The 57,671-nt window shown below is 38.8% G+C and carries 41 protein-coding genes and 1 pseudogene (1 of these 42 running past the window's edge); 28 read left to right on the forward strand and 14 right to left on the reverse strand.

Features of this window, described 5'->3' with window-relative positions; genetic code table 11:
• Positions 1 to 311: 311 nt before the first annotated feature.
• The 4 genes from AC13EX_RS24505 (at position 312) to AC13EX_RS24520 (ending at position 4,183) form a co-directional block, all read left to right on the forward strand.
• Complete coding sequence (locus AC13EX_RS24505; protein WP_482894682.1) at positions 312 to 2,258, forward strand: pyrroloquinoline quinone-dependent dehydrogenase; 1,947 nt, start codon at positions 312 to 314, stop codon at positions 2,256 to 2,258.
• Between the two features lie 542 nt (positions 2,259 to 2,800).
• Positions 2,801 to 3,049 carry a type II toxin-antitoxin system Phd/YefM family antitoxin gene (locus AC13EX_RS24510; RefSeq protein ID WP_394332067.1) on the forward strand — a complete coding sequence of 83 codons (249 nt, stop codon included), beginning with the start codon at positions 2,801 to 2,803 and terminating at the stop codon, positions 3,047 to 3,049.
• 11 nt (positions 3,050 to 3,060) lie between these two features.
• Positions 3,061 to 3,339: a Txe/YoeB family addiction module toxin gene (locus tag AC13EX_RS24515; protein WP_482894683.1), complete on the forward strand. Its 279-nt coding sequence runs from the start codon at positions 3,061 to 3,063 to the stop codon at positions 3,337 to 3,339.
• Positions 3,340 to 3,583: 244 nt separating this feature from the next.
• Entirely contained in the window at positions 3,584 to 4,183 is a 600-nt protein-coding gene (locus AC13EX_RS24520) for a DUF6624 domain-containing protein (RefSeq protein WP_482894684.1), read from the forward strand.
• 343 nt (positions 4,184 to 4,526) lie between these two features.
• Here the strand turns inward: AC13EX_RS24520 and AC13EX_RS24525 are convergent.
• Positions 4,527 to 4,915: pseudogene (locus AC13EX_RS24525) on the reverse strand (transposase); the annotation flags it as partial.
• A 264-nt stretch (positions 4,916 to 5,179) separates the two neighbouring features.
• Between AC13EX_RS24525 and AC13EX_RS24530 the strand changes: the two are divergent.
• From AC13EX_RS24530 to AC13EX_RS24590, 13 genes are all read left to right on the forward strand, one after another.
• Complete coding sequence (locus AC13EX_RS24530; protein ID WP_482894685.1) at positions 5,180 to 5,839, forward strand: hypothetical protein; 660 nt, start codon at positions 5,180 to 5,182, stop codon at positions 5,837 to 5,839.
• 321 nt (positions 5,840 to 6,160) lie between these two features.
• The gene (locus AC13EX_RS24535; RefSeq protein ID WP_482894686.1) at positions 6,161 to 6,619 is read left to right on the forward strand and encodes a hypothetical protein; all 459 of its coding nucleotides are present in this window, start codon (positions 6,161 to 6,163) and stop codon (positions 6,617 to 6,619) included.
• A 654-nt stretch (positions 6,620 to 7,273) separates the two neighbouring features.
• Positions 7,274 to 7,882, forward strand: a complete 609-nt coding sequence (locus AC13EX_RS24540) for an RNA polymerase sigma factor (protein WP_482894687.1) — start codon at positions 7,274 to 7,276, stop codon at positions 7,880 to 7,882.
• 118 nt (positions 7,883 to 8,000) lie between these two features.
• Positions 8,001 to 9,002 carry a FecR family protein gene (locus AC13EX_RS24545; RefSeq protein ID WP_482894753.1) on the forward strand — a complete coding sequence of 334 codons (1,002 nt, stop codon included), beginning with the start codon at positions 8,001 to 8,003 and terminating at the stop codon, positions 9,000 to 9,002.
• A 146-nt stretch (positions 9,003 to 9,148) separates the two neighbouring features.
• Complete coding sequence (locus tag AC13EX_RS24550) at positions 9,149 to 12,538, forward strand: SusC/RagA family TonB-linked outer membrane protein (RefSeq protein ID WP_482894688.1); 3,390 nt, start codon at positions 9,149 to 9,151, stop codon at positions 12,536 to 12,538.
• Positions 12,539 to 12,550: 12 nt separating this feature from the next.
• Positions 12,551 to 14,032, forward strand: coding sequence for a RagB/SusD family nutrient uptake outer membrane protein (locus tag AC13EX_RS24555; protein ID WP_482894689.1), 1,482 nt, complete (start codon positions 12,551 to 12,553; stop codon positions 14,030 to 14,032).
• 200 nt (positions 14,033 to 14,232) lie between these two features.
• The gene (locus AC13EX_RS24560) at positions 14,233 to 16,644 is read left to right on the forward strand and encodes a sodium:solute symporter family transporter (protein WP_482894690.1); all 2,412 of its coding nucleotides are present in this window, start codon (positions 14,233 to 14,235) and stop codon (positions 16,642 to 16,644) included.
• Positions 16,645 to 16,649: 5 nt separating this feature from the next.
• The gene (locus AC13EX_RS24565; protein WP_482894691.1) at positions 16,650 to 17,432 is read left to right on the forward strand and encodes an HpcH/HpaI aldolase family protein; all 783 of its coding nucleotides are present in this window, start codon (positions 16,650 to 16,652) and stop codon (positions 17,430 to 17,432) included.
• Between the two features lie 24 nt (positions 17,433 to 17,456).
• Complete coding sequence (locus AC13EX_RS24570; RefSeq protein ID WP_482894692.1) at positions 17,457 to 18,761, forward strand: exo-alpha-sialidase; 1,305 nt, start codon at positions 17,457 to 17,459, stop codon at positions 18,759 to 18,761.
• Positions 18,762 to 18,893: 132 nt separating this feature from the next.
• Positions 18,894 to 19,709, forward strand: coding sequence for an alpha/beta hydrolase family protein (locus AC13EX_RS24575; RefSeq protein ID WP_482894693.1), 816 nt, complete (start codon positions 18,894 to 18,896; stop codon positions 19,707 to 19,709).
• Positions 19,710 to 19,810: 101 nt separating this feature from the next.
• Positions 19,811 to 22,030 carry a hypothetical protein gene (locus AC13EX_RS24580; protein ID WP_482894694.1) on the forward strand — a complete coding sequence of 740 codons (2,220 nt, stop codon included), beginning with the start codon at positions 19,811 to 19,813 and terminating at the stop codon, positions 22,028 to 22,030.
• Positions 22,031 to 22,274: 244 nt separating this feature from the next.
• Positions 22,275 to 23,408, forward strand: coding sequence for a sialidase family protein (locus tag AC13EX_RS24585; protein ID WP_482894695.1), 1,134 nt, complete (start codon positions 22,275 to 22,277; stop codon positions 23,406 to 23,408).
• Positions 23,409 to 24,466: 1,058 nt separating this feature from the next.
• A complete protein-coding gene (locus AC13EX_RS24590) occupies positions 24,467 to 26,371 on the forward strand; it encodes a DUF8034 domain-containing protein (protein WP_482894696.1) in 1,905 nt (634 codons plus the stop codon).
• Positions 26,372 to 27,046: 675 nt separating this feature from the next.
• Here the strand turns inward: AC13EX_RS24590 and AC13EX_RS24595 are convergent.
• The 10 genes from AC13EX_RS24595 to AC13EX_RS24640 all read right to left on the reverse strand — a co-directional run bounded on the left by AC13EX_RS24595 (position 27,047) and on the right by AC13EX_RS24640 (position 35,227).
• The gene (locus tag AC13EX_RS24595; protein WP_482894697.1) at positions 27,047 to 28,210 is read right to left on the reverse strand and encodes an alpha/beta fold hydrolase; all 1,164 of its coding nucleotides are present in this window, start codon (positions 28,208 to 28,210) and stop codon (positions 27,047 to 27,049) included.
• Between the two features lie 510 nt (positions 28,211 to 28,720).
• Positions 28,721 to 29,809, reverse strand: coding sequence for a BF3164 family lipoprotein (locus AC13EX_RS24600; protein WP_048643099.1), 1,089 nt, complete (start codon positions 29,807 to 29,809; stop codon positions 28,721 to 28,723).
• Positions 29,810 to 29,872: 63 nt separating this feature from the next.
• A complete protein-coding gene (locus AC13EX_RS24605) occupies positions 29,873 to 30,094 on the reverse strand; it encodes a hypothetical protein (protein WP_048643100.1) in 222 nt (73 codons plus the stop codon).
• A gap of 199 nt (positions 30,095 to 30,293) precedes the next feature.
• On the reverse strand, positions 30,294 to 31,193 hold the full coding sequence (locus tag AC13EX_RS24610) for a sulfotransferase domain-containing protein (protein WP_482894698.1): 900 nt from the start codon (positions 31,191 to 31,193) through the stop codon (positions 30,294 to 30,296).
• Entirely contained in the window at positions 31,171 to 31,491 is a 321-nt protein-coding gene (locus tag AC13EX_RS24615) for a LytTR family transcriptional regulator DNA-binding domain-containing protein (RefSeq protein WP_482894754.1), read from the reverse strand. Before AC13EX_RS24615 ends, AC13EX_RS24610 begins: the two co-directional genes overlap by 23 nt.
• 51 nt (positions 31,492 to 31,542) lie before the next feature.
• Entirely contained in the window at positions 31,543 to 32,139 is a 597-nt protein-coding gene (locus tag AC13EX_RS24620; protein WP_482894699.1) for a glycosyltransferase, read from the reverse strand.
• 7 nt (positions 32,140 to 32,146) lie between these two features.
• Positions 32,147 to 33,259 (reverse strand): BF3164 family lipoprotein, encoded by a 1,113-nt coding sequence (locus AC13EX_RS24625; RefSeq protein ID WP_048643105.1) that lies wholly within the window; start codon positions 33,257 to 33,259, stop codon positions 32,147 to 32,149.
• 126 nt (positions 33,260 to 33,385) lie between these two features.
• Positions 33,386 to 33,607 (reverse strand): hypothetical protein, encoded by a 222-nt coding sequence (locus AC13EX_RS24630; protein ID WP_014021633.1) that lies wholly within the window; start codon positions 33,605 to 33,607, stop codon positions 33,386 to 33,388.
• A 211-nt stretch (positions 33,608 to 33,818) separates the two neighbouring features.
• On the reverse strand, positions 33,819 to 34,997 hold the full coding sequence (locus tag AC13EX_RS24635) for a 6-bladed beta-propeller (RefSeq protein ID WP_482894700.1): 1,179 nt from the start codon (positions 34,995 to 34,997) through the stop codon (positions 33,819 to 33,821).
• Positions 34,982 to 35,227: a hypothetical protein gene (locus AC13EX_RS24640; protein ID WP_482894701.1), complete on the reverse strand. Its 246-nt coding sequence runs from the start codon at positions 35,225 to 35,227 to the stop codon at positions 34,982 to 34,984. Before AC13EX_RS24640 ends, AC13EX_RS24635 begins: the two co-directional genes overlap by 16 nt.
• 459 nt (positions 35,228 to 35,686) lie before the next feature.
• Here AC13EX_RS24640 and AC13EX_RS24645 point away from each other — a divergent pair, with 459 nt between their 5' ends.
• On the forward strand, positions 35,687 to 35,899 hold the full coding sequence (locus AC13EX_RS24645) for a hypothetical protein (protein WP_149394788.1): 213 nt from the start codon (positions 35,687 to 35,689) through the stop codon (positions 35,897 to 35,899).
• 285 nt (positions 35,900 to 36,184) lie between these two features.
• On the opposite strand, the gene AC13EX_RS24650 is transcribed toward AC13EX_RS24645, so the two are convergent.
• Together AC13EX_RS24650 and AC13EX_RS24655 are read right to left on the reverse strand one after the other, a co-directional pair.
• On the reverse strand, positions 36,185 to 37,189 hold the full coding sequence (locus AC13EX_RS24650; RefSeq protein ID WP_482894702.1) for a Kelch repeat-containing protein: 1,005 nt from the start codon (positions 37,187 to 37,189) through the stop codon (positions 36,185 to 36,187).
• Between the two features lie 21 nt (positions 37,190 to 37,210).
• On the reverse strand, positions 37,211 to 38,020 hold the full coding sequence (locus AC13EX_RS24655; RefSeq protein ID WP_482894703.1) for a ThuA domain-containing protein: 810 nt from the start codon (positions 38,018 to 38,020) through the stop codon (positions 37,211 to 37,213).
• Between the two features lie 261 nt (positions 38,021 to 38,281).
• Between AC13EX_RS24655 and AC13EX_RS24660 the strand changes: the two genes are divergently transcribed.
• Positions 38,282 to 38,440, forward strand: a complete 159-nt coding sequence (locus AC13EX_RS24660) for a hypothetical protein (protein ID WP_482894704.1) — start codon at positions 38,282 to 38,284, stop codon at positions 38,438 to 38,440.
• A gap of 956 nt (positions 38,441 to 39,396) precedes the next feature.
• Here AC13EX_RS24660 and AC13EX_RS24665 read toward each other — a convergent pair.
• Positions 39,397 to 40,809: a hypothetical protein gene (locus AC13EX_RS24665; RefSeq protein ID WP_482894705.1), complete on the reverse strand. Its 1,413-nt coding sequence runs from the start codon at positions 40,807 to 40,809 to the stop codon at positions 39,397 to 39,399.
• 424 nt (positions 40,810 to 41,233) lie between these two features.
• Here AC13EX_RS24665 and AC13EX_RS24670 point away from each other — a divergent pair, with 424 nt between their 5' ends.
• From AC13EX_RS24670 to AC13EX_RS24710, 9 genes are all read left to right on the forward strand, one after another.
• Complete coding sequence (locus AC13EX_RS24670; protein ID WP_482894706.1) at positions 41,234 to 41,824, forward strand: RNA polymerase sigma factor; 591 nt, start codon at positions 41,234 to 41,236, stop codon at positions 41,822 to 41,824.
• Between the two features lie 217 nt (positions 41,825 to 42,041).
• Positions 42,042 to 43,031: a FecR family protein gene (locus AC13EX_RS24675; RefSeq protein WP_482894707.1), complete on the forward strand. Its 990-nt coding sequence runs from the start codon at positions 42,042 to 42,044 to the stop codon at positions 43,029 to 43,031.
• Positions 43,032 to 43,137: 106 nt separating this feature from the next.
• The gene (locus AC13EX_RS24680; protein ID WP_482894708.1) at positions 43,138 to 46,518 is read left to right on the forward strand and encodes a SusC/RagA family TonB-linked outer membrane protein; all 3,381 of its coding nucleotides are present in this window, start codon (positions 43,138 to 43,140) and stop codon (positions 46,516 to 46,518) included.
• Between the two features lie 34 nt (positions 46,519 to 46,552).
• Positions 46,553 to 48,190: a RagB/SusD family nutrient uptake outer membrane protein gene (locus AC13EX_RS24685; protein WP_482894709.1), complete on the forward strand. Its 1,638-nt coding sequence runs from the start codon at positions 46,553 to 46,555 to the stop codon at positions 48,188 to 48,190.
• A 5-nt stretch (positions 48,191 to 48,195) separates the two neighbouring features.
• Positions 48,196 to 50,805 (forward strand): alkaline phosphatase D family protein, encoded by a 2,610-nt coding sequence (locus AC13EX_RS24690; RefSeq protein ID WP_482894710.1) that lies wholly within the window; start codon positions 48,196 to 48,198, stop codon positions 50,803 to 50,805.
• A 67-nt stretch (positions 50,806 to 50,872) separates the two neighbouring features.
• On the forward strand, positions 50,873 to 52,408 hold the full coding sequence (locus tag AC13EX_RS24695; RefSeq protein WP_482894711.1) for an arylsulfatase: 1,536 nt from the start codon (positions 50,873 to 50,875) through the stop codon (positions 52,406 to 52,408).
• 267 nt (positions 52,409 to 52,675) lie between these two features.
• A complete protein-coding gene (locus AC13EX_RS24700) occupies positions 52,676 to 54,961 on the forward strand; it encodes a PSD1 and planctomycete cytochrome C domain-containing protein (RefSeq protein ID WP_482894755.1) in 2,286 nt (761 codons plus the stop codon).
• 254 nt (positions 54,962 to 55,215) lie between these two features.
• Positions 55,216 to 56,577 (forward strand): Gfo/Idh/MocA family protein, encoded by a 1,362-nt coding sequence (locus AC13EX_RS24705; RefSeq protein WP_482894712.1) that lies wholly within the window; start codon positions 55,216 to 55,218, stop codon positions 56,575 to 56,577.
• 803 nt (positions 56,578 to 57,380) lie between these two features.
• Positions 57,381 to 57,671: the beginning of a SusC/RagA family TonB-linked outer membrane protein gene (locus AC13EX_RS24710; RefSeq protein ID WP_482894713.1), read on the forward strand. It continues 2,799 nt past the right edge of the window; only the first 291 of its 3,090 coding nucleotides appear in the window; its start codon is at positions 57,381 to 57,383; its stop codon lies beyond the right edge, outside the window.

The following is a 57,671-nucleotide window of genomic DNA, read 5'->3' on the forward strand; positions in this document are numbered from 1 at the left end:
AGCGATTTCAGCACGTAATAGAATGTCTATTGCATATATCGGGTTAAAGTTTTAGCTGAGTTGGGCCGGCTATTGAGCCATCCGTAATTTTTATGTATTTTGTTTATCATTATAAGCGTTTGTTGATGAGTAATATACCAATGGTAAACCTTTAGCTACCGGAGGTTTAGTTCAACAAAAACTATAAGTAAGCAGGGCGACAGTGAAAAACGAATCAATAAAACTAAGAACTAACTTTCGGATCGGCAGACAGGAAATTGCTTCTAAAGCCCACCTGCGCATAGTCAAACCGTCAGCAATAAATACAAATCATGAAAAAACTAAAACCGTTTTCAGTATTTTTACTTGTAGTTCTTTTTTCCTCATGTCAGCAAGAAGAACGAATTCGTAATTCAGAATTTCCTTGGTATGGTGCAAGTCTCGCAAATGATAAGTTCGTAAGTCTTGACCAGATTAATGGAGAGAATTTTAATAAGTTAGAAGTTGCGTGGAGATGGACTTCTGTAGATGAATCCATTATTGAACAGGATAGTACACTCTGGACTTGGACAAATGAGTCTACACCTATAATGATTGATGGAATTCTTTATACGAGTACTTCATTAAGTCAGGTTGCTGCCATTGATGCCAAAACTGGTCAAACGATTTGGTCATATAACCCAGAATCATATGTGGAAGGATCTCCACCAAATCATGGATTTGTTCACAGAGGTGTATCATTTTATGAAGATGGAGCTAATAGCAAAGTATTTATTGGTACTGGAGATGCTTATCTCATTGCAATTAATGCCAAATCCGGCGAGCTTGTAAGCGAATTTGGAAATAATGGAAAAATTGATCTTACCAAGGGATTGAGAAGACCGATTGACAGACTAGCCTATGGTGTTTCGAGCCCTCCGATTATTTGTCGCAATACTTTAATTATAGGATCATCAATTGTTGATTATCCACTTCATGAATCGATGCCGCCAGGTGATATTCGGGGATTTGATATAAATACCGGTGAACAAAAGTGGATATTTGAGTCCATTCCACAAGGTAATGATCCGGGTGTTGAGACATGGGAAAATGAATCCTGGAAGAATATCGGCAATACAAATGTTTGGACAATAATGAGTGCTGACGAAGAATTAGGATATGTATTTTTGCCTTTTGGAACTCCGAGTAATGATTACTATGGAGGCAATAGACATGGAGATAATTTGTATGCCGAAAGTTTAGTTGCACTTGATGCGGCAACAGGAAAAAAGATTTGGCATTTTCAAACAACCCATCATGGCATATGGGATTATGACCTACCAGCGGCCCCTATTCTTATGGATTTGCTGATTGATGGTAAAAACACGAAGGCTGTGGCACAGCTTACAAAACAAGGATTTTGTTTTGTTTTTAATAGGGAGACAGGAGTCCCCATTTGGCCAATCGAAGAAAGAGTTGTCCCTGCCTCGACCGTGCCAGGTGAAAAAACATCACCAACTCAACCATTCCCAACAAAGCCCAAACCTTTTGATCAACAAGGACTCTCAGAAGAAGATTTGATTGATTTTACTCCAGAATTAAGAAAAGCTGCCCTTGACTACGTCAACCAATATGTCTACGGACCGTTATTTACTCCACCTTCACTTAAAGGCACTTTACTATTTCCTGGAGTTGCAGGCGGTGCAAACTGGGCTGGTGGTGTTTTCAACCCAAATAATAACCATTTATATGTTCCTTCAGTTACGCTGCCATTTTTAGTAAAGCTGCAGAAAGCGGAGGGTGCTATGGAATTTAACAAGTACTACAAGCTACCTCCAACGGTTCCGTCTCTTGACGGCCTGCCGCTGACAAAACCACCATACGGACGAATAACTGCCATCGATATGAATAGCGGAGAGCATTCTTGGATGTCCCCCGTAGGCTCAGGGCCGATTAATGATTCTAGGCTAAAAGAATTAAACCTGCCTCAATTAGGTTGGCCATTCAGAATGCAGGTTCTTGGAACCCAAAATCTACTATTGATAGCCCAAGACGGTGGAGTGGCATCTCGGGCCTATGCATCGCGGGGCTATAACATCGCTATAAGTAGTACTGATATCGAACCATCACTTCGTGCTTTTAACTATGATAATGGCGAGCAAATAGCTGAAATTCCAATCCCCTCAAATGCAAGGGGGGCTATGATCTCATATCTGCTCGATGGAAAACAATACATTGTTATTCCGATTGGTGGGGCCTCAAAACCGGCAGAGTTAATTGCTTTAGCACTACCAGACTGAATATAAAAACAAGCTGAGAATAATTAAGCATTCTGACGGCTGGAACAGCCTAGTTTGAATGCAGTGTGTGTGCCCAGCATGGGTATCTGGTATCGAAGATACCAAATTATTCCAGAGGGTGAAAACCTGTGCAGAAGCAAGTCGGTAGCCTGTGCCGGGTTTTATCGGTATCCCTTATGTGGGAGAATTAATGTCCCGAAGCATTAGCTTTACTGCTTATTATTATCTTTATAGGTAATTAAATAGGGTAGGCTATCAGGCTTTACTCTACGGCTTAATGCAATTAATTCGCGAGAACCCAAAGTGGAAGTAGACTCGTGATGTGCTACTTGGCCTGGAATTTTGACGCAGATGCGTGACGAATTATGTGGCTGAATGGTTGGTGAGGCCAGCACACGGCTTTCAGAAATATAAGCCTTTGCCAGCCTTAACTTGGTGAATCCCATCAGCGATGGAAGTGCATTGTGTCTGCGCATCTTGAATTTAATCTTGCGTTTATGTACGATATTATGTACATTTATCCGTACATAGTAGAAAAAGCCATGAAAGCACTTACAATTACATCCCTCCGTCAGCGTATGAAGGAGCACTTTGACTCGGTGAGCAAATCACTAGAGGTCATTATCGTACCGCGCAAAAGAGAAGAGGATGCTGTGGTCATCATGTCAATCAGAGAGTATAATTCCTTGATGGAGACAGGCCACTTGCTATCGACTGAATCGAATCGAAACCGATTGCGTGAGTCCATCGCTCAAATGAAAGGTGGAGATACTGTTTCGTTTGACGATTGAATTGGAGCTAAATGAATATCCAATTCACAAGTCACGCTTGGGAGGAATTCAACTATTGGTTGGAGACCGATCCAGATACAATCAAGAAGATAAAGGAGCTCATTAAATCAATCCGACAAACTCCCTTTAAGGGAATCGGAAAACCGGAACCGCTGAAATACGATCTAAAAGGATTTTGGTCGAGAAAAATCTCAGGGGAGCACCGATTGGTGTACAAGATCACTGGTAAAAAAGGTGTTGACCAAGTATGCACAATTGTCCAATGTCGATTTCACTATGACGACAAATAGAAGTTGATTGGAATATTGAACTTTGATAAACCACACCGAATAAAAAAAGCCTAACATTCTGTATATCCCATGGCCACACAAATCCAGCGCGCAGCCGAGCGGAGCTCGGCCCGCCATGCCACTGGCCATACAGGTGGTACGGTATCTAGCTATTTGAATAAGCGTAACTAGTCCTTATATTGGCTTCTTCAAACAGTAGATACCCTATTGTTATGGGCAAGTTGACCACAACACAATTAGCAGAATGAATTTCCACGAAATTGCAGAAAAAATAATCGAACTGAAAAATACTGATTTGGAATTTCGTGAAAAGCTAATTGAAAGTGGAAAACTCGGTGAAGGCTACAATAAAGAAATGGCTGAAATTCACAACAAAAATACCATAACTCTAAATGAAATAATAAACAAAATAGGTTATCCAACGCTTGACAAAGTTGGCAAAGAAGCAAATGAAGCAACTTGGTTAATAATACAACATTCTATCGGACAACCTAACTTTATGAAAAAATGTGTGAAATTATTAGAAATTGCTGTTTATCAAAATAAAGCCAATTCAAAAAATTTAGCGTACTTGACCGACCGAATAGCAGTTTTTGAGAATAAACCACAACTTTATGGAACTCAATTTGATTGGGATGAAAGCGGAGAATTGAGCCCTAATATTTTTGATGACTTGAAAAAAGTGAATCAAAGGAGAAAATCTATTGGACTTAATTCAATTGAAGAACAAACTAAAATTATAAGAAAACAAGCTAAAAATAATAAACAAACGCCACCGACAGACTTTGAAAAAAGAAAACAGGAAATTGAGGAATGGAAAAAAACTGTTGGTTGGAAAAAATAAAACCAGCCCATAATAACTAAGCATTCTGATGGCTGGAACCGCCGAGTCTGAAGACAGTGTGTGTGCCCTGAGAAAGTTTCAGGGTAAACTGCAATGTCCCTTCGACACCCTTCGGCAGGCTCAGGGACCGTGCTCAGGGGCCAGTTCAGGGTGTTGAGAATTCGGGTTACTATGGGGAATGATTTTCTCCATTTGTTTTTAAGAGCTTGAAGAATAAAAAAAGTAGGTGGTTATAGGTTGTTCCTTTACGTTGTTTTATTTTTTTAGAGAGACTAAGGCCACTTTCCTGATAGTTTTGGAGTGAATTTTAGGCTGTTATTACCATTTGGACATACCTGTCCCTTTAAGCTAATTGATGCTTATTATTTTTTTTCTTGATTTTGTTAAACCAGTTGCCTGGAGGCCATCTTTGGTCGAAGCACTCCACTGTATGCAGTTCCCCGGTTTTGCAACAAGGACACTTTCTGAGTAGGGAGTCTGGTTTTTCCCCAACTTCTATCACCACCTGACCGATCTGCCTGTCGATACTGACCTTATGTGTTGCCTTAAAAGCACTGGCCAGGATGCCATAATGTCTGATCCGGGTAAAACCCTTGGGTAAGATTCCGATTCTCGGGACAAATTATGTAGCGTGAACCTTCTTAGGAATTCCGGGGCCTTTAATGTGCAAATTTCTCTTTTGCCCTGTTTCCGGTAGTTCTTTACCGTAAATTGAACCTTACTGTTTTGAAATGTACTGGAGGAACCAAGGTCAAGGGTAAAATTAAAATGAGGCGGTTCCGAGTAAATAGAAAAATCAGTATCTTTAAGAAGCTACGAGTAGGATGGAAGAGTACGTTTTCAAATGCCCACCTTCCCTAAAATAAATCCCGTTGGGGGTAACTGTCGTACAGACCATAAAGAGAACGTTAAATTGAAAGGTTTGGATTTGTAAAAGCAAATAGAAAGACATGACAAGCACTTGACAGGAATAGGTGTCAAAAGACAAAAAGATCAATGAAAAGAGTATTTCAATTATTGTTGTTCGTAACCATAGGGTTTATATTATTAGTCTCATGTGAAAAGGATGAACCTCTACCAAAAATGAGATTATGCGATGATAAAGAAAATTTCTATTACTCGGGAGAGGAGAAAATTTATCTTGGAAAACAATCATTGTCTGAAATTTATATTGTGTTTGAGCAAGAAAATGTATCAAAAGAGTTTGCAGAATCTATATTAAGTAAATATTCCTTCATAACTAATAGCGCTATAACAGGGTACATCAATTACGATCAAGTTTGGCTTAGAATCAATGAAACCTTGACCGACTGTACGCAAGTCAATAATTATTTAAAAGAATTAAATAAAGACGATGAAATTTATTCAGCTACACCTATATTTTATACCAATGAGAATGACCCAAATTCTTATGTTGTTTTATTAAGTGAAGTTCTAACAAAGATTGATGAGGATATTATTTCTGAATCTGACTTTATAGATTATGCAGAATCAAAGAATTTAGAATTAATTAGTTCGAGGTATTCTATTCAATATTTTAAAAATAAAAAAGTTGAAACAGGTTTTGAGTCTTTAGAAATCTCTCAACAGATTTATGAAAGTGGAAAAGCAGCGTATTCTCACCCGAATTTTATAGTAAAGATTGAACTGCATTAAGGGGCTTCGTTAACAAATCTCAACACGAGGGTAAATTTGTCTTCCCAGATAGAGAAGAAATATTTCGAGAAAAGTTTATTCACGGTGGACAATTTTTGGTTAGGTATCAATCAATGCGAGCAGCTATCAATATTGTGTTTATGCGATCTGCGATTGAGGCGTTAATTTGAAGTCTAGTTTCTATATTTCGTTTCGGCAGGTGGGACCAGTCGCAGCTTTGAAATCCGCAGCTATCATAAAAATGGAGGTTGCAGGTAAGTTTAAGAAAACCTACATTATAACTAATTGTATTACCGAAAAAGACAGATAAAGGATTGAGCCATGAAAAAACTACTTTTCCTAATAGCATTAATTATTTCGATTTCCCATCTTAAAGCTCAAGACACTTTGAACTACGAATTAGTAGATGCTTTTAGGATAGACAAGAAATTCTCACCTGAAATTTTAAATTATTTAATAAAAAAGGGGGAATTAACAAAATCTGAGGTTGATGAGCAAATGTTGAATATATTTCAAAGCGTTTATGTAATTGATATTTTTTATCCAGAAAACCTTAATCAAAACGGAATCTATAGATTTGGTAGAATTACAAGCCATGGAGATGTTTCTCTCCTGATTAAATCTGAAGACCAAATAGAAATAATTAATAATTTAAACTATGAGGAAATTCAAAATAAGGTTGGAAATTTTCTCCAACAAGAATCCAACGAATTTGATGATCCTACAATAAAAAATTATCAAGAAGCATTGAATAATTGTTTTGTAAATAGAAGTTATTAAAAAAACACCGAGATATAATAGTACCACAGAAACAGCGAGCGGTTTCGAGTAAATATGAAAATCAGAATTTTTAAGAGGATATTTAAGGTGAAAACCTCCTAATACCCACTGTCTCGAGACTGAATCCCTTTAGCATGCCACCAAACTTTTTTAAAGGAGTTGGCGGAATTTGTTCCCTTGATGAAAGCCCAGGATTCAAAGGGTCTATTGTTGCCCCTTCTTTTCTGCAAAAATAGCTCTAATAGAAGCTGGCCATTTGTCTCTTACTGATATAATCCCTTGCCATTGGATCCGGATCATTGAAGTTGTTGAATGGACGATAACCGTACCTCTCATTACTATTGCGGAATAAAAGTTACCGGGAGATGGGCAATAGCTTCCCAATATTTCTACTGCAAATGGGGGTGGTTTTAGTAAGACAATTGCTAAAAAGGGAGTATTTATATATTCGGCAGATTTGCCCAGTGGAATATACAATTTGATGTTGGACGGTAAAATATTGGAGAGGACTATTTGGAATTTCAATCTATGATTGAAGGTAATTGGTAATTATTGCAAAAGGAAATTATGCCAATCCATATTTAATAACTATAATTAGGAAGCCTGAGTTGTAAAAATCCCTTTTTGAGGGATTGATCACCAATTATTTCAAAAATGCCTAATTATAAACTTGATCCCTTTTCAAGTGAAATTTCTGAAATCAAAAATACAGACGCTACAAAAATTGTAGCGCAGGGGATGTTATGGGATGAATTCAGAAAAGGTGGTGATGCTGCCTTTATTCAGATATATGAGCAATTTTTTGATAGTCTATTTGCGTATGGCATGCGTTTATCTAAGGATGAATCCCAAACCAAGGACGGGATTCAGGAAGTCTTCTTTGATCTCAAGCGCCTGCGTCACAAAATAGGCCCTACTGACAATATTAAGTTTTATTTACTCAAATGCCTTAAACGAAAACTTCAGCGTCAATTTTCCAAATGGGAACACAGAAGGGAAAGCCTTGACATAGGCCAGGATTTTGGTTTCACTATTTCCCATGAACAACAGTTGATTGATCAACAAATGGGTTTGGAGAAGATTGAGGAGTTGAATAGTGCTATTGCCAAGCTTAGTCCCAGAAAAAAAGAAATCATATATTATTTTTTTTACGAAGGTTTCAGCTATGTCCAAGTTCAAGAAATAATGGGGTTGGACAGCGTGAAAACTACTCGGAATCTAATGTACAAGGCATTGGGCTTTTTACGAGAGAAACTTAAATAGGGAAGTTTATTAAGTTAGCCGTTTCTTCTTAAGATTAAGATATTTCAAAAAAAAGTAAAATTTTTAGGTGTTCTTTTGGAGGTGCTCTGTATTTACATATAAAGCCAGTATAATTTTGATGAAGACCAAAGAGGATTTTTTAATTGACCCAGAGTTTATTGCCTGGGTAAGACAGCCAAATGATCATTTGAATGATTATTGGTCTAAATGGATGGATGCCAATTCTGGAAATTTAAAAGAACTAAAGCTGGCCCGAGAGATTTTATTGCGCACCCACTATCAGGAATACAAGGCCCCAGAGGGAATGAAAGATGCGATTAGACAAAAGCTTTTAACCATAAAACCTGCGGACCATCTAAGAGAAAAGAAAAACTACCGATGGATTTTAAATCTAGCAGCGGTATTCTTGGTAGGACTTGCCTTGGCATGGATCTCTGGCGTTTTTAACAAAGACATAGTAGAAAGTCCTGTCGAAAATGTGGCAATGCATCACAAGCAAACTGCTTCAGGGGAGAAATTACAGCTAACCCTGGCAGATGGCTCAAGGGTTTGGTTGAACAGCAACAGTGAATTCTCTTTTCCAGATAAATTTGGTGCTAAAGAGAGAAGGGTGATTTTAAAGGGAGAGGCATTTATAGAAGTGGAAAAGGATAGCCTGAGACCGTTTAGGGTTGTTGCTCAGGGTTTGGTGACCACAGCTTTGGGTACTTCCTTCAATATTAAGGAAAAGGGTGATGTTGGAATAAAGATTTCATTAGTAACAGGTAAGGTTAAGGTGGAGAGTGTTTCCACAAGTGCAGATTTTATACTTAATCCTGGAGAAGAATTATACAGAGACCATATTTCAGAATTGCCCAACATCCGAAAATTTGATACCCAAACCGTATCCTCATGGAAAGATGGCGTCTTATTGTTTGAAAAATCGAGCCTTGCTGAGGTTGTGGAGATACTGGAAAATTGGTATGGGGTAAAGGTTAACATCCAAAATCCCACAAAAGCAACCTGGGAATTTTCGAGTGAATACCGTAATCAAAGCCTGGAGAATGTTTTGAAGAGCATGGCATATGTACAAAATTTTGAATTTGAGCTAAAAGGAAAAAATGTCACAATTAAATTTTAACAAAAGAATGCCCAAAATACCACCTTAATAAAACCGGTTGGATACATCCAACCGGCTGTGAGAGGTCTAATGATGAAGAACATTGGGGAATGGATCCATCAATAGACCGTGCATATTGAAATTAATTCCAATAAACATTCAAAAATATGAAAAAAAAATTACTTCAGACAATTATGATGTTGTCCAAAGGCTTCTTGTACGGCTTAGTTTTCCAAATGTTGGTGGTTAATTTTACCAGTGTTATACAAGCAAAAGGCCAGTATAAAAGCATAGAAGAAGTTACCATTCGGCTATCGGCCCCTTCATTAAGTATAGGGCAATTTTTTAAAGAAGTAGAAAGAAAAACTCCTTTTAAGTTTGCATTTGATAATCAAAGGCTTGACAGATCTCAGATTATACTTTTCGATCAACAGAAAGGAACTGTGGAAGAAAGCCTGATCGTTGCAGGCAAACAGCTAAAACTGAGTTTCCGTCAGATAAACAATACGATTGATGTGATCAAACGTATTGATCCCGAATCCATTAGTCCTATAATAGCAGAAAGAAAACCTATTACAGGTACGGTGAAGGATGAAAATGGAGAGGCAATACCTGGTGCTACCGTTCTGATAGTTGGTACCAATACAGGTACAGCTACTGACATAGACGGGAACTTTAGCTTAGATGTGGAAGAGGGTGCAGAGATATTGATTTCTTTTATCGGTTTTGAGCCTCAAAAGATAGTAATAGGAAACCAAAGCAAGCTTACCATAACAATGTCAGAGGATCAATCCTCTTTGGATGAAGTGGTGGTCGTGGGTTACGGAACCCAGAAAAGCAGGGATCTGACTACGGCTGTAGCCAAACTTTCCGGAGAAAAACTTGAAGACAGAACAGGAACGATTACCCGGGTTGACCAGGCATTAATAGGTGCATTGGCCGGAGTTAGGGTTCAGGAAGTTTCAGGTCAACCGGGTAGGCCTTTAAGCATCAAAGTCAGAGGTACAGGATCGATTACTGCAGGATCTGAACCATTGTATGTTGTGGATGGTGTGCCTATTTCAGGTGATCTGGACAATATTGCTGTCGGCAATATAGAAAGTATAGAAGTATTGAAAGATGCTGCTGCATCTGCTATATACGGGTCAAGAGGAGCCAATGGAGTAGTGATCATCACTACAAAGAGAGGGACATCTGGAGCTCCTGTTGTTTCAGTCAAAACAAGGTATGGTTTCCAACAGGTTGCAAAGACTTATGATGTATTAAACAGGGATGAGTGGATAGATTTTGCTGTAGAGGAAAGGAACAACACTTATTTATTGAATGGTGGGGACCCTAATGTTCCCTATGATGACAGACCAGGAGGAAGCAGAATAAATCCGGAATGGATTTCAAACCCTGGAAGTTTCCCGGATACAGATTGGCAAGCCTTAATTTCAAGAACAGCACCAATTCATAATTCTCAATTGTCAATTTCGGGAGGTACGGATAATACAACCTATAATGTCTATGCAGACGTCTTCCAGCAAGAGGGAGTTATAAAGCATACAGATTACAACAGGTATTCATTTAAAATAAATGTAGAAACCAAAATTCATGAGAGAGTTAAAGTTGGTTTAAATATAAGTCCAAGTTTTTCCATCCAAAATGAAGCGGATGCAGAAGATGTGGGTGGGCCTATAGCAAGAGCCAAATTTTTAGCACCAATAGTTGAACCTCATTTGGGAACCGTAAATACTGGTGGAGAACCCTATACAAGGACCGATATTCTGGTTAATCCATTGGCTTGGTTGGAAGAAACAGATGATAAAACCAAAAGATTCCGAACTATAGGAAGCTTTTATGCCGAGGTGGAAATCATGAAAAACCTAAGCTTAAGAAACGCTACCTCTGCGGATTACGCAAGTGGTAACAATAGCTTTTACAAGACCAATAATGTCAATAGAGACAATGGTAGCTTCGCCCAAGCTGCTACTTCATTAAATACCAATTTACTGAATGAAACATTATTGAGTTATTCCATTGGAAATGACAACCATGATTTTACTGCAATAGCCGGGTTTTCCGCTCAGAAGTTCCGTAATGAAAATACTTTTAGTGAAGTAAGGGGATTTCCGGATGACTTGGTCAAAACGCTAAATGCGGGTACAGAACTTATTGCCGCCCAGTCCACAGCCAGTGAACACAGCCTTTTGTCCTATTTTTCTCGTGCTACTTACAGCTTAAATGACCGCTATTTGGTTACAGCAAGTATCCGAAGAGATGGGTCTTCCAGGTTTGGAGGCAATAACAAATGGGGTTGGTTTCCATCTGTGTCTATGGGATGGAGAGTATCGGAAGAAAATTTCATGCAAAATGCCAACGCACTGAATAACTTGAAATTAAGGGCCAGTTATGGAGCTACAGGAAATTACAATATTCCTAACTATGGATACATAGGGTCTCTTTCGCAAACAAATTATGTCTTGGGTGATGGAACGGGTAGCCTTGTAGGAGGTTTGAGCCCCTCATCGTTTAGTAATCCTGAGCTAAGCTGGGAAAAAAATAACACTTTAAATTTTGGTGTTGACATTGGCTTTCTAGAAAACAGATTCACCTTAGGTGTGGATGTCTATAGAAGCGTAACCCGTGATTTACTCTTAAATGTACCAATTCCAGTTATTTCAGGATTTAGCAGCACCTTACAAAATATAGGGAAGGTAGAAAACAAAGGGTTAGAGTTTGAACTGGGAGCCAGGGTTATCAATACCAGTGATTTTTCATGGAGAATAGATGGGAATTTATCCTTCAATAGGAATAAGGTCTTGGAATTAGGTCCAGAAGGAGCACCCATTCCCGGATTTGCCCGAGGGACTTCTGTAACGATCACTCAAATAGGATCTCCAATTGGAAGTTACTTCCTAATTCCTGTTGCTGGAGTTTTCATGACTGAAGAAGAATTGAATTCTAGTCCTAAATCGAAAACCCAAAATGTGGGTGACTTGAAATATGTAGACACCAACGAGGATGGTATAATTACCGATGATGACAAACAAATAGTTGGGAAAAACCAACCTGATTTTACCTGGGGTTTGACCCAAACCATACAATATAAAAACTTCGATTTAAGTGTAATGGCATATGGAGAATCAGGAAACCATTTGCTTAATGAAAGTCAAGGTGGAGCAGGACGTTCCCATGTAGGAAATGTACTAGGGTATTGGAGAGACAGGTATGTTTCTGCTGAAAACCCGGGAGATGGTAAAACGCCTAGGGCCGCAGTTACATCAAACTTGACTACTCCTTCAACGTTTTGGTTATTTGATGGCAGTTTCTGGAGAATTAGAAATGTTTCATTAGGTTATAATGCGCCGGATGTTTTCTTAGGGAATTTTAGAGGTGCAATCTCAGGATTAAGGGTTTATTTAAGTGCTGAAAATGTATTCACCAAAGACAACTATTTTGGTAACCCGCAAACGGGGGTAAGGAACAACAGCCTGTTGGTTCCTGGTATTGATGCTACTAATACTTATCCATTGGCCAAATCGCTTGTTTTGGGTTTAAACATTACATTTTAAAAGTTAAGAAATATGAAATTTATATATAAATATGCATTCATTTCCCTGGCATTTCTTTTCTCATGTTCAGAAGATTTTCTCAACCTGGCGCCTATTTCTAATAGAAGTGTGGAAGGGTTTTATAATAGTGAAGAGGAATTAAACCAAGCTTTGATGGGCGTTTACGATGGACTTCAATCCACCCAAACAAGTGTCTTTGCCATGTTGATGAAAGAGCAACGCTCAGACAACACCTTTCAGCAATCGCTCTTGTATAATTTTCACTCAATTATTCATTTTAACGAATCACCTGAGAACACACAGCTTTACCCTGCTTGGTCAGAATTATTTGAGGCAATATACCGCTGTAATATTTTTCTTGAAAAGATTGATGGGGTGGGTTTTGAGAATGAGCAGGTAAAGGCACAAATGAAGGCAGAAGCCAAAGTGATAAGGGCGCTGTTTTATTTTGATTTGGTAAGGTATTTTGGAGGAGTTCCTATTGTTACCAAGCCATTGTCTATTACAGAATCACTTCAATATGAGCGGAATTCTGTTGAGGAAGTTTATGCAACCATCATTACGGACTTAGAAGAGGCGGCCGCCGCTTTACCTCAGACTTACTCATCACAGGATGTAGGAAGGATTACCTCTTTGGCTGCAAAAGCCCTTTTGGGTAAAGTGTATTTAACCAAGAGTGGTTATCCTTTGAATTCGGGTGAATGGGAGAAAGCAAAAGGTTTACTTGAGGAGGTTATTAACTCAGGTGAATTTGAATTTTTCCCTGTGTATTCAGATGTGTTCAATATTTCCAATGATAATGGCAAACAGTACGTTTTTTGGGTTCAATTTAATTCAGATGCTCAAGGGGAAGGTAATCCTATTCCTAGAATTCAAGCGGCCAATAATATTGACCGAAACGACCCTGTTTTAGGCGTATCCTCAGGAGGATCTCCGCTAAGCCCAATTGTCTCTCAGGATTTCATTAATAGTTTTGAAGAGGGTGATGTAAGGCTTGCCCACACCGTTCAAATGCAGTGGCTTCAAAACGATGGGGTGATGTTTTATACTCCCTTTTCTAAAAAGTTTGTTTCAGGGAATTCCGGTCCGCAGAATAACTGGGATATAAATTGGCCTGTCATTCGGTACACAGATGTACTCATGATGTATGCAGAAGTACTAAATGAGATTGCTTATACTCCAAATGGAAAAGCTTTTGAAATTTTAAATCAAGTACGAGAAAGAGCCGGTTTGGATCCTAAAGCCAGCAATGATGTACCCGATCAAGGGTCATTTAGAAACTGGGTACTGAATGAGAGAAGATTTGAATTTGCCTTTGAACATCAGAGATGGCACGATTTGGTTAGAACGGATCAGGGTTTATCCGTAATGAAGAATTTTTTGAAGGAATATGGACTTGATGGGAATGTAACCAAGGAGAAATACCTTTACCCAATTCCTTCAAGAGTAATTCAAACCAGTCCAATCATTACCCAAAATCCTGGTTTTCAATAAAACAGAAGGATTCTTGATGCCTGTTCCGATTTTTATTGAGAGGGGTTGAAAGGATGATTCATCAGGCCATTTGGAGGTTTCAAATTAGCAGGGCTAAATTGTAATCTCCAGATGGCATTGAATATTTTGTGTTAAGTGATTTCACCACCTAGTTTATTACAGGTTAATCCCAACTACAATTGCCGCATAAAATAAAAAACATGAGAAACTTACTTTACGGATTTATTTTTTTTGTTTCACCTCTTATTTCATGTAGTGACCAGACAAATTCCCAAGGGGAGCTTTCTTCAGAATTAAGAGAACATGCCATCGAACAACTCCATTCGGTTTTGTACAGTGATTTGAAGTGGGAAAAAATTCATGCAGCAGAGTACTTATTGGCACTTGACTATCAGACAGGCGTAGATAGTGTTTTTAAAAAAGAAGAATTAAAATTTGGCAATGAACCCTATTATAGAATTGGAATATGGAGGGTGTTGGCCCAATCTGGAGGGAATGATGATTTTAAAAAGGTTTGGATAGATAAAATTAGGGCAGTCTATCAGGACAGCCTTTCACAAGATAGGATTCATGCGGTGGAAGCACTGGCGAAGCTCGAAATATCTCCCAATATTGAAATACAGACAAATGATGAAATTTTACATGTATTTAGCACATGGGCTCATGCCTATTCATCCGAATCCAGAAAAAAGCAAAGCATAGCGGATTTGATGGAAATTTTAAAAGGGAAGGAACATTCTGAGAGGGCTAGAAAGTTGGCTGCTTATGCATTAAGAAAGATAAAAGGGATCAGTACCTCAGATTGGGATCAATTAACTGATTTGGCATTAAGTCAACCTGAAATTTCTGATTTTCAGGTTTATTTGACTTCTCTAAGTTGGATTACAGCTCCGAAGGATTCTTTATCAGTTCCTAGGATGGAAAAGCTAAAGAATCTTTTGTCAAATGGGGGCAAGGACAATCTAATTTATCAAAGAGAATATGCCTATACCTTGGGCGAGAAAGGGAGTAATCTTGATCTGGATTTACTTGAGAAAATGGCCAATTTAAACCCTGACAAAGATAACCCCTCCTATAATCAACTTATTGATTTAAAAGTTACGGCTGCCTATGCCTTGCTGAGGATTGAACGAAGGGTGGAGGCTACACTTTCATGGATTGACTGGCTCGTCATTTCCTTGTATGGGGCCTTGATGTTGGGCATAGGATATTTCTACTCAAAGGTCAATAAGACCAAGGAGGACTATTTATTGGGAGGAAGGAAGATGAATTCCGTGTCTATTGGCATATCACTCTTTGCCACTTTACTTAGTACGGTGAGTTATTTGTCCTACCCGGGAGAAATGATCAAATATGGGCCGGTAATTTTCGCCGGAATGTTAGGCTTTCCAATCGTTTATTTTGTTGCGGGCTGGTGGTTGATCCCTAGAATAATGGCAATGAAAGTGACGAGTGCCTATGAAATATTGGAATTGAAACTGGGTTTAAGCATCAGGATGTTGGCCATCTTTATGTTCCTTTCCTTACGGTTCCTTTGGATGGCTACTATTATTTATGTCACCATTGATGTCACTTTTCTTACGGTAGTTCCTATAGACCCAAGCTATGTCCCTTTGGTCAGCATTTTATTAATGGTTATAACCATTGTTTATACTTCAATGGGTGGCTTAAAAGCAGTTGTGGTAACCGATGTAGTTCAAACGGTAGTGTTTTTGGGAGGAGCTTTTCTGAGTATTTTGATTGTAAGTATACATTTTGGATCGGTAAGTTCATGGATACCTACGGAATGGCCGGCCTACTGGAAGCCCATTCAATTTGGTTTTGATACTCAGGAAAGGACCACCATAGGGAATGCAGTTGTGATGTTATTTGCCTGGTATATCTGTACCACAGGCTCCGACCAAATGGCCATTCAAAGGTACTTGTCCACCAGAGACATTAAGGCAGCCAGAAAATCTTTAAAAGTTTCCTTGTACACCAATTTATTGGCTAAATGTCTTCTAGGTCTTTTGGGGCTTGCAATGTTTGCCTTTTTCTCTAAGAACCAACATTTTTTAGCCGATGGCCAATCCTTTAGTGAACAGTCAGACACCTTGTTTCCAAGGTTTATATTGTTAGGATTACCGGTAGGGATATCAGGCTTGGTGATTGCAGGTCTGCTTGCTGCAGCCATGTCAAGCCTTTCTTCAGGCTTAAACTCCGTCTCAACGGTGATTTCTGAAGATATTTTCAATCGATTTTTTAAAAGAAAAAAAGAAGTTTCCTTTAAAGGCTCATTGCAACAGATTAAAATCCTTTCCTACTTAACTGGATTAATTGTAATTGGATTGAGCTTTTTTGTAGGAAGTGTACAAGGGAACTTGTTTGATATTGTGATTAAGGTGACCCACCTTTTTGTGGCACCTTTGTTTGTATTGTTTTTTATGGCGCTGTTTGTTCCTTTTGCCACTGAAAGAGGGACATTTCTGGGGGGCATAGTGGCCATTATTGTTGCTGTAGCAATTTCATTTTATGGTGTGTTGGGAATTACGGTGCTCTGGGTTTTACCCTTCTCCTTTTTTGCAGGAGCTATTGTCGCCTGTACTATTAGTTTGATTAATAAAAAAGAATAAAAGATATGAATAGTAGCAAATGTTTAGCGAAGTGGGAAGCAGGTCAACCGGTTTTGGGGATAACGCTTCATTTAACAGATCCTTCCGTTTTCGAACTTACCAGTTTAATGGGGATGGATGTTATCTGGGTTGACATGGAGCACCACTCTCATTCTATAGAAACGGTTAATGGGTTGATGAGGGCAGCAAGGGTTGGTTCGTCCGATCTTATGATAAGACCAGGAAATGGTGAATACAACCAAATGGCCAGGTTGATGGAAGCAGGAGCCAATGGGATAATGTATCCGAGATGCCGTACGGTAAAGGAGGCAAAGCTTGCAGTGAAAAGCATTAAATTTCCTCCGATGGGAGAGAGAGGATTGGATGCCGCAGGTCCGGATGCCCATTATGGTTTAACACCATTGTCAGAATACCTGGTAACCTCCAATAAAGGAACCTTTTTGGTGATTCAAATTGAGGATCAGGAAGGACTTGCTGCTGCACAGGATATCGCAGAAGTAGTAGGAGTCGACTTGCTTTTCTTTGGCCCAGGAGACTTTAGTCTTCAAGGTGGATTCCCTGGGAAGTTCAATGATTCTAGATATTGGGATGCGGTGGAAAAAGTTGCTGATTCAGCCAAGAGTGCCGGTAAATTGTGGGGTACACCTGCCTTTTCATCTGAACATGCCAAGAAATTATTGGACATGGGAGCAATGCTTATTACCTATTCGAGTGATTTAAGTTTATTTCGTAAGCGATTGACTGAAATTAAAGATGAATTTAAACCTTTGGGAATCAATTTTTCATAAAGAATTTAGAGTTAATTGAATGTTATGATAAGGCGTAGGCAATTCTTAAAATCTTCTGTTTCAAAGGGTATTTCTCTGATGGTTATTCCTGGACTTGGAGGACTGAATTTTCAAACTTTCAGAAATAAAAGAAAATTGAAATACCAGCTTAAACATGATATACCGACCAAATTATATGATGGTAAAAACTGCTGGGTTCATCCTCGCGCAGGGATAATTCCTGGTGCAGGGAAAAAAGGCAAACCAAAGGTCTTGTTTACGATGAATACCCATGATATTTCAGGAAGTGATGTATTCAAGGGTATGTACGGATTTCAAACGGATGATTTAGGGAAGTCCTATTCTGAGCCTAAAGCATTACCTCCGTTAAATCCTCGTTTCGAAACAATTGAGGGAAAAGAACATCCCGTAGCAGCCAGCGATTTTTGGCCCGCTTTTCATTCTTCCTCTAGAAAACTATTAGGCATAGGCCACACGGTGGTTTACACTCCTGAATGGAAGGTTATGGTTCCTCGTCCAAGACATACCTCCTATGCTGTATACGATGAGAAAAAGGACAAATGGGGCAATTGGAAGAAGCTCCAAATGCCTGGTGGGGAGCGGTTTTATTTTGCAGGAGCAGGTTCAGTACAAAGGTATGATGAAAGCGATGGGAGCATTTTATTGCCGATCTATTTTAATCCCCATCCGAATGGGAGCAAGCGATCTGATCGTATAGCTGTTTTGCGGTGTAGTTTTGATGGAGAAAACCTCAATTACCAAAGCCATGGTCAGGAAATTAGTATTGAAGACAATTCCCGAGGTTTACAGGAGCCCTCCTTGACAAAGTTCAAGGGCAAGTATTACCTAACCATGCGTAACGATCACAATGGATATGTATGCAAAAGTCAGGATGGTTTAAATTTCGAACCGATTGTTTCCTGGAAATTTGACGATGGAACAGACTTGGGCAATTACAATACCCAACAACATTGGGTTACTCACAGTGAAGGCTTGTTTCTCGTTTATACCAGAAAGGGGGCAGACAATGATCATGTCTTTCGCCACCGTGCGCCCTTATTTATGGCTCAGGTAGATCCGGAAAAGCTTTGTGTTATCCGGGATTCAGAGCGGGTTATTGTTAAAGAAAGAGGCGCCAGACTGGGGAATTTTGGTGTGACAAATGTAAGCCCTAACGAAACCTGGGTGACAGTGGCGGAGTGGATGCAGTTTTCAGGAAAGATAAAAACTCCTGGCTCAAATCTCGGGGTGGAAAATTATGGGAGCGATGGCAGTATATGGGTAGCCAAAATTCATTGGAATCAGCCTAATCAGTATTTTAAAACCTGATGAAATTTCTCTTAGCTATGGATGCAACTGTTAAAATTCCTATCATAAAGGGGGCTACTTGTATGTTTAAATACAAACATTTCTAAAAATGGATAGAAAAGAGGAAAATAATAGCCTAAATCAAAAAGATCAATGTTGGTAATCAGAAACTTGCTTCAATTGTCTCGGGCATTGCACTGGGTGATCTGCTTTCTAATTTTTATAAATTATACCAATTCCTATGCAATATCATTTCCGAAAGATACTGTAATCGAGATTTCTAATCGAAAGGTTTACATCGCCTTGCCTAATAGGAATGAAAAAATGGATGAAGCCCCATTTTCGGTTTTAATGGCAATCCATGGAAACGGTAGGAATGCGATGAGTTATGCTCCTGAAAATGATCAAAGCGTGCCCTTTTATGTGCACCAAAGAAATATGGCCATCGATAATGGCTATCTATTTGTTGTCCTTTCCAATGGAAATGAAACCTGGGGAACAGACCAAGGGCTGGAAAATTTGATGGATGTATTCCGGTACATAAGCTCAAATTATAGGGTTAAAGAAAAATGGGTTTTATGGGGCACTTCAGCCGGAGGGCTTCAAATGTTTAGAATGATAGCCGAATACCCGGAGAAAATTGACCGGGTTATTGGCACTTTTCCTGTCTATGATTTAGAACAGGCTTATTCGCAAAGAAAGTCTTCAAATTTTATTTGGCAATCAAAAGAAAATTTTGAAAATATCAATCCCGCAAATTTCCCTGAAAAATTAATAAATGTACCCATGTTGATTTTTCATGGTAGGAAAGATCAGGCAGTACCATATAAGAACCATTCGCTGAAATTAAAAAGAGAGGTCAATGCTATGGGCGGAACTGTAAAGCTAAAGCTGGTCGAGGGTGGCCACAGTACCTCAAACTGGAAAGTGTACAACAACCCTTTGATTAAGGCTTTTTTGACAGAATGAAAGGATATTAGTAGGTAATAGATTAGTCTTTAAATTATGTGGTTAAATATTTATCATCCCGGATAACATCGTTTTCAATCCTTATTCAAATAATTTAAAAAATGAAATTTAGAAATTGTTTTGGCTTGGTAAAAACAATCTTGATAGGGATATCAATTGTGCTATTCATCTCTCCTACGGTAAAAGCTTTGGATGTGGGAAATTTTAGTGGACTGAACTATTCCGAAAAGGAGGACCCATTCCCTATAGTTTTAACCTGGGATTATAATATTTATGTCATGGGGCCAGCTGAAATAAAGCAATTTGTGCAGTTGGCTAAGGACAAGAATATTGATCAAATTAATTTAAGAATAAACAATAAGGGGGTAATCAATGCACGAATCGATCATGGAACCGTGTATCGGGAAAGGCTCGATGCTTTTGGTAAAGATTTTGATCCATTAAGTGTGCTGGTGGAAGAAGGTCATAAGGCCGGATTAAGGGTAGGCGTTCATTTCGATTTGTTTGAATCAAGTTATGATCAATTTTTTATTCGTCATCCGGAATTCACCCCACAATCTCGAAAGGATACCATTATTTACAATGCTTTTCCAAGTTACGCACACAAAGAAGTTAGAGATTACATGCTTGGTAGGGTTAGGGACCTTGCTGAATACGAGGTGGATCAAATGTTTTTTTGTACAAAGTCCAGTCATACACCAAGAAACATGACTGAGGTTCCCCGAAACACCTATGCAGCTTATAATTCACCAATTATAGAAAAATACACAGAGATTTATGGGGTTGATATTTTGTCAACTACACCGCATAGAGAAAAGGTGGCTAAAATTCATGGTGATTTCATCATTGATTTTCTAAAGGAAGCCAATAAAATTCTGGATGCCTACAATATATCTTCCATTGCAGGAGCGACACTTAGCGGGTACTTACAACCTTCCGGTAAAAACATCTTCTTGGATTGGAAGTCCATGGTTGATAATAAGGTCGCTGATGGCTTGGTGATGTCCAATACCAGAGGCGAAACTTATGCCTGGTTTGAAGACGGTGCAATAGAGAAGTTTCGGGAAATTAGACAGGAAACTTCAAATAATGGGATGAAATTTTATGCCTACATGCTCTCTACAGTGTTTTGGAAGGTTAGGGATGAGCATTCTTTGAGTCACCTTTTGGAATACATCCCAAAGCAAATGCACTATTTTCAACAGTTAGGGGCTGATGGTATTCTGATACATGAAGTTTATCAACCCGACATTTGGGAAGCCTTAGGGAATTGGAGGCTATTAGAACAGGATAAAAAACAAGCGCTTACTATTCCGAAACCTGAAGGAGGTATTTTGGAGTATATTTTTCACCAGAAAATGCCACACGGAGGTTTTGAAGAAGCAAACAGCCATTGGTTTTGGGACATCTTACCGGCATGGTCTGGTAGGGATGATTGGCTTCCGGGTAAAAATAGTCCTATAGGCTTGAATGCGGATGATTTTGAGCAGTTTTGGGTGTCTGATAATCAGGGCAACGATCGTTTACATGCAGCATACGACTGGAAGGTAATGGCCAATTCTGATTATTCGGGTAGGTCTTATTCCGGTAGATCCTCCATGTTACTTTACGCAGACAGAGATGCAGGGAAAGGTGCTAGCAGAAAAATATCCTGGAAGTCCTATTCTAAAATTCCTATAATCCCGGAGACCCCATCTGTTTTTTCAGTTTGGATGCATGGGGAAGAATTGGCCGGAATTGAAAAAGCAGGTATGCAAATCACTTTTAAGGACTCCAAAGGTAATGTCATCGATTGCGTTGAAAAAAATCTAAAAGTTAGAGGAACATTTAAATGGAGGGAACTGAAATTACCTTACCTGATACCTGCCCTATCGCATTTTGTAGAAGTAGCCTTAGCAATGGAAGTTTCAGATGAAGTTGAAAGCCATGGTAGGCTTTGGTTTGATGCTTTTCGCATTGAGGATGCTCAAGGGACCTTTGGTAAAGAGCATTTTACTATTGTGTCAAGCCAGGATGCGATTGAGGGAACCCACTTTGCAAGTTTTAATAGCCGAAAGGGTTATGAAATAAGCTCGAAAGAATTTCTATTGAAAAAAGGTAAGGCAGATTATTTGAAGGTGTCTCTGAGAACTCCGGAAAAAGAAGCAATGGATGTTTTGTTGTTATTAGGAGAGGGAATCTCCAAAAGAGTCCACCTTACTGAAAATTGGGAAACGTTTCAAGTCCCTATTTCCAAACTCCCTAATCAATTGAAAACAAAACTAATTATACGTGCATTGGCCACAGGAACCATTCATGTCGATAACATCATGTTTGAATAAACCCGGATTATGTAATAGGATTCGTAATGAGTGTTGCAATCGCAAGAAAATCAGGCTGTTTGGATATTTTAGCATAGCACCGCTATGGTGAAATTGAAAACAGCAACGAAGTGGTTGATTTTAAAGCGATTTCAGCACGTAATAGAATGTCTATTGCATATTTCGGGATAAAATACAATAAGAAAAACCAATAACCTCAAAAGCAGCGTGCTTGTTGCTTTTTGACCAAACCTTATAAGAAATAATGATAAATCTTAAAACTTTAACCAATAGCTTAGCAGTTTTTTTTATAGCCATTTTTATGGCAAATGGACAAGACGCTATAATCCCAAAATACAAGACAACGCAAATTTTGGTTTCTTCCAATGAATTTGAAGAAGACAATTATTTGGCTTTCCCAGCTATTTTAAGACTGAATCCAGACGAAGTATTGGTGTCCTTTAAAAGAGGAACACAACATGGCGGAGGGAAGGAAGCTCGGTTGGATATGATGCATTTCGATACCAAAAATAATGTCATCATAGAAAGAGAAAACCTGGCGAGTGACCCCGGATTAATTCACCAAATGGGGGAATGGGTTGAGTTTCCGGATGGATCTATAAAGCTCTATATCGACTCTCAACATTCCGGACATGACAAGGACAATTACCGTACAGGGCTGAGACAGGTAAGTGTAAGGAAGACAAAGGATGGTTTTGAGGCTTCAAAAACCGAATTGTCGCCAATGGTAGATGGGCGGGAATATGGCTATGCATTTGACTTTATCGTTAAGGACAAAATTACTTATATGTTGGTGATGGGCTTTGGTTATAGGCCTGGAGGTAAATGGTCTGTGGATGTGATTCAGTCCAAGAATAATGGTAAATCATGGAGTTTGGTTCGCAACTTAACAGAGGAATTTGGTGGGCATAAAATCAATGAAAGTGCATTTATTCCATGGGAAGATGGATTTATGGTGACCACCAGAGAATATGGGCACAATCAAAGAATTTATTTTACAGATGCTGAATTTAAGGTAATCAAGGAGAACAATTTAAGTTCAGCCTATGGGTTTATAGAATCTCATATTGGTCGACCACGGCTTTTTTCAAGAGATGGCAATTTGTATTTATTGGGTAGGAATTGGAGAACCATGGAAGGAGAGGGGAGAAGGATGGAGTTGGGACTGTTCAAGATCAACCCGAAATCTTTAGCCGTAGAAAAATGGTTCATATTGGACAATAGCGAACGTGCGCATATCACAGATGGCTATTATGCGGCCCCTTATTTTCAGGAAAAAGAAGGCAAGACTTTTTTTAATATGATCAACTACAAAGGAGCCAATAAGGCTTTCCCTAGTATTGAGCGGTATGAATTTTTATGGGATGAGATTAAGTAGAGTGGAGGGGTTGTGGAGGGGTGATGTAGTGATCAGGTGATGTAGTGATCTGTGATCTGTGATGGTGTGATTTGGTGATGTCGTGATGTAGTGAAAAGTGTAGATAAAACTAATCTTTCCCTCATAAAACCCAACGCGGCCTCGTAGTTTTGGCCCGGCCACCGCGCCCTAATATTTACGATTTTGTTAAAAATTCTCTATATCGTCATTGCGAACCCTTTGTTGGGGAGCTGTTGCGTAGGAAAAGGGTGTGGCAATCTCATTACGTTGGAGATTCCTTCGATTTTTTCAATAACAAGCCCTAACAATGCCTCGGAATGACGTTTTTCGGTCACTGAGCCTGTCGAAGTGTACCGAATTAACGATATACCACTTCGTCATTTCGAACCCTTTTTTGGTGAGGTGAAGTGAAGGAAAGGGGAGTGACAATCTCATAACGCTGGGGATTTCTTCGACTTCCACCACTCAAAGTCTTTGAATGAGGCATTTTAAATAAACCTGATTAGGATTCAGTTCATATGAAAAATTAATTTCCGCCTTGTAGCTTTTCGACGTTAAGAAATTTAAGCAGGGATTAGCAAGGGCACAGGCACTGTTTGACGAAGTTTTTGGTTAAGTAATCAATAAAAAAGCAACGCCAATATTTAAACCAAAAACTAAGGAGTTTGCCTGTGTGCGGGAGGCCTTAAATTTTAACCGAAAAGATACTCAGGGCGGGCTTTTTCCTGACTTGCTCCGCATCAGGACAGGCCACTGACTAGCTCCGCTTCAGGACAGGTTGTTTACTTTTTGGGCCCTGAGTTACTACGCTTCAGGGAGTCGCTCCACAGGGGCAGGGCCTCACCGCTTCGCATCAGGGCAGGCCTACAATAAAAAAGTGAGATTAAAGGATAAAATGACTAATAAAACACTTATAATCAATCTACAACATTCAATTTTACGATCAAATAAATCGAAAAACTATAATATTTCGGTGTATGTTTTTAACTTTATAGTCCAAGCTAAAATCATGTTGATATCAGGTAGAAATTAAAATTTAATTCTGAAATTAAAACATTATGAAATACATTATAGTAGTAATATTTTTTATTATAATACATCTTCAGCCTGCTGAAAGCCAGGAATTAGATTCGATTCCAAACCTCAAATCCGTACCCTATCACTCACCTTCTCCGCCTCCGGAATGGGCTTTGTTACAAAGGCAAATGATGGAAGCACTCTATCCTGCAGCCATGGAGTTTGTTGAAAAATACACCAATCCCGACGGTACCTTAATCTGGAGAGATGAATGGCCCGGGATGGATGGTTCTGATGACGGATATGAGAGCTTTTATAATTTCCCACTGTATTATGCGCTAGGCGGACCAAAAGAAATTGATCTGCTTTCCAGAAAATTATGGGAAGGAGTTACCAGACAGTTTACTGGCTATGGTCAGATAGTGGATGAATTTGATGCAGGCTATGATTGGATGCATCATGGGGAGTCCTATACCTATTTTTACTTTTTCGGCCTGGCAGATCCTACAGATAAAAAGATGCGGGATAGGGCGATGAAATTTGCAAAATTGTATTTTGATGATGGTACCGAAAACTCCAATTTTGACAGTAAACTGAAACTTATTCGTTCACCTCTTACGGGTAGCCTTGGTCCCAGGTTTGTGAATACTGCTGAAGACTGGGTTACCCATAGACCCATTTTAAGTAATTATCCCCTTCCTTATGACGATATACCTAATGTTACATCCGGAAAAGATTGGAACAACGACAACAAATTCCAATTTATTTTGGAGGCTTTAAATAACCGGATGATGAAAGGAGATGTGCCCTTAAATTTGGCTTCAACAAGCATGATGCTGAATGCCTATATGTACTCTGGGGAGGAGGAATACAAAGTATGGGTAACCTCCTATGTCAATGCCTGGATGGAAAGGACAGAAAAAAACAATGGGATAATCCCGGATAATGTAGGCCTTACCGGGGAGATTGGAGAACATATGGGAGGGAATTGGTGGGGAGGATATTATGGGTGGAAATGGCCCCATGGTGTCAAAAATAAGTTGGAAGCGACAACAATTGGAGCTTCCAATGCCTATTTGATTTCCGGAGATGATAAATACTTGGATTTACCCAATGCAGTAATAGCATCAGTATCGAATCAAGCAAAGGAAGAAAATGGTAAAAAATTGGTACCTCACCGATATGATCAAACGGGCTGGTACGACTACCGGCCGATGCAGCCCATGTATCCTACGCATTTATGGTACATGTCCCGGGAAAATAAGGATTGGGAAAGGGTAAAAGACTTGTTGGATCCTGAGGAAATGGAAAAATTGACTTATAAAAAGGGCAAAGGAGATGAAATTAATACGGCAACATGGTTAGGGTATTTGGAAGGGAAGGTTCCCACCTATCCGGTAGATATTTTAAAAGCCACGTACAATGAAATGCTTTCCAGACTGGACCGTATAAGAAAAGATACTACCACACCTGATTTCCAGGATGTTCATCATTGGCTGAACCTGAATCCGGTTGTTTTAGAAGGACTTGTTCAGACCATGCTTGGTGCTCCCAATCATATCTACCATGGAGGACTATTGCATACTTCAGTCCGCTATTTTGATCCAGAAAATAGAAGGTCAGGCATTCCTGCAGATATGGCAGCCTTGGTTGAACAAATCACAGATGCCGGTATTTCCCTTACCTTGGTAAATCTTCATCCAACTGAAACAAAAAAAGTTATCATTCAAGGCGGGATGTTTGGAGAACACCATATCAAGCGGGTAAATATGATCGACAAATATCCATACCAATTTGATACAATCGATCGCAAATTTTTTCAAGCTGAGATAGCACCGGGATCGGTTGTGAAACTGGAAATTGAAATGACCCGATTTCAAAACCCTCCAACATATTCCTTCCCTTGGCATGGAGAAAACATACCGGAAAGAGAGATTAATTATTAGTTGGGATTTGGATATTGAAAAAAATGTAAGGGAATGACGCTTGCGTGAGAGATTTTGTCAGCATTGTTGCAGAAAAAAAGCAACAATACCGCCAAAATCAGTTTGTGCTTTTTGCCTTAACCAAGGCTTAACAGCCTTGGCTACAAAAATACCACCCCCAATGGGGTTTTGGGCCATTGCTTTTACAGCTGATTGGAGTTCCTGACTTGCTGCGCATCAGGACGGGGCACTACAAAGGTTGAACTCTGCTGGAGTGATTTATTGTTTATAGTCATCTTAACTCTGAGCTTTTAAAATGTAAAGTCTCGGAATGACGTTTTTCGGTCACTGAGCTTGTTGAAGTGTACCGAATTAGCCATATTCCATTTCGTCATTTCGATCCCTTATTTGGGGAAGTGTAGCGCAGGGAAAGGGTGCGGCAGTCTCGGCATTGTTGAGATTCCTTCGACTTTCTCTACGCGAGGCCCCTGCAAAGTCTCGGAATGACGAAAATTTACTTATAGATAAGTGCAATCGCTACACTTTTTATATGGAACAAAAAAATAACAATGATATGTAGTTTAATTAGTGATACATTTATTTCTTTTCTTCGGAGCTGATTTTCTTGAGGACAAGCATTAATAAATAGTAACGAATAATAATCAGAATTAATCTTCAGAAATAACACCAACCTTTTCAATACCTTACCCGATCCTTTTTGTTAAAAAGTAATCCTTTTTCCTGTAGTAATTGATAAACACTGACTTTCTCTTTGATATCATTGTTGATAAAGGACCTTATCAATTTACTGTGTAACATTGAACCACCTAATTTTCCAAAGGAATGCCCATCCCGAATAAGCAATAAGGTGGAATTCAAATAAAACTCTGCCAACACATCATAACAAAACCTGGAAAGCAATTTGTCATGTACTGCACCTACAATCAATACCTTACCAGTAAAATTTAATCCCCGATCATAATTTACCCCATTTACAGAGAAAGGTATGCGTTCAAACTGCTTCCATGTTTCATGACTTTCCAGCATCATCCACTTCGCTATTTTAGATTCTAGTAAATTGGCAGCTGCATTATAGGTCAATCCATAACTGTGCTCAAAAAGCCTAATCTTCTGAGCGATATCGGCTTTATCTGCTTCTACTAAAGACGGTAACAGAAACCGCCATTTTAAATAAAAATAAAAGGCCAGGTCAATGTCTTCAGTCCCCGTTTGTTCCTTACAAAGGTTCTCGGAATTGTTGTACCACAAAAATTCTAGGTAGGAAGCATTTTCAAGTGGTATTGATTCCAGGCACTGTGAGGGGTTGATAAGATTCAGGTTTTTTTGAAGGTCAAAGAGTAGGGGGTTAAAAGAAATCAAAGACTTGACGTTTTCAGGGAAAAGGCCAAGGTAATAATGCAGGTAGGCAGCAGCACCGGAAAAGCCTATTAAATGGACTGGCCGATCCCCTGATAAGTCTTTACGGATATATTCTATGTCTCTTGCATGTTGGTCCATGTTTAGCCATTGATAAGCTTTTGCCCAATTAATTATCCCTGTAGAATTGATAATTTTCAATATGGCATCAGCCTCATTCCGGCCTTTGATATGAACGATATTAAATTCATCCGCTAGTGGCTGGAGGTCTATGCTTTCCTGAAAATACTTGTCCAAGGCATCCTCAATTAGCAGAATGGTTTCCTTTTGCTTATCGTAGGGATGCATTAGGGTATAGCTAATTTCTATTTTCCTAGCATTCTTTAAATGATGATCCAGCGGTACTAATAGGAAGTGAGTTGTATCAAAGGGAGGAAGGTAAAAACCTGTGATTGCACTTAGGAAGAGGAGAAAAGCTATCAAAAAACTGTTTGGTTTAAGTTGACGATACGAGGCTCAAAGTATTTTTCTTAAACCTCTAATATTCAGTGAGTCAGTACTTAAAAATAGCATGTTTAAAATTTTAATCCAATTATGGATAGAATTTGCAGCGTTAAATTATGTGAAATAGGCTCTTTTGGTTCCTAGAGGGATTGTAAGTCAAAAACAACAAATCTAGGGTCTTCTTGGAGGGGTGATGTATTGATCTGTTGATCTTGTGATGGGGTGATAGGGTGATGTTGTGATCTGGTAATAGAGTGAATGATTGCTGACAGGCACAAGGGTAAAGCTAAGAGGGAAATAATTCAGGGAGCTTAAGGTTAAAACCCATAGTTTTTGTAATTAATTTTTCAATCCGGTTTCTGAAGGGGTAAGCTTAATTCTGGGAGGTATATTAATAATTGCCTTCATTCAAAATCAGGTCATATGGCAAACTTAAGTAATTGCAATTTCCTAGGCCATAAACCTAGATTTTACCACAAATCTATAAAATCAAAAATTATCAGGTAGGCTAAACACAGCCAGTCCAGGATCCCGATCTGTGGTAATACCATAAAGCTTACCGGACTTTTCATCTACAGCAATGGATTGTAAAGACCTGTCTAATATCAACTCAAATTTCGAATTTCCTTCATAATCAAATACATAAACTGTTGTTGAGTTGATTTCACTATTTAGTAATTCTTCCCTATTCCTTCCGCAGAAAAGCCCATAAATGTATTTATTTCCCAAACAAGCGCTTGAATAGGCATAGGGTTCTCCCTCATTTATTACCAATCCAGCACCGCTCCCTTTTCCAACAATAGAAAATCCCGGGACATGGTTTAATGGTCCATTTATCGCTAAAATTTCTCCTGTTTTTCTGTTTAAAATCTCGATCCTGTCTCTTCTTATCCCCACATGAACAAATATATCACTATTGGGTTTCCTCAACAGTTTTCCTTGGTGTAAATCCCCAAGATTAAAATTGGAAATTCCCTTGAATTCCTTTTTGGGCTCTATCTCCTTCCACGTGCCAAATTCATTTATTCTATCTCCCTCCAATTTAAATTCAATGTATCGGGCAGGATCGTTTGCCATCCTGGTCATCACACTGGAATCAGTAGCCCAAACTAAATTAATAGCCGTAATAAAATTTTCTTTTTGTTTTATTTGTTGAGTTGGTTGATGCGAATCATCTCTTAGTTCAAATTCAGAATAAGTCTTTCCACCTAAGCTGTAAACCCAAAAAGTACCCTCATCATTGCCAAAATCAAACATAAAAGAATCCGTAATTTCTCCGGGGCCGAAACCAGATTCACCTTTCGAATTTAAGTATTGAAGTGTTTTTTTATCCAGTATGTGCATGGGGGGTTGATTGGTCAACTCCTGTATTACAATAAAATCATTTTTAACTAGAAGATTATTTGGTTTTAATAATTCAGGATAATAATATTTTTGGCTAACTAACTCAATGCTTTTTGGTATGGTCTCTTTTGTGAATACCTTGTTAGAAGGATCTGACTTCTTGCAGGCACAAAGTAATAGACCTGAAATTAAGATCAATAAATTATTTTTATTTAATAATAATAGTATTTTCATATATCAATTAGTCTGCGATTTAAGCTCTGAAGCCATTTGATTAAGGCTTCAGAGCTTTTTATTTTAAACTGTGCATGAATCTGTATTACATTTTTTTTCATCACCTATCCAGGGTCTTCCCTCTTCATCGTAACATATGGTATTAGGTAAACCAGCTTGACAACACACCCAACTTGTACAACAACCCCCTTCGGCCTCCACATTAAAGGAATTAAATAATCCCACACTCATGGCCACTACTCCCATGGCAACAGTAGCTTTCTGCAAAGTTATTTTCTTTTTCATGCTATTTTTTGGTTTATGGTTAAAAGATGTTTTAATTAAACCAATTAAATTTATTTTTCATAAAGAGATAATTATATTTATTGTGAACTGGCTGCTTTTTCCCGTGAACTAGCGGTTTTATCGGACGTGGTGAGTTGGAGAAGGTTTTATGTAGTGATGTGGTAATTGAAGATTAGTGAAAGAGACTGGGTTTTAGGTATTATTTGTAATTTAGCTTGATCCTCATTTCCTTTGTTAACGCCTTAAACATTTCTTTTTCCCTTATGGTCCACTGTTCAAAGGGCGGGAGGTACTCTACCTTGGTTGCATTCGATCTTTGATTCATGATACGGTTTATTTTGTTCCAATCTGCATTCCTTTTTTCAGTTAATTTCATAAAATCTACAACCCGTAAAATTGTTTTTTCCCTGATGGACTGATTTTTTGAAAAGAAATCTTCGTACTTAATTTGTATCGAATTCTCACTGTTTTTTAATGATTCCTGAATAATGCTATTGACTTTATTCCAGTACCAAGCTATTTTGTGAACCCGGTTGAAATCGGGCCATTCTTTTTCCCATCCATCGCCTGGAAAGTCCTTGGGGCAGATCCTTTTCCTGTGATCGTTTTCCCCATAAAACAACATTTCCCCACCACTATCTTTTGGAGATTTAGCATAAAATGACCTGACGGAGTCTATTGGATTTCTAACCACATACAAAAACTTGATAGATGAAAATGTAGCCATTAGTTCTGGAATAAGGTATGCAGCGTGTGGATTTGATTCTATATAGGTGGTCTCTGGAGTGGAAAGCACTTGCTTTAGTAATGGTCTTCTAAATTCACATATATTTTGGCGGCTGACATCAAAAAGCAAATCTGTCCTAATTTTTTGCATACCCATGTCAAAAAAATCAGGTTGGGGCTCATGAACTGCATATACCTGACTGAAACAGGTATTAAAAAAATCCTGAAAAAAACGGGTGCCTGATCTGCCTGCACTGATGATAAAAATTGTTTCTACCTCAATGTTTTCTTTGGGTCTTGACTTCCTGCTATTATTTCCAGTATTATTTTTAAATAAAAAAGAGATAGGATTAGTTTGTATTTTCCAGGCCATTATTTAGTTGGTTTAGTAGAGTGATTTTCTTTTTTATTTCAGTCCATTTTGACTTGGCCACTTTAAGGCGAAAACCGTTTTGCATAATTATTTCCCTCTTTTTTACTTGAAGAGAATAGATTAAATTTACATTTACTATGCAGTTTCGGTTTATTTTGAAAAAGTTATGCGGCAACTTATCTTCCATACTTTTAAGAGAAGAACAGCAAGAATGGCTATTTCCATTCAAACAAAAGACCGTGAGAAGGTAATCATTTACTAAAAAATGCGTTATTTTTTTCAACTCTAGTTTTAGTATGGTTTGGCTGAATCAGTGCTTTTAAACAAAAAAATTTGAGTCCTAAATGACTTATAGCAGATCAGAATATATTTTTTCCAGTTTTTTACCTAAATGGAAGTTGTCAAACTTGTGTTCTATAAATTTTCTACCACTATTTCCCATATCCTTTCTAACCCTTGGATGTTCAATAAGGTATTTCATTTTTATTTGAAGGGCATTGATATCTTTTTCGGGAACTAGGTATTCCGGTTCTTCTTTATAGCGGCGGATATGACTACTGATAAAATCAGTGTCAATAGAGGAAAAATCTTCAAAAAAGGATTTCCAATCCCCCGAGAATTCCACGTCGTCTTCAATGCACCAATAGTAATCGTAATGTGGATGAGAAAGGTAGAATTTTAGCAAGGGGAAATGATTGCTACCCGGTACCAGGGTAAAGCCAAGTGGGAAATAATTCAAGGAGCTTAAGACTTCATCGTCAAAGATGTGCGTATTCACGTCTTCTAAGTTTGGATTAGAATTATCCCCTAGCAAATGGTACAACACCACTGTATCTCCCATATTTTGGGTAGCTGTAAACAGCTTATGGTATTTTTGAATTAAAGGGAGTGAGGTTTTATTGGTGAGGATTAAAAAAGATTGTTTTAGCGAAGTATTTTTGCCCATTGAGGTATTATTTTAGGTCAGGTAAGTCAAAAACAGCAATTCCTGGATCTTCATCTGTGGTGATGCCATATAATTTTTGGGATTCCTCGTCTACCGCCAATCCTCTGATAGAAATATCCAATATAAAATTACATTTAATTTTACCTTCCAGGTCAAATGCATAGATATCATTGGCGATTTCATTACTTTCCCTCAATTGTTTTTCGGTTTTATCAGAATATAAACCAAAAATATAGTTTTTGGATATAGCAATGTCCAAATAGGCCAAGGGTTCGGCTATACCCACGATTAATTTATTAGATGAGCCACTGGAATTAGCAATTGTAAATTTGGGAATGTAATTGAAGGGGCCATCTGTAATGAAAATTTTTCCTTTCTCTTTGTTTAAAATTTCAATTCTATCTCTATAAACACCAGCAGATGCATAAACATTATTTATCTGGTTTCCTTTAAACCATCCCATATGTAAATCCGACATCATATAATTGGTTAGGTCTTCTCTGACTAAATGATCTTCCCATTTCCCATAATTCGCTAAGCGCCTTCCATCAATCGAAAATTCTACAAATTGATGGGGATCATTTACCATGCGGCACATAACTGTACTATCGGAGGACCAAGCCATGGCCATGGCCATATAGAAGTCTCCTTCTTGTTTGATTTGATTTTTTGACAATGATGTGGTATCATCAAGGTCGAATTCTGAAAAATGCTTTGACATTGCGCTATAAACCCAGAAAGTATTATCATTGGCACCTAAATCAATTCCTGAGACGTCAGAAACTTCACCGGGTCCAAACCCTATTTTACCGAATGGCCGCAAATATTTCATTTTTTTTGCATCGAGGACATGAATTGGAGGAAAATCTTCAGGTACCCTTCTGCTTTCGCCAATGATCAACTTATTGTTTTTAATGAAAATTTTAAGCGGCACTTTTATTTCCTCAAAAAAGTATTTTTTGCCAGCCAGGTTTACTGTTCTAGGTATCGTTTTTTCAGTAAAGCTTTTTACATTATCAGATTTCAATTTGTCTTCTGAACAATTCGATAAAGACAATAGTATAATGATTAACATTGCCGCATTTAATAAAACCTTATTTGATTTTTTAGTTAATTTCACAACAGTATTAAATTTACAATTTGCTAAAAAGCTTCACGATAAACCGAAAGATTCTAACTAACCTAAATAAATCTAGATATAAAATAACTCTTATCGTGAAGCCTTTTATTTACTATTTACCATAGATTATTGATGATTCGTACAGGTATCACCTGGAAAATCTCTATCAACCGGTCTGTCCTCTGACCATACTATTCCAGATTCATCAGTACAGTATGAGGTGCCTGGGCAACACATATAGCCACAACCTCCATCTGCTTCTACATTAAAAGAATTAAATAATCCAACACTCATGGCCACAACCCCAGCGGCCACCGTAGCTTTTTGTAAAGTTATTTTCTTTTTCATGCTATTTTTTGGTTTATGGTTAAAAGATGTTTTAATTAAACCAATTAAAATTATTTTTCATAAACGATTAATTATATTTATCGTGAACTGGTTGCTTTTTCCCGTGAATGGGCATATTTATTGGATATGGTGATGTAGTGATCTTGTGATGTAGTGATTGGGTGATAGAGTGACCTTGTAATCTACTGGAGGTGAGTTCTTAAGGAATAGGTTAATCCTTTATTTGATATATGGCAAAAACAAAAGACACTGTTTCTTGTTGCAGTGACTCAAGCAGGGGATGGTCTGAATTTTCCATCTGTTCAATTGTAATAAATTCATCGGGATAATGAACGCTAATGAGTGTATTATTGGATAAATATTTAACATTTAAATAAGGTAATAACCCATCTAAATCATTGGTAGCATTGGAGATGGATTTAGATGTTTTTTTTGTTCTATTATAGAGTAGCGTACTTCTGTAATTTTTCTCCCTAAAACAAGTGACCAAATATTTTCCGGATAGGTGTAAATTGGGCATGTGGTATACATAGTCTTGCATGTACTCCAAGTTATTTAGAATATTTGAGTCATGTTCCTGAAATATATTTAACTTTAGCTTTCTAGAATTCTCAAAATCCAAATACATCTTTTCTTTCAATTCCTTACCTTCAAATACGTAGATTGTATCGGAAAAATGCTTTGTAAAGAAAGTTTTGTTGTCTAAGTAGACCAAGATATTCCTGTCGGCAAAAAACGGAATTTTTTCTTCCATAAATTTAGAGGTAAAAAAAGGATGGATTTTCTGGTTTTCATATGAAAATAATATATTATCGCCATGCTTAGGGTCAGCCGACGAAATGTTTGGAGGAACGTAAAATACCAACTCGTCCTTTTTGGTAGCTAAGAATTTATATCCACCACTTATTGGTCTGTCTAAATCTTCAACGAAATTTCCATTGAAATCGAATGCCAATATTTTTTTGGTAGATAAAATAAGTACTTTCGGGTCTTCATGATGAATGACAAAGTCGTTAATTTGAGTGTACTCCCCTGGTCCTTCCCCAAATGCGTTGATACAGCTTAGGAAATTACCCTCCTTGTCAAGGATAATTACTTTGGGATTTTGGTAAAAGTCTCCAATGAATATATTATCTTCAGTTATAATTACTTTATCGGCCTGGCCAATGGATGATTCAAGTGGTAATTGGACAGTTATATAATTTACTTTATTAAAAACTTCTGAAAATCTTTCGATATTTTCTTCAGGTATGGGAATTGCCATATTTTGGGAACCCAAATTATTGTTATTGGATGTATTTGAGCAGGAGCAGAGAAATAAAAAACTAAAGATAATTCCGGGTAATGTTTGAGAGAAAGAATTCATTGTTTTTCTTAAAAGCCTCCACATGCGAGACTACATGGGTTTTGCATCCAAACTTCGCAGGTAAAAATTCCTTCTTCACGGCATTTTTTTACTACAAAGGTACAATTGGGATAATAATTTTGGCAGTAGTCGTCTTCTTTATAATAACCACAACCTCCATCTGCCTCCACATTAAAAGAGTTAAATAGCCCAACACTCATGGCCACAACCCCCGCGGCAACTGTTGCTTTTTGTAAAGTTATTTTCTTTTTCATGCTATTTTTTGGTTTATGGTTAAAAGATGTTTTAATTAAACAAATTAAAATTATTTTTCATATAGGAATAATCATTTTTCCTGTGAACCGGATTCGTTTTCCCGTGAACAGCCATTTTTATCTTGTGAATAGCATGTGTGAAGACTGTAATGAGAAGAAAATCAGGAATTTGTGGTATAGAGATTGAGTGATGGTGTGATGTGGTGGTGGGGTGATAGTGTGATGTAGTGAATCGGTGGCTGTGGTGTGCCATTCTTTTGCCTTTACCTTTTTTAGCACCCGTTAGGAATGAAAATTTGACATCTTGTATAATGGTGAATTATCTTTTTGGGAATCTTGACATAAGAAAAAATGATCTTGTAAGCTATCTACTAGAATGTAAAATACGTTTAAAAACACTTATTAAAACCACTATAAAAAAAATCACTATATTTAAAGGAGCTAATTCTACCAAACAGCATGGAAAAATTTGAAGAATTTGAACATCGTATTAAGCGGGCTTTGAACAACATGGATGCCAAAATTTCCTATTTACATGATTCAACAGGTCAACTCAAAAACTCCTTTGGAGAATTCCAGGAAGAGATGGATGAGTTTATGCATTTTGTCGGGAATCACGTTTCAGATCATGAACAGCGTCTCATCCGGATTGAGAAGCACATGGGTATTTAAATAATTGTTTGTTCTTTTTTGACTTGGGTTTTAATTATGGAGGTTTAGCAATAATGATATTAAATGAGAATGATTAATAATTCTAATCTTTTATACCCTCTATTTGTTAACAGGTATCAATTTATTGGTGATAAAGTGATCTGGGAATGTAGTGATCTTGTGATCTGCGATGGGGTGATTTAATGATTGTGTGATTTGGTGATGGTGCTTAATGTTTGGGGCTCTATTGTTCTGGTTCTTTAAGAGGTGTATTCGGGTTTTGTCTAGGTAAAGACAGATTGAACTTTACCAGTCTTCAGGCAAGTCCAGCGACCAAACATCATTGACAAGAGGAGGGAGCATGCCGCCGGCAATAAATATTTTATCCTGAAAAACGAATGCCGAATGTTCGTGTCGGCCGGGCCAGCTAATTTCCGGTTTGTATTCAGTCCAGTTTATGCCATCCCTGCTATACCAGACATCTCCCCAGTTTTTGTAAGGGTTGTTGGACCAGCCGCCCATTACCCAGATACAGTCCCTGTACACGACAGAAGAAAACCATATCCGCTCATGCCAGGGGGCAGCTTCGGTTACCTGTTCCCAATTGATACCGTCTTCTGTGACCCAAACATCGTTATTTGCATGGTATTCAGGAGTATAATTGCCTCCGCCGAAAACATACATCTTGCCATTGAGCACAGCGGACTGATGGTAAGCTCTTGGAGACCAGCCGGCATCGGCAGTGGCCAATTCCCAGTCCTTCCCATTTTCGGAAACCCAAACATCGTTTTTAAGGCTTTTTTCATCCCCAAAATAGTAATTCTCTACACCACCCATTAACCAAAGCTTGTCTTTGAATTCCACTATGGTTGATGCAATTCTAGCTGTCCAGGAAGCTGCCTTCTTTTCCAATTTCCAGTCTGCTCCATCCGTGGAAGACCAGACACTGTTGCTTGCAGAATGTCCTTCCAGTCGGCCATTGTACCAACCACCTGTAATCCACATTTTGTCCTTAAAAACAAAAGTCATGGGCAGGTCACTGTGGATCCATGGCGCATTGGATGCTACTTTGTTCCAGTCCTTTCCATTGGCAGAGGACCACACATCTCTTGGTGGCGCATGATGGGAGTCAAACCAGCCACCTAAAATCCAGAGTTTGTCGTTATAAACCATTTCTCCTTGTGAATCCCTGGCTTGCCAGTCCGCCTTTTCGCTCACCTTTTCCCAATTGGGCAAAGGGTTTTGGGCCATCAGGTCATTTACCAATAGGCCAAGAAAAAGTAAAGTGAGGAGGTAATTTCTCTTGTTCATTTTAGGAAGCATTTTACTAATTTACTCTTTTTCCAATGCCCAATGAATACTATTGATCAGCAATTTAATAAAGGGCGCTTGTTTGAAATCCGTAGGATAGCCCAATGAGGTGTAAAAAACCTTTCCACCATAAGCTGTATTTCTTGTCCATGCTATAGGTTCTATGTCAGATTTTCCTCTTGGCTTACCATTGAGTAAAACCACCGCATTTGGGTCTATGATAGGTTTAACTTTGTACACCTGCCCCTTGCTCTTCCAGTTTTTTAAATCCAGACCATTTAGAATAGAATGGTTTTCAGCCCCAGGGTAAGCACTTACAATCGTCCCTAATTTCTCAGGGAAATAGCCATTGTTTTCGCAACCCAATATGTCCGGTACAAAACCCCACCATCCTTCAAAACCGGGCTCCACTTCATCTCTAACCGAAAACCCATGATTGGCTGTTCGCAAACCCACCAATGGTTTACCCGACCTCAGGTAATTTTTAATGCTTGCCATTTGGTCAAAAGGCAGGGCCAATCTTCTACAAAAGACAACCAAAAGGTCCGCTTCTTTAAGTATCTCAAGATTTGGAAAGCGGTAGGCACCGTGTGTACCTTTACCTTTGAGAATGGTCACTTTTAAGTCCCCATATTTTTCATCAAGCATCTCCGCAAAAGGAGGGACGGTAAGGTGGGCCTCATAATTTAAAGGATCCTCACTGATTAGAAACACCACATGCTTTGATTCCTTAGGTTCATTGAAAGGAAAGGTTGTTGCAAATATTGCTTTAGGTAAGCCTAGAGCACAACAAATTAAAAGCGCGACCAAAAGGTATTTGTGATTTTTCATTAGTTGGGTATATAGGTAAGAGAAAGCGTGTTTGAATTTAAAATAGTGAAATAGACAAATTTAAATTTTGCACGGTTACGTTACCTAAATATGGCTTAAATTTTTGATGTATTGAAATATTATCTTATAAAATATGGAGTAAGTAATGGATTTAAACGGAGCCTAAGGGGGTTGAAGGGGTAAGAGTCAACCCTTCAAGGCAGAATAAAATACGAATAATGCCATAGCATATTTTTTTCCAATTTAGGTGACATTTAAAATTTGCTATTGCTAGAAGCGCGTGGGCATGCCAGAGAACGAGGCGGCGTTGGGCCATGCGGGGAGGAGTTTTCTGCTGGCTTGATTTTTCTTTGCTTCGTTTCTTTTCATCTAAGGAAAAGAAATGAAGAGGTGAAAAATATCTTTGCAGCAGAGAATTAAAATTTTAACCTCTCCAATAGGCTAAGCCAAATACTCTATCATCACGTCTCCCTAAGGCTTCGGCTCCGCTCAGCCACCGGGAATGAGGTGATTTCCTTCATTTATTATGTGCGATTAATTTACAATTCGTGGAAGAAATCCCCCTTTATCCCCCTTTGAAAAAAAGGGGGATTTTAAGTTTTCAGGATTGCCAATTGCTTTACAGACTTTACATTGCGTTAGCCAGATTACAGGGCCAACGCTTTCTCTAAAATAACCGGACCCTGAGCGGTGTCGAAGGGGTAGGTATATCGTTCACGTCACCCTAAGGCTTCGGCTCCGCTCAGCCACCGGGGAAGGGGGATTTTCTTTATTATTCCATCTAATAATTTACTCGAGAATTAAGGTGCTCCAGAGGAGCAGTATTTTTGTAGCATATGAGGTCAGTTTCGATTATTAGCTCCAGAGGAGCGGCACCTTTTGATTTATAACGTTCCAATAAAGGCTCCTTTTAAACTATGCTATCACAAGAAGCGCGGGGGCATGCCAGAGAACGAGGCGGCGTTGGGCCATGCGGGGAGGAGTTTTCTGCTGGCTTGATTTTTCTTTGCTTCGTTTCTTTTCATCAATGCCTGCCCTGAAGCTGAGCAACTTAGGGGAAAAGAAATGAAGAGGTGAAAAATATCTTTGCAGAAGAGAATTAAAATTTTAACCTCTCTAATGGGCTAGGCCAAATACCCTATCATCAAACCACCCTAAGGCTTCGGCTCCGCTCAGCCACCGGGAATGAGGTGATTTCCTTCATTTATTATGTGCGATTAATTTACAATTCGTGGAAGAAATTCCCCTTTATCCCCCTTTTTAGAAAGGGGGATTTTGATTTTATAGGAATGCTACTTGCGTTACTAACTTTACATTGGGTCAGTTCAATAAGCGAATCAGAAAGGCTAGGCGTAACAGCCACGCAGCCCCATTCATTATTTATAATCCAAACTCATATTTTTCAAGTCATAACCTATATAAAGAGGGCCATAGCCAAAATCATACGACATAATTCCTCCCAGGTTGGGCTCAAACTGATTTTTCATAAACAGACTGTAAATGCCTTGGTTAAATGCTTTCATGTCAAAAGAGAAAACCACATATAGTGTCTTGGATTGTTTGGCGGGTATCTCTGCCTGGTTGGAAGGTACCTCTCCCAAATTAATTTCACCCATATCTTTTGGCTTAACATACATGGTGAAAGGTTGACCTCCAGGTAGGATAACACTGGAACGAAATATAGGGATACTAATGGGGAATTCATTTTGATTCTTAAATGTAAAAGGAATTAAGATTTCAAACCCCCTGGTCTGTGGTCCGGGAAGCTGATCCGGGAAAACAGTATATTTAAACTGATTATAGGAAGTTTGGAAAATATCCCACTTTTCTGAGGCATCAGGGAAACCTGCCGGATCAAGAATATTGTCTACAAAATAATCAGTCAGCTTAAAGCTACTGTTTCGGTACATTAGTGCCTTTGTATTGTTCCATTTAGTATTGATTTGACTGTCGAAAGGCCTAATCAAGTCAAGCATGTAATTCTCAATTTTCACATCCTTGGTCCGGAATATATTGTCAATGACCGGGTCAGGAACAGGAACAGTCATACTCACTACAGCATCAATAAAAGGATCCTTTAAACCGGCCATTTCTCCGTTAACCAGTAAATCTCCAAATGGAATCAAAGCTGTTTTGATGGCATTGGGGTTAATCAGGTTGCTTCCTTCCCCTAAAAGCTTGATTTCAATTGGTTGGTTTGACTTGCTGATCACAGGAGGTGCCGGGATTTTTATTTTGGCGCTGTGTTCATAGGAAAAATCAAACTTGCCGATCTTTTTTTGGAGCAGTTTGTTGAGGTAGGGTTTCAATTCGGAAGATTCAAGATCAAAATCCTCACTGACAGCCAATTGAAAATTCGGCAACATATTGGTGTAATCCGTAAGGTCCAGTTCTATGGCCGACCTAAACGTGATATTGTTGTTTTTGCCCATCAATTGCCTCAACTGATTAGAATTTAAAGTAAAGGAATAATTAAGCAAAGTGTTGGATTTGGGGGGCACCAAAACCTTTTCATGGGTTTTGGCCAATCCTATGTCTTTTCCATCAACGAATATCCCCATGACATGATCAGGAATGGGCAATTCTTTTTTGTAAGGATTGCTGATTTCATAAACCAGATCAAAATTAACGACAAAATCTACAAGGGATGTTTGGTCAAACTTAACATTAAAAGACTGTTGTTTGGCCCTTGGCAACATGTCTTCAAGCACCATCAGGTTGGTACTGCAGCTTAATAATAAGCAAGATCCTATAAATAGTATGAACTGAATAATTCTAGGTGTTTTCATGAGAGGTTGTGTTTTGAGTGGTTATTTTATCTTCAATCTATTGATACATAGTAGAATGAAGCTTACTAAAGGTAGCTCAAAATGCCGGTTTTTTTCTGTGTCATGGGAAAAGGGTGATGATTACACCACTTAAAATCATATTTTGCAATTTGATTCTTCCCATTTTCGAAGACATGTGCTTTGATTCCATTTGCCCTGAAGCCTCCTTAAGTACTAGCTGCCTTTTCAATTCTGGCGGAAGAAAACGAGGTATGAAAATCAACACATGATGACCATTGATTTAAATCGGTTAGATAATTTCATTTATTTTCGTAAATTGAAATATTATAATAAAATCCTATTATAAGCTATTTTAATTAATTACCTATATTGCAAATAACCATTTACCAGAAGTGATTGTGAGCAATTAACTTAAACCCAGATCTTGAGACCCCTAATTTACCATACTGATAAGGATTTGGTATGTTCCCTAAGGCAAGGGGATATAAAAGCTTTTGATGAATTGTATTTCCGCTATCTTCCAAAATTACTTGGTTTTGCTTATAGATACCTTAGCGACAAAATTGAGGCAGAAGAGGCGGTGCAGGTAATATTCATCAAAATATGGGAAAGGAGAAAAACACTTAATGAAAACCGAAACTTCAAATCCTATTTGTTTCAATCCGTAAAAAATCAATTGCTCAATAAACTTAGGGACCAAAAGAAAAACTGTACTATCGAGGAAATACCTGAGAAATATTGTGTCAGCGCTGATAATGTATTTGAAAAATTATCTTTTAAAGAACTGCAGCATACTACCACAGCCCTGATTAAATCCCTTCCCAAAACACAACAAAAGGTGTTTCTTTTAAGTAAATTTGAGGGGCTGAGCAATGAGGATATAGCTTTCCAGTTAAGTCTTTCCAAAAGGACCGTCGAACATCATATTTATTTGGCTACCAAGTTTCTTAAGGGAGAGTTAATCCATAAAGTGTCTATATATGGGCCATTAATTTTGTTTTTTTTTAGTAGTTAATACTAGAGTAGGTATACCAACGTATCTGTACCTGTCTGTTACATAATTTTCTATACTATCATTTAAAATTGTTTCGAATTCTTAAAAGGCAGCCCCTCAATTAGAAATGAAATTTTTTCTGGTTATACTACTGGGAAGAGAAGTTTATCAAAATAATTTTCGTTTTTTTTAAGTAATAAGTCGGTGTCAGGTGTAATGCTTAAAATGAAATAATATTTTGGAGGAGGAAAAGTTAATAAGATTTTTAAATAACCATACTACGCCTAAGGAAAACAGGGAGGTATTGGATTGGTTGAGTAAAGCTGACTCGGAAGACAAGTTCTTCATGATGCTTCACGAAAACTGGAATTCAGAGGAGACGGATAAGGTAAGTAAATTGAAACAGGAGCAAATATTGGGTAATATTCATCATGCAACTTTAAAAAGCTCAAAGGCTCCCAAGAGAAAGCAGATTTTTCATCAATTTTTTAAATTTAGTAAGGTTGCCGCTACTTTCCTTTTGTTTATCTTTTCTGTTTACTTTCTATATGAGGGCATTGTTTTAAAGGAAGATCAAGTAGAAATTACAGGTATTCCAGTTGTAGAAATCCGAAAGCAAACTACCGCCGGTGAAAAACTAAGGTTAACCCTCCCTGACGGCTCAGCGGTAATTGTAAATTCTCTGTCCACGATCACCTTTTCTTCTGATTTTGGTAGTAGCAATAGAGAAATAGCACTTGAAGGTGAAGCTTTCTTTTCGGTAGCTCCAAATAAAAACCTGCCTTTCAAAGTGAAAACCGGCCCTGTGATTACCACTGCATTAGGCACTGCCTTTAATGCCTATGCCCGAGATGAGGGGGTTAAAATTTCGCTCACTGAGGGCAAAGTCAATGTAACCAAAGAAGAACAATTGCTTACCCTTATGCCGGGAGAAATGGCTACAGCGCAGCAAAATGGTTTTTCAGATTTATCCAAAGGAAAATTTGATCCGGCCCAAACAACGCTTTGGAAGGAAGGTAAGATTCGGTTTAAAAGTAAACCTTTCAAAGAGATTCTTCAGTCCCTTGAGACTTGGTATGGGGTTCGTTTCGAAATGAAAAGGGATGAGAATAGAAAAGTCTCGGGCTTGTTCAATAATGAGAGCCTTGAAGACATCCTGACAGGTTTGAGTTTCTCTCTTGATTTTGACTATCAGATTAATCAAAAAAATGTAGTTATAAAATTTTAATTGCCTATGAAATAAAAACAAAAAGCAGGATAAAATTCCCATCGCCAAATGAAACATTTTACCCTGCCCGCTTTAAAGAAATCAATTCAATAAAACACCCAAAATTATGAAAAGAAAAATACTATACCTAATAAAGATGGTATCCAAAAACCTGCTATACGGCTGTTTACTGCAATGTTTGTTTCTGACTACCTTGCTGGCCAATGATTCCAAAGCCCAGATCAAACCGATCGATGAAACATTCCTCCGAATGTCCAATAAGGACTGGAGTGTACGGGAGGTGTTTCATAACCTTGAATCCAAAACAGACTATGTTTTTATTTTTCCGGATGACCTGCTTAGTGAGAAAGATTCGGTTAGATTAAAGACCGGAAAACAATCTGTCAATGACATATTGTTACAGGTAGCTCAATCTTCTAAGTTGAAGTTCCGGCAGGTAAATAATTCCATATATGTAGGGGGATCAAGTCAAACAAATCAAGCTGAAGAAGTTACCATAAGTTTTGATTTCATAGAAATCTCCGGAAAAGTTGTAGACGAAAATGGACAGCCTATCCCGGGTGCGACGGTGCTGGTTGAAGGGACTAATACTGGAACTGCCACCGACCTTGATGGCAATTTTTCTATGGAAGTGGCAGAGGGATCTGTACTGCAGTTTTCCTTTATAGGCTACGAATCTCAACGCATCACGGTTGGCAACCAATCAAGTCTGACCATTACCTTAATTGAAGATCAGTCATCACTGGAGGAAGTGGTGGTAGTAGGGTATGGAACGCAGAAAAAAGTCAATGTAATAGGTTCTGTAAGTCAAATTTCATCTGAAGCGATTGAAAATCGTCCTGTACAGCAACTATCTCAGGCAATTACAGGCCAAATGCCCGGTGTTACGGTGATACAAAGATCAGGTAGACCAGGTCAGAGTGGTGGTGATATAAGGATCAGAGGCGTAGGTTCCTTTGGGGCCACCCCTGATGCATTGATCTTAATTGATGGCATACCCGGAAATATGAATGACATTAATCCTGATGATGTACAATCGATCTCTGTATTAAAGGATGCTTCCTCAGCAGCGATTTATGGAGCAAGGGCAGCAAATGGCGTTATTCTGGTAACTACTAAAAATGGGTCAGCTAAGAAATTGACTGTAAGTTACAATGGATATGTAGGTTTTAATCAACCTACTCAGTTACCTCAATTTGTGGACTCCTGGGATTATGCAGCCATGTATAATATTGCCTCAGGAAGCAATAGTTACACGGCTGAGGACATTGAGAAATACAGGTCCCAATCAGACCCTGATAATTATCCAAACACTCGGTTCTTAGATCATGTGTTTGCTGGAGATGGTACTCAAACTGGGCACACCTTGACTTTGAATGGTGGAGATGAAAACAACAAATACTTTCTTTCAGGGGGGATATTAAGTCAGGAAGGTATTGTTCCAAAAAACGACTATACCCGTTACAACTTAAGGTTAAATCTTGAAAACAAATTGGGGGAAAGTTTGAAATTAACAACGAGACTGTTTGGATCGATAGAGGAGCGAAATGAGCCTCAGGCAACTGCCAATAAAGGGGGAGAGCTCAGTGATCAATTGATCCAGAACGCCATCAGATATCCTGCAATTTTTCTGGGTCAGGCTTCCAATGGTGACTTTGGTATTGGACCCGAAAGTGGGGGAACTCCTGTTTCTTGGTTGCAATCTGATTCCTATCTGACTAACCCTAGAACCCGTGTTGGGATAAATATGAAACTGGATTGGACGCCGGTTCAAGGTTTGGTTTTTTCGGCAATTGGGGGGTATAATTCTTTTCTACTTGAACAGCGTTCTTACCTAGCCTCTCAAAGGCTAAATGACAATATCATACATGACCAATCCTATCTGAACCAATTCAGTAATAAGGAGATTTTTAAAACAGCGCAATTTTTAGGTGAATATTCCAAAAGTTTTTCTAAAAATATCATCGATTTTCTCGTGGGTTATACTTTTGAAAATCAAGTCAATACCTATTTTAATGGCTATAGACAAGATTTTCCAAGTAATGATTATACAGTCATAGGAATGGGAGGAGCTGATAACCAAAGAGTAGGTGGTTTTGATGCTGAATGGGCCATTCAATCCCTTTTTACCAGAGTAAAGTTCAACCATGATGAAAAATACCTGTTTGAAACTACTTTCAGGTACGATGGTTCCTCCCGGTTTCCTGAAGACAATAAGTATGCCCTCTTTCCTTCCATGGCAATAGGTTGGAGACTTTCAAACGAGGATTTTTTAAAAAACTCCTCTTGGCTTTCTGATTTGAAGCTGAAAGCTTCTTGGGGGGTATTGGGCAATCAGAACATAGGTAACTACCCTTACCAGACAGTGCTTGAGTCAGGAAGAAATTATCCCTTGGGAGGAGGTATTTCCACGGGTGCGGCCTATTCAGTATTTAGAGACCCTAATATTAAGTGGGAATCAACCGAAACAACAGACGTAGGTGTTGAAAGTAGCTTTTTACAAGGAAAATTAAGTTTTAACGCCACCTATTTTAAGCGCAAAACGACAGATATTCTTTACCAGCCTACCGCTAGTGTTTCATCGGTGTTAGGCGTGGGCATTGGCGAAGTAAATACCGGTGCTGCTAAAAATACAGGATGGGAGTTTGATTTTGGTTTCAGGGAAAGAGTAAATGATTTTCAATATTCCATTTCAGGAAATTTTTCAATCATCAATAATGAGATTGTTACTTTAGGACTTGGGAATGTGGAGCAGCCGAATGGTTTGGTAGGCAATGGCTCTAGTTTGTTTGTCGGTTTTCCTATGGAAATGTATTATGGTTATAAATCAGATGGTGTATTCTTAAACCAAGAAGACATCAACACATGGCCCAGCCAATCCTCCATTACACCCAACCCTGTTCCTGGTGACATTAGGTATCTTGACATTAGTGGCCCCGAAGGTGTGCCTGATGGAAAGGTAGATCCAACTTATGATAGAACTTATCTCGGGAGTAGAATACCGAAATATACCTATGGACTAAATTTAGGTTCCAAATATAAGAATTTCGATATCTCCCTGTTTATTCAGGGAGTTTCAGGAGTAAGTGGTTTGTTAAATGGTTATGCTGGTCTGGCATTTTTTAATTTAGGTAATATTCAGCAGTGGCAAATGGATGGAAGGTTCAACCCTGACAGTCCAGAGCGATATCCTGCCTATCCGCGGCTTGAGGTTATTACGAATAGTGGGACCCCAAATACAGTTTCATCAGACTTCTGGGTAACCAACGCCTCCTATTTAAGGATTAAAAACATGCAATTTGGGTATACATTACCCAATGAAACCTTGGACAGGATAGGCTTGCAAAACCTTAGAATTTACCTTAGTGGAGAAAATATCCTTTCTCTGACTTCCTACTTTGATGGTTGGGACCCGGAAATAAATACTGGCGGAGCTTATTATCCTATTTTATCTACCTATACCCTAGGTGTAAATGCCAGGTTTTAATCTGAAATAATTTAAAGTTAAAATGACTTCAATTATGAAAAACATTAAAATATATATTCTCACCTTACTTTTACTAGGATCATTTTCGGCCTGCGATGAAAAGCTTGATCAGTTTCCTACAGACGCATTTGCAAGTGGTACCTTTTGGACATCTGAATCCAATGCCCTTATAGCTTTGACAGGCATGTATCGTGGTAATATTGAATTTGGAACTCAAGTGGTGCCATCTGATTGGTGGACTTATTGTGGAATCGTCTTTTTAGAATTTGCTACTGACAATGCTTATGACAGAAGAGGAGATAATTCTACCTATAACCGACTTACGGATGGAACCCTTCTTCCCAACAACAATGTAGTTGATGGTTATTGGAGTGGTTCCTACAGAAGAATAGCCATTGCCAATGATTTCTTAGAAAATATTGACTTGGTAAGTATGCCTCAAGAAAAAATTGACAGGATGAAAGCCGAGGCAAGGTTTATCAGAGCCACTCAATATTTTTATTTGTCCCAGTTTTGGGGGGATGTACCTTTGGTTACAAGTACTTTAACACCTGATGAGGCAAATAATGTGGAAAAATCTGATAAATCGGTAGTCGTTGACTTTGTTGATACCGAATTGAAAGCAGCTATAGATGCCTTACCCCGATTTTCCTCCCTTGGGGCTTCTGAAATTGGAAGAGCTAGCAAACAAGCAGCCATGGCCTTTCTTGGACGACTCTACCTGTCCGAAGAAAGATATGATGAAGCCTCAGCCACCTATAAGCAAATCATAGACTACGGGGACAATGAGTTGGCTTCCGATTATGGTTCACTTTTTACACCCCAAAATGAGAATAGTTCGGAGAATATATTTAGTTCTCAATTTGTTTCAGGGCTGGCTCCAAATGCCCTACCTCAGCACGCTTTTCCTGCGGCATCAAGTGGGTGGCACATAGTCAATCCACTGGGAAGCTTGGCCGAAGCCTATGGTTTTGATGATGGATCCGATTTTTCTTATGATGATCCTAAATTTATTCAGGAAGACATGGGAGCAAATAGAGATCAGCGCTTTAGAGATACCTTTATCTGGAATGAATCTACTTTTCAAGGAAAGAGGTATGTCTGTCATCCTGATTCCTCTCAATCTGTTGATCAACTGACCTATTCCAAACAGGCCACAAGAACAGGATTTGGCTTAAGGAAATTTTTCGATGAGTCTTTTAGTGGAAATTTAAGAACAGATTATGGTGGAAATATTCCAATTATTAGGTATGCCGAGGTTTTACTAAGTTACCTTGAAGCTGAACTGGAGGCAGGCAATGCGATAACCCAGGAATTATTAGACCAAAGCATCAACCTGGTTCGAGGAAGGGCATCGGTAGCTTTGCCACCCATAACAGAAACAGATCCATCTTCTCTTAGAGAACTGCTAAGAAGAGAAAGAAGGATTGAACTTGCCTTTGAAGGTACACGACTTTGGGATATCTTTAGGTGGAATATTGGAGGTGAGGTCCTAACTGGTGATTTTTGGGGTGCTCCTTTCCCGGAATCAGAAAGGTATCCTACCACATCTATAAAACTCGATCCCAAGTCTCGTTGGTATGTTACCTCCAAAAATTTCAGACCAGGTCAAGATGAAAAATGGCCGATTCCTGAATCAGAAACAAATATTAATCCAAAATTAGCTGACTAATTTATATGAAAAGAAGAAAAGCCATCAAATCAATCGCCTTAGGAACAGTAGGTTCATCTTTCGTTCTTACTGAAAATTGGGCTGGAACAAGGCCTATAATATCCTTTAAAAAGGGAAGTCCGCTTAAAAGCAATTGGCAAAATTGGCCTGACATGGCTTGGGTAGGTCCTGAATACTGGGGGAACCGACTTCAGGATTGGGAATTGAAAAATGGCAAAGCCGTTTGTAACCTAAGTGCTAAAAACAGAACCCTCCATAGCCTTACCCATCAATTGAGCCCAGCAGCTGATTCTTTTAAAAGTGAAGTAAAGGTAAGCTGGCTAAAGGAAGATAAAATTGGTGATTCAACGTCCTATGTAGGGATAAGGTTAGGAGCCAGAGGGAAATTTGAAGATTACCGCTCTGCGGCAGTTTTTGGTAAAGGGCTGGATGCTGGTATCAATGGTGAGGGTTATTTATTCATTGATGAGCAGGTGGGGACGGAGAAATTGCCCTTGGACAAAGAAATTAATCTAGTGGTGAAAGGAGAGAAAGGTGCTTTAACAATAGAAGCTTTTGTCCCTATAAGTAAGGAACTGCTAGGAGTTTTAAAGATTGAAAATTACAGCGGAAACCTTGGTGGAAATATTGCATTGGTTTCCCATTTTCCTGAAGAGGCACTTTTCGAAGCCTCTGTAGCTTTTTCGGATTGGGCTGTAACAGGAGAGAAGGTATTAGCAGCAGAAAACCAATCATTTGGGCCTGTCTGTTTTGCGCATTATACCTTGCATGATGGTGTATTAAAGCTAGGTGCTCAATTGGCACCGGTAGAAAGAATCAAGGGAAATAAAGTCAGCTTACAGGTAAAAAAAGGAAATGGCTGGACCAATATTCAAGAGGCAAAAATTGATGCCCTAGGAAGGGTAGCCCATTTCCGCCTTGAAAATTGGGCCGAAGAAGCGGCAATCCCATATAGAGTGAAAATGGATTTACCTTTAGAAAATGGTGTTCGGAGTTTTTATTATAATGGTACCATTGCTGAAGAACCAATAGACAAGGATCAGGTTAAGCTTGCCGTTTTTAGTTGCAATGCAGATTATGGATTTCCGGACAACGAAGTAAGCCTTCATTCACTGAAACATGGACCTGATATGGCGGTGTTTTTAGGGGATCAGTTTTATGAAAGTACCGGTGGATTTGGTATTCAAACTTCACCATTGGAAAAATCAAGCCTGGACTATCTCCGTAAATGGTACATGTTTGGCTGGTCTTATAGGGAAATATTTAGACATATACCATCAGCTTTTATTCCGGATGACCATGATGTTTATCATGGCAATGTTTGGGGAGAAGCAGGAAAGGTGGCCCCAACCGATGAAGGATGGACCTATGTAGCCCAAGATCAGGGAGGCTATAAAATGCCGGCAGAGTGGGTAAATATGGTGCAATTGACACAAACAGGTCATCTTCCCGATGCCTTTGACCCGACACCTGTAAAGCAAGGAATAGGTACTTATTATACCGATTGGGTATATGGGGGAATTAGTTTTGCCATACTTGAAGACAGAAAGTTCAAATCTGCACCAAAAAATGTATTGCCTGAAGAAGCGAAGGTTACCAATGGCTTTATTCAAAACAGGGAATTTGACATCAAAAAATACTATGACATTGAGGCAGACTTGCTAGGTGAACGTCAATTGAAATTTTTGAAGCATTGGTCTACTGACTGGAGCAAGGGGGCAGAAATGAAGGCAGTTTTGTCTCAAACCAACTTTTGTACCGTAGCGACCCTCCCGGAGGGTAGTATTATCGACAGTATTGTGCCAAAATTACCCATTCCTGAATTGGGAGAATATGTGCCGGGTGATGCGCCTACTTCTGACATGGATTCCAACGGTTGGCCACAGAAAGGGAGAGATGAAGCCATAAAAATAATCAGAAAGGCTTTTGCTTTGCATATTGCCGGAGACCAGCATTTGGCCTCGGTTGTGCAATATGGGGTAGATGAATTCAAAGATTCCGGCTATGCTTTTGCCGGGCCTGCATTGAACAATTTATTTCCTAGGCGCTGGTGGCCACCGGTACCTGAAAATCATGAACCTTTACCAGGAAAGCCAAAGTATACTGGGAATTTTAATGATGGATTTGGAAATAAAATGACCGTGCATGCGGTGGCAAATCCACGAAAAACAGGCGTTGAACCTGCACTAATTCATGACCGTTCTACCGGCTATGGAATAGTAACCTTTGATAAGAAAGGTAAGCAAATGACCATGGAATGTTGGCCTAGGTATATCGATCCAAAGGCCAATCCAAACGGGCAGTATGAAGGTTGGCCGATAACCGTTTCCCAAAAGGAAAATTATGCAAGAAATGCCAAGGGAAGTCTACCTCCTTTGGACTTAAGCAATTGTAACAAACCGATAGTAGAAGTATTTGAAGCGCAATCAGGGGAATTGGTGTATTCTCTTAGGGTCAATGATAATGTTTTCCGGCCGGAAGTTTTTAGCGAGGGAAATTACTTCGTGAAAGTTACAGATGATAAGCGAGGAAAAAGTATGGTTTTTAATCAGCTGAATACCAATTCTGGTCCTATGGCCACTCTAAAAGTTGATTTTGATACCAATAAAGTATAAAACATCCCAAAATAAAATAGCCATATTCTAATGGAAATTTAAATTACCTCAACCATATAAATTAAGAATGAAAAACAGATTACTATTATTACTACCTTTTATTGTTTCCCTATTGCCAGCTTGCCAAAGTCAGGAAGAGGAAACTGTTCCTCCAAATATTATTTACATCCTGGCAGATGATTTGGGATATGGCGATTTGGGATGTTATGGACAGGAAAAAATTGAAACACCCAATATTGATGCTTTGGCAGCTTCAGGAATGATGTTCACACAACATTATTCAGGAGCACCTGTATGTGCCCCCGCAAGAGCAGTATTGCTCACAGGGCAACATTCAGGTCATTCTCAGGTAAGAGGAAATGATGAGTGGGGTAGTAGAGGTGATGTTTGGAATTACCATGCCATGTTAGCGGACTCAACCCTTGAAGGCCAGAGACCAATAGCAACAGGTACTTATACCCTTGGGCGTATGCTTCAAGAGGCCGGTTATACTACGGCCGTAGTTGGTAAGTGGGGTTTAGGAGCTCCACATACTGAAGGCATCCCAACCAATCAAGGTTTTGATTATTTCTTTGGCTACAACTGTCAAAGGCAGGCCCATACCCTTTATCCGGTCCATCTTTACGAAAATGAACAGCGGGTATATTTGAACAACGATACAATCGCTCCAAATAAAAAATTGGCGGAAGGTGCTGATCCCTATAATTTGGAAAATTATGGAGATTATTTTCTTACTGACTATGCTCCTGAGCTGATGTTTGATAAGATTACCAACTTCGTGGACGAACAGAGTAGCGAAGAACCTTTCTTTTTATATTGGGCAACCCCAATACCTCATGTACCTCTTCAAGCCCCTACAAAATGGATAGACCATTATGTGGACAAGTTTGGTGATGAAGAGCCTTATTTGGGAGAAAATTCTTATTATCCATCGCGCTACCCAAGGGCCACTTATGCAGCCATGGTTAGTTATATGGATGAGCAAGTAGGGGAACTTGTTGAACAATTAAAAAGGAAAGGGCTATATGAAAATACCTTAATCATTTTCACTTCTGACAATGGTCCTACCTTCAATGGGGGAACAGATTCTCCATGGTTTAATAGTGGGGGAGCGTTTCGAGAAGAAAAAGGTTTTGGCAAAGGCTTTCTTTATGAAGGTGGTATTCGGGTACCGATGATCGCCTCATGGCCAGGGAAAATCAAAGAAGGATCGGTTAGTGACCATGCATCAGTATTCTATGACGTAATGCCCACTTTGGCTGAGGTGGCTGGTAAACCATTAGAAACAGCTACAGACGGAACCAGTTTTTATCCTACTTTAATCGGTCATTCTCAGTCTCAACCTGAATTCCTTTATTGGGAATTCCCTTCCTATGGCGGCCAGATAGCCGTCAGAATGGGAGACTGGAAAGCCTTAAAATTGGATGTACAAAAAGGAGGTTCTTATTGGTTATTGTTTGATTTAAAAAGTGATCCTTTGGAGATGCATGACGTGGCTAAAGAAAATCCCGATATTCTAAAGAAGGTAAATGAAATTGTAGAAAGGGAACACACAACCTCACCCAATGAAAGGTGGAGATTTGAGGAATTGGATGGAGTTTAACTGAAGTTTAGCTTTCAATGTTCTTTTGAGTTGAAAATAAGATAAAGTCATTATCCGCCTTAAACAAATAAAGTAAATAAGGGCAGATAATGGCTATTTATTGGAAGGTAATGGCAATGCTAAACAAAAATCCTTATAAATAATGTTGTTTTGAAATACAGCAGCAGAATATATGTTTGCAATCTAATTGAGAACCATTAAATTAGAAGTATAATTAATGTAAACCCGGTAGGATTGAAAAATACAGCTGTTGTTTTATCGATATTTATGGTATTTTTCATTGTGGCAATGGCTTTGAATAGTTGTTCCAATGAGAATGCCAACAAAGAAATCAAAATTCCTGATCAAGTCAGTTATAATTTCCATATTAGACCTATTTTATCTGACAATTGCTTTGCCTGCCATGGGCCCGACGCCAATAAAAGAGAAGCCGGACTGAGACTGGATACTGAAGCTGGAGCATATGCTGCATTGAAGGAGAATCCTGATCAGCATGCCATAGTCCCGGGGAGCACCAATAAGTCTCAAGTGATAAAAAGGATTTTTTCGGAGGATGCCTCCGAGAAAATGCCACCTCCAGAATCTAATTTGACGATTACTGATTTTGAAAGGAACCTGATTAAGAAATGGGTGGAGCAGGGAGGAGTATATGAAAAACATTGGGCCTTTGAACCCCCCACTAAGAAAACCATTCCCATACCGGATAACGATGAATGGAGTCATAATCCAATTGATGGTTTTATTTTTGAAAAAATGGAGGAAAAAGGATTGACTCCAAGTCCAAAAGCTGAGGAAGGTTACCTTCTTAAGCGATTGAGTTTGGACCTTACCGGACTTCCGCCGACCTCCGAAGAAGTCAGGCTTTTTGACTCAGGTCAAAAGTCATGGGAGGAGATGATTGATCATTACCTTAATAAACCAGCTTACGGGGAAAAATTGGCCTTGCTGTGGCTTGATATTTCCAGGTATGCAGATTCTTTTGGCTACCAGAATGACAATATCCGGACCCAATGGCCTTACCGGGATTGGCTAATTCATGCCTTTAATAAGAATATTCCATATGACAAATTTTTAACCTGGCAGTTTGCTGGTGATCTACTTCCTGAACCAAATAGGGAACAACTTTTAGCTACGGCCTTTAATAGAAACCATAAAATTACAGAAGAGGAAGGGGTGATCCATGAAGAGTATAGGGTGGAATACGTTTTAGACAAAACCAATACCTTTAGCAAGGTTATTTTGGGTATGACCATGGAATGTGCCCAGTGTCATGACCACAAATATGATCCGATTTCTCAAAAGGATTATTTCAACCTATATGCCTTTTTTAACAATACACCAGAAAAAGGTTTTGAAGGGGGAGCCGGATCTGCTGTCCGAGCCAAGACTCCACTGATGTGGATAGATACTGAGGATACGGAAGGAATTTTGGGTTTTATCAACCATCCAGATACAAACAAAGTGGCCGTTTCCATCATGCAGGATCTTCAAGATTCGATCCGTCCTACCTTTATTTTGGATAGGGGCTTATATGATGCGCCAAAAGGTGAGCCACTAAGCCCTAACACACCGGATATCATTAAGCCTTTTTCTCAAGAATTACCCAAAAATAGGTTAGGTTTAGTAAAATGGGCCTTTGCTGAGGATCATCCTTTGACCTCAAGGGTTTTTGTCAACCTTATTTGGCAGGAGATTTTTGGGGTGGGGCTGGTGCCCTCATCCGGAGACTTTGGCATGCAGGGCAAACTCCCAACTCACCCTGAATTATTGGATTGGTTGGCTGTGGAATTTAGGGAAAGTGGCTGGGATATAAAAAAGCTTATTAAATTAATAGTTAGCTCTGCTACCTATCAGCAATCCTCTGCAGTAAGCAAAGAAATGCTGGCTATTGATCCTGACAATACTTATCTGTCCCGATTTCCCAGGTTAAGATTGCATGCTGAATTGATTCGGGACATGGTACTTGCCAGTAGTGGCTTACTGGTGCCTGAATTAGGTGGGCCGAGTGTCAAGCCTTACCAACCTGAAGGCTTGTGGGAAGCTTCCAGTTCCGGAAGGGGGGAGCTTAATATTTACCGGCAAGATAAAGGGGACAAGTTGTACAGAAGAGGGATTTATACCTTCATTAAACTCACACTACCACCTCCTTCGCTATTGATTTTTGATGGGAGTAATAGGGACATTTGCCAGGTCAATAGAAACCGAACCAATACACCTTTGCAGGCTTTGGCCATGCTTAATGATCCTTTGGTGCTTGAAGCTTCTAGGGTGCTTGCAGAGAAATTGAATGCAAACTATAAGGACGAAAAATCTGCGATTGATGAGGCCTTTGTTCGAATCCTCGGCCGTTTGCCTAAAAGTGAGGAAGAGAAGCTATTGAAAGCGTTTTATGTTGAGGAGTTATCAAGATTTCAAGAGGATCCTGATATTGCCGTCAACACCTTAATGGTAGGAGATTCTCCGGCAGCTAAAATGGAAGAAATAAGGACTGCCGCATTAATGCAGGTTATTGTAGCCATTTATAATTTGGAGGAGACCCTCACAAAAACCTAAATGATACTATTACCCATTTATTTCGAGATCATTTGTCAAAGTGGGAATTATTAAGTTTCACAATCTACTTCAAGAGAAGCAATTATTTATGCCATTTCAACTTCCTGAAATGCAGAATAACCCCAACCTTACCCAAATACCGAGGTGTATTAATATCATTTGATTGGAAAAGCAGGACGGCTCTTAACAAACTGAGCTAGTTGCTTTACTGTGAATTATATGAATGTACGTGTTTAGCAATTAAAACTTTAATAATGAAGAAGGACAATAATTCCTCTAGGAGAAAATTTTTATTGAACACTGCGGCCATTGCCCTGGCTCAACCTCTTTTATTTAATGTGCCTGTTTTTGCCAAAACAAATAGGAAGAAACTTAGGCATGCCTGTATAGGAGTAGGGGGGATGGGTGGACATGATCTCAGTCGATTTAATGCACATCCTGATGTGGAAATTGTAGCCATTTGTGACATTGATGAAAATCATTTGGCAAAGGCAGCTGAAATTTTACCCAATGCAAAAAGATTTACGGATTGGCGCGAGTTGTTTGCACAGGAAGCAGATAATTTTGATTCTGTCAATGTAAGTGTGCCTGACCACAATCATTTTCCAATTGCCTACACAGCAATCAGCAAAGGCAAGCATGTGTATTGTCAAAAACCGATGTGTCACGATGTTAGTGAAATCAGAGACCTAACTGAAGCCGCTAAAAAAGCAGGAATCATCAGTCAATTGGGGACGCAGCACGCCTCTGGAAAAGGAGATCGAACAGCCGTACAATGGATTAAGGAAGGACATATTGGGAAGGTCAAACAGGTTTACCTTTGTTCCAACAGGCCAGGGGCAACAGAGGCCTATAGGTTTGAAGGGCCAAGGCCGAAGAAAGATGAAAAAGTTCCTGATCATGTACATTGGGACCAATTTATTGGCACGGCACCCATGCGTCCTTATGCATCTAAAATCTACCACCCTGCCAAATGGAGGGCATGGCAGGATTTTGGTACCGGCTGGTCTGGTGATATTGGTTGCCATATTTTAGATGCGGTTTGGAAGGGAATGGATTTAAAAGCACCTATTTCTGTAATAGCCAAAGTTCAGGAATCATGGAAAAACTCACCGGAAAGAAATGTAGATACCTGGCCACAGAGTAACCACATTACTTGGGTTTTTCCCGGGAATGAGATGACGGCTGAAAATGAATTGAAAGTGGAGTGGTTTGATGGTGAGTTTTATCCTCCAGAAGAGGTTAGGGCTTTGTTTTCTTTAGAAAATTATCCGGCAGAATCTGCCATGTTAATAGGGACTGAAGGTGCATTGCTTATCCCACATACTAAAATGCCTGTGCTTTTACCAGAAGATAAATTTAAGCACGTTAAAAACCCTGTATTAGAAGATAGAGACCATTACCATTATTTCGCAGATTCCTGCTTAAAGAATGTAAAAACAGAAAGCGATTTCTCAATCTCCGGACCTATGTCCGAAACAGTAATTTTAGGCACTGTGGCCATTCGGGAACCAGATATTTTCTTGGATTGGGATGCAAAAAAAATGCGTGTCAGGAATGTTAAAAAGGCCAATCAGCATTTGTCTAGAAAATACAGAAAAGGCTGGAAAGTTTAAATTTTGCCACATTGATATTTAGGTTCATTTCAATGTGGCCCGATAGCACTTCAAAACGAAACACATAAGGTTCTTAATTGAAAAAGTCTAAGAAAGGTGTTATGCACGCTTTTTTGGACTTTTTTTGCCATTTTTTATTGAAAAGAAACTGAGCTTGAAGTGATTTCAAGGCACAGAAGAAAGCCTATTGCCTATCACGGGATTAATTTCTTAACACTCCTGCCATTTAAAGTAGCGTAGCTTGGGGGTATCTAGGTCATATTTTCCCAAAAGAAGCAAAACCCCATTTTATATTTGAATTTGGTTATAGTACCACCCATTAATATAGGTATAGGTTTAATACATAAAAATCTTTTATTACAACAAATAATTATTTATGTTGTGTTGTAATTTCAATAAAATATTTCAATAAACAATATGAAGTCGATGTGAATTGAATATGAATTCTTATAATAGGAATTATAGTGTATTTTTCCTTTATGGGTAAATAAAAGTGACTTATTTCAATTTATGATTATATATTTTATTCATTACATTAATGGGTAAAATTGCAGGATTCACAATTGGATTGTTCCGAATATTAAAGCATGCCTATGAAACAATAAAAACAAAATTATTCAAACCGCTTAGCCCATTTATTGCTGTTAATTAACCCTTTTTGTCCCCGAAAAATGCAAAATCCAAATTTGATTTGAGATTTGGCAATTGAGGCCAAGAGATAAGACAATTTTAGCCTATTTCAAGGGGATAATTACCTAAAGTACTTAATAGGCTTCTTTCAATTCACATTAACCCAAAAACCCATGAAAAAACCTATAAACTTCCACTTTAAGGAGGCAAACAAGAAGTTGTTGAATGTTTGTCTGCTTTTTTTAATTGTGTTATCCGCTCCGGCCATGGAGATCAATAAAAAGGCGAACGATGAAAAAACAACTATACAAGAACTATTAATTGATATTAAGGGAAAGGTGACCGACCCTTCAGGTGAAGGAGTACCCGGTGCTACTATTCTTGTCAAGGGGACAACGATAGGTACTGCTACAGACAGTGATGGAGCCTTTCAAATAGATGCAAAACAAGGCGATGAATTGATC

The sequence above is a fragment of the Cyclobacterium sp. L-R genome, assembly GCF_056859355.1.

What these genes read in the sequence shown, in the direction of transcription:
- AC13EX_RS24505 (WP_482894682.1), top strand. Translation starts at nt 312, where the DNA reads ATGAAAAAACTAAAACCGTTTTCAGTATTTTTACTTGTAGTTCTTTTT.
- AC13EX_RS24510 (WP_394332067.1), top strand. Translation starts at nt 2,801, where the DNA reads ATGAAAGCACTTACAATTACATCCCTCCGTCAGCGTATGAAGGAGCAC.
- AC13EX_RS24515 (WP_482894683.1), top strand. Translation starts at nt 3,061, where the DNA reads ATGAATATCCAATTCACAAGTCACGCTTGGGAGGAATTCAACTATTGG.
- AC13EX_RS24520 (WP_482894684.1), top strand. Translation starts at nt 3,584, where the DNA reads ATGAATTTCCACGAAATTGCAGAAAAAATAATCGAACTGAAAAATACT.
- AC13EX_RS24530 (WP_482894685.1), top strand. Translation starts at nt 5,180, where the DNA reads ATGAAAAGAGTATTTCAATTATTGTTGTTCGTAACCATAGGGTTTATA.
- AC13EX_RS24535 (WP_482894686.1), top strand. Translation starts at nt 6,161, where the DNA reads ATGAAAAAACTACTTTTCCTAATAGCATTAATTATTTCGATTTCCCAT.
- AC13EX_RS24540 (WP_482894687.1), top strand. Translation starts at nt 7,274, where the DNA reads ATGCCTAATTATAAACTTGATCCCTTTTCAAGTGAAATTTCTGAAATC.
- AC13EX_RS24545 (WP_482894753.1), top strand. Translation starts at nt 8,001, where the DNA reads ATGAAGACCAAAGAGGATTTTTTAATTGACCCAGAGTTTATTGCCTGG.
- AC13EX_RS24550 (WP_482894688.1), top strand. Translation starts at nt 9,149, where the DNA reads ATGAAAAAAAAATTACTTCAGACAATTATGATGTTGTCCAAAGGCTTC.
- AC13EX_RS24555 (WP_482894689.1), top strand. Translation starts at nt 12,551, where the DNA reads ATGAAATTTATATATAAATATGCATTCATTTCCCTGGCATTTCTTTTC.
- AC13EX_RS24560 (WP_482894690.1), top strand. Translation starts at nt 14,233, where the DNA reads ATGAGAAACTTACTTTACGGATTTATTTTTTTTGTTTCACCTCTTATT.
- AC13EX_RS24565 (WP_482894691.1), top strand. Translation starts at nt 16,650, where the DNA reads ATGAATAGTAGCAAATGTTTAGCGAAGTGGGAAGCAGGTCAACCGGTT.
- AC13EX_RS24570 (WP_482894692.1), top strand. Translation starts at nt 17,457, where the DNA reads ATGATAAGGCGTAGGCAATTCTTAAAATCTTCTGTTTCAAAGGGTATT.
- AC13EX_RS24575 (WP_482894693.1), top strand. Translation starts at nt 18,894, where the DNA reads ATGTTGGTAATCAGAAACTTGCTTCAATTGTCTCGGGCATTGCACTGG.
- AC13EX_RS24580 (WP_482894694.1), top strand. Translation starts at nt 19,811, where the DNA reads ATGAAATTTAGAAATTGTTTTGGCTTGGTAAAAACAATCTTGATAGGG.
- AC13EX_RS24585 (WP_482894695.1), top strand. Translation starts at nt 22,275, where the DNA reads ATGATAAATCTTAAAACTTTAACCAATAGCTTAGCAGTTTTTTTTATA.
- AC13EX_RS24590 (WP_482894696.1), top strand. Translation starts at nt 24,467, where the DNA reads ATGAAATACATTATAGTAGTAATATTTTTTATTATAATACATCTTCAG.
- AC13EX_RS24600 (WP_048643099.1), bottom strand. Translation starts at nt 29,809, where the DNA reads ATGAAAATACTATTATTATTAAATAAAAATAATTTATTGATCTTAATT.
- AC13EX_RS24605 (WP_048643100.1), bottom strand. Translation starts at nt 30,094, where the DNA reads ATGAAAAAGAAAATAACTTTGCAGAAAGCTACTGTTGCCATGGGAGTA.
- AC13EX_RS24610 (WP_482894698.1), bottom strand. Translation starts at nt 31,193, where the DNA reads ATGGCCTGGAAAATACAAACTAATCCTATCTCTTTTTTATTTAAAAAT.
- AC13EX_RS24620 (WP_482894699.1), bottom strand. Translation starts at nt 32,139, where the DNA reads ATGGGCAAAAATACTTCGCTAAAACAATCTTTTTTAATCCTCACCAAT.
- AC13EX_RS24630 (WP_014021633.1), bottom strand. Translation starts at nt 33,607, where the DNA reads ATGAAAAAGAAAATAACTTTACAAAAAGCTACGGTGGCCGCTGGGGTT.
- AC13EX_RS24635 (WP_482894700.1), bottom strand. Translation starts at nt 34,997, where the DNA reads ATGTGGAGGCTTTTAAGAAAAACAATGAATTCTTTCTCTCAAACATTA.
- AC13EX_RS24640 (WP_482894701.1), bottom strand. Translation starts at nt 35,227, where the DNA reads ATGAAAAAGAAAATAACTTTACAAAAAGCAACAGTTGCCGCGGGGGTT.
- AC13EX_RS24645 (WP_149394788.1), top strand. Translation starts at nt 35,687, where the DNA reads ATGGAAAAATTTGAAGAATTTGAACATCGTATTAAGCGGGCTTTGAAC.
- AC13EX_RS24650 (WP_482894702.1), bottom strand. Translation starts at nt 37,189, where the DNA reads ATGAACAAGAGAAATTACCTCCTCACTTTACTTTTTCTTGGCCTATTG.
- AC13EX_RS24655 (WP_482894703.1), bottom strand. Translation starts at nt 38,020, where the DNA reads ATGAAAAATCACAAATACCTTTTGGTCGCGCTTTTAATTTGTTGTGCT.
- AC13EX_RS24665 (WP_482894705.1), bottom strand. Translation starts at nt 40,809, where the DNA reads ATGAAAACACCTAGAATTATTCAGTTCATACTATTTATAGGATCTTGC.
- AC13EX_RS24680 (WP_482894708.1), top strand. Translation starts at nt 43,138, where the DNA reads ATGAAAAGAAAAATACTATACCTAATAAAGATGGTATCCAAAAACCTG.
- AC13EX_RS24685 (WP_482894709.1), top strand. Translation starts at nt 46,553, where the DNA reads ATGAAAAACATTAAAATATATATTCTCACCTTACTTTTACTAGGATCA.
- AC13EX_RS24690 (WP_482894710.1), top strand. Translation starts at nt 48,196, where the DNA reads ATGAAAAGAAGAAAAGCCATCAAATCAATCGCCTTAGGAACAGTAGGT.
- AC13EX_RS24695 (WP_482894711.1), top strand. Translation starts at nt 50,873, where the DNA reads ATGAAAAACAGATTACTATTATTACTACCTTTTATTGTTTCCCTATTG.
- AC13EX_RS24700 (WP_482894755.1), top strand. Translation starts at nt 52,676, where the DNA reads ATGGTATTTTTCATTGTGGCAATGGCTTTGAATAGTTGTTCCAATGAG.
- AC13EX_RS24705 (WP_482894712.1), top strand. Translation starts at nt 55,216, where the DNA reads ATGAAGAAGGACAATAATTCCTCTAGGAGAAAATTTTTATTGAACACT.